The sequence below is a fragment of the Azospirillum sp. RU38E genome (assembly GCF_900188385.1).
In the GTDB taxonomy this organism is placed as follows: Bacteria; Pseudomonadota; Alphaproteobacteria; order Azospirillales; family Azospirillaceae; genus Niveispirillum.
On the sequence record NZ_FZOI01000003.1, the window covers coordinates 279,264 to 336,934 of the forward strand.

Here is a 57,671-nt window from a genome sequence, read left to right on the forward strand (position 1 = left end):
CGCATCGCCTCTGCCGCCAGTTCCCGGTCCAGCCGTGCCGCCAGCCCTTTGCCCAGCGTCGTCTTACCGGTGCCAGCACTGCCGGTGAGGCCGATATGTCCATGTCCCATCGCCACCCCCAGAACCTGCGCCGTCCCCTGCGCGGTTGCAGCCTGCCCGGCCCCCACCCTATAAGCATGGCGGGGCGGTTCAACGCGCCTGCGATGCCGGGAAAGGGTTATTGATCGTGCGACCGCCGCCAACAGCCGGGGCGAAGCCTGAACCGGGGCGGGGCCACCACCCTTTTTTTGCCGGTCTCTTTGTCCTGTTTATGGCGATTCTCGTACCATTCATGGCAAAAGCGGACGCGGTGCCAAGCCGCATCGTGTCACTGAATCTCTGCACCGATCAGCTGTTGCTGACGCTGGCCCCGCGGGAGCGGATTGCCGGCCTGTCCTTCCTGGCCACCGATCCCGGGCTATCCGCCCTGGCGGCAGAGGCGGCAGGTTTGCCGCTGCTGCGCGGCCAGGCGGAAGAGGTGTTGCCGCTGCAGCCCGATCTGGTGCTGGCGGGTCAATATACCGCCCGTCCCACCGTGGCGCTGTTGCGCGCGCATGGAATCACGGTGGTGGAGGTGGGGCTGACGGCAGATTTCGCCGCCATCCGCCAGCAGATACGCAGCGTCGCCGCCGCCCTGGGCACGATGGAACGGGGGGAAGCGGTGATCGCCGCCATGGATCAGGCACTGGATCAGGCGCGGCCATCCCCCGGACGGATACGGCCGCGCGTGCTGGCCCTGGCGCCGGGGGCCTTCACGGCCGGCAGCGGTACCTTGTACGATGCGGCAATGCAGGCGGCGGGGATGGAGAATTACGCCGCCGCCAAGGGGCTGGTCGGTTACGGCTATCTGGCACTGGAAAGCATCGCCGCCGACCCGCCGGACCTGTTGCTGATGGATGGGGACGAAGGGCAAGCCCCTTCGTTGAATGGCCAGCTGCTGAACCATCCCGCCCTGACCCATGCCGTACCCGCCACACGTCGCCCCGCCGTTCCCGCCCGGCTCTGGGCCTGCGGCGGCCCCTTCACGGCGGAGGCCGTGCGCCGATTGGCGGCTGCACGCGATCTTCTGGCAACGGAGGCTCGGCCATGATGCGGCGCTGGCTGGCCCCTTCCCTGCTGCTGTTGGTGGTGGTGCTGTTCATCCTGTCCCTCTCGGTGGGGCCCAGCGCCATCTCTCTGCCGCTGGCCATGGCTGACTGGTGGCGCGGCGGGGACAGCACCGCCGCCATTATCTTTGCCGATATCCGCCTGCCACGCGCCCTGCTGGCTTTGATGATCGGCGCGGTGCTGGGCCTTTCCGGTGCTGCGCTGCAGGGGCTGCTGCGCAATCCGCTGGCCGAACCGGGCCTGATCGGCGTCTCCGCCAGTGCCGGGCTGGGCGCTGTCATCGCCTTTTACAGCGGGGCCAGCCTGCTGTTCCCGCTGGCGCTGCCGGCGGGGGGGATCGCCGGCGCCCTGATCGCGGTGACGCTGCTTTATCTGCTGGCAGGCAAACAGGCGGGGATGCTGACCCTGATTCTGGCCGGGGTGGCCATCAGTTCCCTGGCCAGCGCCCTGACCTCCCTGGCGCTGTCGCTGTCGCCCAACCCGTTCGCCCTGTCAGAGATCGTTTTCTGGATGCTGGGCTCTCTGGCCGATCGATCAATGACACATATATATGTGTCGGCCCCGTTCATGCTGGCCGGATCGCTGGCCCTGCTCTCCGTCGGTCGCGGGCTGGATGCCTTGTCATTGGGGGAGGATACCGCCCGCTCCCTGGGCTTTTCCACCGCGCGTCTGGCCCTGTTCTCCATTGGCGGCACCGCGTTGGCGGTGGGGGCAGCCGTCGCCGTGGCTGGGGCCATTGGCTTTATCGGCCTGATCGTGCCACATCTGCTGCGCCCGCTGGCAGGATATCAGCCCTCCCGCCTGTTGCCTTTGTCGGCCCTGGGCGGGGCGGCGCTGCTGCTGGCGGCCGACATTGCCGTGCGGCTGGGCGGGCCAGGGCCGGAACTGAAGCTGGGTGTCGTCACCGCCCTGCTGGGTGCCCCCTTCTTCCTGGCCCTGGTACTGCGCCACCGGCGCAATCTGGCGTGATCCCAAGAGCCATAGATCATGGCTCTTGGGATTCTATACGTTCCCTCAGTCGCCGGGCGGGCGCATCCGCACCCTTGGCTCACGCCGCACGTGCGGCGGGCCAGCAGTCGCTGGCCGCCAAGGGCCATGTCCCATGACCCTTGGCCCGACCAAACCGTCTGTCACAAAACGAACATGCCAAAGCCCCCTGGGCAGCAGGGGGGCGGCTTGGCTATGGTGGGGGCAACCATCCTCAGCCGGGAAGCCCATCCATGCGCCAAGTGACCGTCGCCGCCACGCAATTTGCCTGCAGCTGGGACCGTGCGGCCAATATCGCCAAGGCCGAGGCGATGATCCGCGCCGCCCATGCCCAGGGCGCGCAGATCATCCTGATCCAGGAATTGTTCGAAACCCCCTATTTCTGCCAGGACCAGAAGCCGGAATATTTTGAGCTGGCCGCCCCGGCAGAGGGCAACCCGCTGCTGGCCCGCATGTGCGATCTGGCCCGCGAACTCTCGGTAGTGCTGCCGCTCAGCTTTTTTGAAAAGGCGAACAACGCCCATTATAATTCGCTGGCCACCATTGATGCCGATGGCAGCATCCTGGGCATCTATCGCAAGAGTCATATCCCTGACGGGCCGGGCTATCAGGAGAAATTCTATTTCACGCCGGGCGACAGCGGCTTCCAGGTCTATCAGACCCGTTATGCCCGCATCGGCACCGGCATCTGCTGGGACCAATGGTTCCCTGAGGCCGCCCGCGTGATGGCTTTGCAGGGGGCGGAAATCCTGTTCTACCCCACCGCCATCGGCTCCGAACCGCAGGATGCCAGCCTGGACAGCCGCGACCATTGGCAACGCGTCATGCAGGGCCATGCCGGCGCCAATCTGGTGCCGCTGGTGGCCAGTAACCGGATCGGTACCGAAACGTTTGAGACGGGCAGCATCACCTTCTATGGCTCCAGCTTCATTGCGGGACCGAAAGGAGAGAAGATTGCCGAGGCGGAGCGCACGGGCGAGGCCCTGTTGACCGCCACCTTCGATCTGGATGCGGTGGCCCGCACCCGCAATGGCTGGGGCATCTTCCGCGACCGCCGGCCGGCCCTCTACGCGCCCATCCTGGGGGCTGACGGTCGCACGCCACGCGGGTGAAGCGGTATTGCTGCATGGCGGCAGGCGATGAATTGTGTATGATGCGCCATATACTATTCATCGCCTGTAGTTCGTCGTGGACCTGCCGCTGAAAATACTGATCACCATTCTCATCCTCGCGTTTTGCGCGCTGATTGGCCGCCCCTCAGGGGGGGCAGAGGCACCCAGCGCAGTGGAGTTGCTGTTCAGCCGCCGGGCCGGGCAGGATTTGCGGCTTTATGGCCGCGATCTGTTCCGACAGGGTGCTGATTCGGCCACCCTGCCCCCCATGGGTGCCATCGCCGATGATTACCGGCTGGGACCGGGCGATGAACTGGTCCTGCATCTGCGCGGACAGGTCAGCCGCAGCAGCCGTCATGTGATCGGCCAGGATGGGTTGCTGACGGTGGAGGATCTCCGCCCCCTGCAGGCCGCTGGCCGCAGCCTGGGTGAACTGCGGCGGGAGGTGGAAGAGGCGGTTTCCGCCGCGCATCTGCAAACCCAGGCCTATCTTTCCATCGGCCGCACCCGCCAGATCGGCGTGCTGGTGCTGGGGGAGGTGGTGCGGCCGGGGCGCCAGCAGCTGAATGGTTTCGCCACCCCGCTGGATGCGCTGCTGGCGGCGGGCGGTATCGGCCCCCAGGGCAGCCTGCGCGCCATCCGGCTGTTGCGACCGGGGGAAGCCCCCTTGGTGCTGGACCTGTATGCCCTGCTGGAACAGGGGGACGGACCGGCAACCCAGGTGCTGGGCGATGGGGCGCGGCTGGTGGTGCCGCCGCTGGGGCACACCATCGCCGTGGCCGGGGCGGTGAAACGGCCCGGCATCTATGAACTGTCCGCCGATGGCCCCCTGGATGGGGAAATGGCCCTGGCCCTGGCCGGCGGCCCGGTAAGACCGGGCGGGGACCGGACCGTGCTGCTGCGCTATGGCCGGGATGGGGTGGAGGAGGCACGGCCCCTGCCCGCCCCCGACATGGCGGCAATGCAGGATGGCGATCTGCTGCTGCACACGCCCGATGGCGGCACACGGGCGGGCAGCCTGTCCCTTTCCGGCCATGTGGAAACGCCGGGGGCCCGGCCCTTTGCCGCCCGTCTGGTTGATCTGATCGACCGGCACGACCTGCCGTCCGATCTCTATCAACCGCTGGCCGTGCTGCTGCGGCGCAACCGGGCCGGCGGTGCGGCAGAGATGCGGGCGGTCGATCTGGGGGAAATGCTGGCCGGGCGCAGCGACATTCCCAGCCAGGATGGGGATGAGCTGGTGCTGCTGGGGGCAGCTGATATCGCCTTTTTACGCTCCCGCGCGGTGCTGTCGCAATTCACCGCCGGTGCCGCAGCACAGCGGGATGATTGCCCGGGCCTGCGCAGCCTCTCTGCTGCACTGACCGCCGACCCGGCGGGCCCGTTGGCCGCCGGCCCCCTGGCGCTGGCCGCGCGGGAGATGGCGGGGCCTGATCTGCCCTGCCCGCCCCTGTTCCAGGATCAGCCGGACCTGTTGCCATTTTTGTTGAGCCAATCGGCCTTTCTGCGTCAGGGCGCCCTGCGTCCCGGCCCCTATCCGATCCTGCCTGGCACAAAACTGAACCTGATTGCCCCCCTTGCCGGCGCCGCCATGGCTGATGATCGCCGCCTGCAGCCGGGGGAGGTGGTGGATATCGGGGGCGATGGGGTGTCACTCTCCGGGGCCGTGCGCCAGCCGGGGCTGCGCCCCCTGGCCAATGCCGCCACGCTGGCCAGCCTGTTGGGCGATGGCGCGCCATTGCGCGGAGATGCCTATGGGCTGGTGGCGATACTGGATCGTTTCGATAGCGTGACTATCGCCCGGCAAATTCAGCTTTTCGCCCCGACGGACGTGGTGGCGGGGCGGTTCGACCTACGGCTGCGCGATGGTGACCGCATCACCATCCTGGCCCGCGATCAGGTACGGCTGGCCTTTCCCACCCCAGAGCTTGAGACTGTTCCGGCTACGGAACAAAAACCCGCGCCGCCAAAGGGAACACCGGCAGCCGCCCCCCTCCCCACCGATATCCGCAGCCTGCTCGCCGAGCGGATCATTGGCGTCCGCGGCGGCGTGGTGATGCCGGGTGACTATCCGGTGGCCGGTCCTGTCCCGCTGGCCAGCCTGCTGCGCGCTGCCGGGGGCCTGCGCAACGAAGCGGACCCGCACCGGGTGGAACTGGTGCCAATGCCGGGGTCGGAGGCGCCGACCTCGCTGCTGACCGGAGGTGTCGGCGCTGACCGGCCCATCCGCCCCGGCGAAGCGGTGCGGGTTGCTCTGCAACGCCGCCCGGCGGAGACCCGGGCAGTGATGGTGGCAGGCGAAGTGATGGAACCGGGCGGTTTTGATCTGGCACCGGGTGAGAAACTGTCCAGCCTGCTGGCGCGGGCCGGTGGCCTGACGCACCATGCCTATCCGGCCGGCGCCATCTTCACCCGCGAAAGCGCCAAGCTGGCGGAGGAGGAAGGGTTGCGCCGGGCTGCACGGGAAATGGACCGGGAACTGGCACAGATGCTGGGCGGCAAGAACCCACCCGATCCGCAGCGCGTGGCGCTGGCCCGCCAGTTGGCGGATGAACTGCGCAGCACCAGCGGCCTGGGCCGCATCACCGTGCAGCTGGATCCGGAAATCCTGGCCAGCCGGCCGGAACTGGATATCACCTTGCAGGCGGGCGACCGCATCTACATCCCCAAACGCCCGGCCACCGTGACCGTTGCCGGGGAGGTGCTGGCCCCGGCCAGCCTGCTGTTCGACCCCCAAAAACAGGCGGAGGATTACCTGCGGGAAGCGGGCGGCCTGACCCGCTTTGCCGATGATGACCGGATTTTCCTGATCCATCCCGATGGCAGCGCGGAACCGCTGAGCCAGCCGCGCGGCCGGCATGGCCGGGTGGCGGTGACGCCGGGGGCCATGCTGGTGGTGCCGCGCGACGCCGAACCGCTGGAGATCCTGCCCCTGGCGCAGAGCATCACCACCATCCTGAGCCAAATTGCCTTCAGTGCGGCCGCCATCGCCAATATCAGCGATTGAGATGGACACCCCCGCGCTCAGCATCATCACCGTGGTGCGCCAGGATCGCGCCGGGCTGGCGGCCACACGCGCCAGCCTGGGCGCAGTGCCCGCCGCGGTGGAATGGCTGGTGGCCGATGGTAGCTCCACCGACGACACGCTGGCCGCCCTGAACGGCCCTGGCCCCCAACCTGACTGGCTGGACAGCCAGGCCGATGGCGGGCCGTTTGGCGGCATGGATCGCGCGCTGGCACAGGCCAGGGGTGAGTTCGTTCTGTTCCTCAATGCCGGTGACCGGCTGGCCGATCCGACCATGCTGTCAACCCTGCTGGCACTGACCCAGGCCAGGGATGCGGCGGACCTGATCTATGGCGATGCGGCGGAGGATCCGGGCGATGGCCTCATCCGGCGTAAACCGGCCCGTCACTGGCGCTGGGCCTTCTACGGAATGCCAGCGCACCATTGCGCCATCCTCTATCGTCGGCAGCTGTTGGCCGGTTTGCGTTTCCATTGTGGCTATCGCATCGCGGGGGATTATGCGGTGACCGTGCAGGCCCTTGCCCGCACCACGGCCATCTGTCGGATTCCCCTGCTGATTGCCTGCTTCGCCCCTGGCGGCCTGTCACGCCGGCAGGCTGCCAGGGGAAGAGATGAACAGCATCACATCAGAATGTACTATTTAAAGCTGTCGCCCAGCCTCTCCCTTGCCCTCAAACTGCTACAAAGTGTCGCAGCCATCCTGCGAAAATACATACCAAAGACATACGCCTTGATGCGATTTCGTCGCCATTGATCCGATATATCCCCTCCGCCAAAAGGCCGTTAATTCGCCATTTACATGGACTTAGGAGGTATCCGCACAGGAAAATTCCCTTGAAAGTAAACAATTTTAGTCAAACTTGTGCACACTAATCTAGACGCACTATGCAACCTGTCGTATTTGACGCTGGCGCGCACATCTATATACCTAAGGATAGGTTTTTGAATGGAGTGCGTGATGCTTGAGAAAAAGCTGGCGACCAGGAACGGGCTGGCTCAGCCCTACTCTCTCTCCAAGCGTGGAGAGGGGCCAAACCCGATTGATATCCATGTGGGTCAGCGTTTGCGCCTGCGCCGCACCCTCCTTGGTCTCAGCCAGGAAACTCTTGGCGAATCCGTCGGCATTACTTTTCAGCAGCTGCAGAAGTATGAGCGTGGCGCCAACCGCATCAGCGCCAGCCGCCTGTTCAACCTCAGCCAGGTGCTGGGCGTACCGGTGACCTTCTTCTTCGACGATCTGCCGGTGCAGGATGTCGAGGCCACGGTTGAAGAGCCCAGCGAGACGCAGGAATTCGAATCCATGGCCCGGCGCGAAACGCTGGAACTGGTGCGTGCCTATTATCGCATTCCGGAAGAGATGGTGCGCCGCCGTACCTTCGAACTGGTCAAGGCACTGGCCGGCGACACCAACGAATCCAGCAAGGACGCCTGAGCCATCGGCAGGCGCGCGGGCGGCGGCGCTGTGCGCCGCGCCCGCAGCCAATCCCGCTTCAGGCTGATGGACCAGTAGTAAAAGGCCCGGGCCGCTGCATGGTGCAGGCCCGGCGCCCCATCCAGAAATCCCAGATACAGCACGTAAGAGTGCAGGAACGCCCAGAGCGGGCGGCCCGGCAGCCGGGCGACCAGCCATTTGGCAAGACGGCGCCAGCCCTTCTCGCCGGCCAGCCGGCAGTTTTCGCCCGCCCCCGCCACTTCCAACGCCGCTTCCCAATCGGAATAGCGGTTGTGACGGTCGAACCAGGCAAAGAGCGGCTTCTCATCGGCATGGATCATCGCCGTTGCCAACTGGCCCACCGGCCCCTGCAATTCGGGCTGATAATGCCCCTCCACCTCCCACATTGCGGCGATCTGCAAATCATCACAGACCGGAAAGCGGGCACGGTGGCGATGCAGCAAGGCCATTTTGCGGTAAGGGCTGCCATGGCGCAGCACCCGCCCCAGCCAGACCGGCCGGCTGTCGATAAAAAACGCGGCCTCCTGGCGAGGCTGCGCCATCAGGGCGGCGATTTCCGCCACCAACGCTTGGGGCAACCGTTCATCGGCATCAACAAACAGCACCCAATCATTGGCCAGCCCCGGCCATTCCAGCGACCATTGCTTTTTCTTCGGATAGCGGCCGTTCCAGCGGAAGGGCACAATGTCCGCCCCCACTTCCACCGCGATGCTGGCGGTATCGTCACTGCTGTGGCTGTCAACCACCAGCAATTGGGCAAAATCCCCCAGACAGCGCAGGCACTCGGCGATATTCGCCGCTTCATTGCGGGTCATCACCACCACGGAAACCGGGATCGGATATAAGGACATCCCCCTACCCCCGCCGCCAGCCATGATAGGCACCAATGCCGAACAGGGCGAGGAACAGCCCGCCCACCGCCCCGGCCGGAACCAGCAGAATGGGGTTGGGCCAGTCGGCGAGGCTGAGGGAAGATGGCGCCTCCAGCGCATCGGCGGCATAGGGCAGCCCGACATCCAGCATCAGCAGCAGCCGTTCCTGTTCCCCCAGCAGGGCGGACAGCGCCCGATAATTCTCCATATTGGAGAGACCTTCAAGGCGGCGGCCGACATGGCCCATTTCCGCCTTCACCCGGCGCACCGCCTCTTCCCGCAAATGCGCCTCTGTCGCCGCATGTAGCCGGGTCAGCAGCAGCATGGCGAAATCCCGCTTCTCATGACGGTAGACCAGCCGGCGCAGCGGCCCGCCTGAAACGGATTCAATGGCAAGCTGGCGTTTAAGATGGCGGGCAAGATCGGCTGCATCCGGCGGCGCCCATGTCTGATGGCCGGCCAGCCAGCGCAAACCCCGCCCAAACCGGGCGATCAGCCCGGTCGGCGGGCGCCACTGCCCCGCCTCCTCATCCCAGGCGGTGCGGAAAATCTCCCGCATGATCGCCGGATCGCCCACCAGCTTCTCCGCCACCGGCACCGACGTCAGCAAGGCCAGATAGCGGGCGAAATCCGACACCAGCTCATCCGCCGTGCCCTGCTCCGCAATGTTCCGGCCGGCGGCCGGGGTGAGCGCGGGGGTGCGGGGGCCCATGGCGGCCGGCCCGCTGCGCCCAGTGGGCCCCACCACCATGGTGGTGGTGAATTGCGGCGGCACCACATGCAGCGCCAGGGACATCAGCGCGGCACCGGAAAGGGTGGCCAGCAGCAGCCAGCGCCACGCCCGCCCCAACGCCAGCAGCAATGGCGCCAGCCCAGGGGCTGAAACGGAAAAGTCGATTGGGGCGGCGATACTGTCCGGCACGGCGGCTGACTACTCTTTTCATCACCTATACCAAGAGAGTGTATGTCATTTTCTCCCTTGTAAAGGGTGATTCTGGCATAGACACGACCAGAGAGAGGATGAGGCTGAAGCAGATATATTTAAAACTTGTATGCAGAAAACAGCCGATCAGCAGAGGGGGGGCCGCCGCCAGGAACAGCATGGGCAGCACGATCGCCTGCCGCGCTACATGTCCCGCAAGAGTGCCAACGTAAAGCGCCATCCCCACCAGCCCCAGCAGCCCAACCTTCAACAGAAAATAGCTGAGCGCGCTATGGGTGTAGGAGACACGCCAGTAGCCGACAGCCGGATTGGCGACCAACGCCCCCCAACCATCACCGACCAGGAAGGCCAGCGGATCGCGCCCCACCTGATCCAGCACCGCCAGCACCTCCCCCACCCGGTTGTTGAGGCCGACCGACTCGGTCTTGGCCGCCACCAGCCCAGCCACACCGACCAGCGGCACCCCGGCCGCGACCACCAGCACCACCAGCCCGCCGCCCAGCAACAGGGCAAACAGCGGGCGGCGGGCCAGCACCCGCCACAGGCCCAGCAGGATGGCCAGCAGCGACAGGCCCAGTGCGGCGCGGTGAATGGTGGCCGCCAGCGCCAGCAGACAGGCCAGCCCGCCCAGCCCGTAAAGCAGCGGCAGGCTCAGCCGCCAAAGCCGCGCCGCGTCACCGCCCGGCCGTGACACGGCCCGCAGGCAGAGCCAGACACCGGCGAAGGGGACCAGGGCGCTGTTCAGCAGATACTCCTTACCCTCCCCTAACGACGTGCTGCCCAGCGCCGACAGGGCCATCCCCGCCCCCACCCACCAGCGCAGGGCCAGCGCGCAGCCGGCCCAACCGGCGCAATCCACCATCCGGGTGAACTGCGCCGGGGAGAGGCGGGACAGGCCCGGCGCCAGCAGCACGGGCAGCGACAAAAACAGGAAGGGCAGGACATCCCGCACCATGTCGGTGATGCCCCAGCCATTCCACAGGCCCCGAATCATCCCCAGCCAGAGCAGGGCCATCAGCACCAGCGAAGCCATGCGAAAGGCCAGTCCAGGGCCGGGTCGGCGGCTGAACAGGGAGAGGCCGCTGGCCAGCAGCAGCGGCCCGCGCCAGCCGATAAACAGGATCAGCCCGGCAAAGATCAACATTTCCTGCAAGCGCAGGCCGGGCGGGGCCGGGGCGCTGGCCGCGCCATAGAGCAGGATGGCCGCCGCCAGCGCCCCCGCACGCCATCCACCCACTGCCTTCAAGCCGATATCCATGTCTGACATGCAACCAAAACAAACCATGCCATGAAGCTGCCGGACTGCAAAGGTGAATGGACAATCGGCCGGGCTTGAGGCCAAATCCGGGACCATGACACACGCCATCGACACCATCACCCTGCCGCATGGTCGCCCCGGCACCAGCCGCACGGTCCGCATCCACCGTTTCGGCCAACCGGGCGCGCGGCCCAAGGCCTATATCCAGGCGGGGCTCCATGCCGGCGAACTGCCGGGAATGCTGGTGGCGCAGCTGCTGGTGCAGCAGCTGGCCGAACTGGATGCCGTCGGCGCTGTAACGGGGGAAATTGTGCTGGTGCCCATGGCCAACCCAATCGGGCTGGACCAGATGCTGCTGGGTACGCATCTGGGCCGATTCGATCTGGCTGCCGGGGTAAATTTCAATCGCAGCTTCGCCGATCTGTGGGAACCAGTGGCCCAGGCCCTGCGTGATGGCCGCATCGGCCCGCTGGGGCCGGATGCTGAAAGCAACCGGCGGCTGATCCAACAGGCCCTGGCCGATGCCGCCCAAGCCCTGACCCCACGAACGGAGGCCGACGCCCTGCGCCGCCTGCTGCTGCTGAACGCGGTCGATGCCGATCTGATGCTCGATCTGCATTGCGACAGCGAAGCGGCCATGCATCTCTATACCACCCCGGCCTGCTGGCCCGATTTTGCCGATCTGGCCGCCCGGCTGGGCTGTCTGGCCGCCCTGCTGGCGGAAAGTTCGGGTGGGGAGCCGTTTGACGAGGCCTGTTCCACCCCCTGGGACCGGCTGCGCGCCCTGTTCGACACACCGGAAACCCCCATCCCCGTCGGCTGCCACGCCACCACGGTGGAATTGCGCGGTGAAAGCGATGTGGATGATGGGCTGGCCGCACATGATTCCGTCGCCATCATGGGCCATCTGGCCTGGCGCGGGGTGCTGAACCTGCCCGCATCGGCGATGGAGCCGGACCTTGCCCTTGCCACCCCGCTGGCCGCCGTGGACCGGGTGCGCGCACCGGTGGGGGGCGTGGCGCTTTATCATGTGGCGCTGGGGGATCAGGTGACAGCCGGCCAGCATGTGGCCACGGTGATGGACCCGGCCACGGGTGAACGCCATCTCTGCCATGCCGACACCGATGGCCCCGTCTGGTCCCGCCGGCAATGCCGCTATGTCGGGCCGGGGGATATTCTGCTTTCCATCGCCGGGCGGGAGGTACTGGTTACAGAAGGCAATCTGCTGACGGCATGAAGAAGGTGCCGATCATGGCACCCGTGATGAGGGTCGACAATCCACGTTCCCCTGATCCCCACCTTTGGTGCGGATCAGGGCTCAGCCCCGCTCAGCATCCGCAAAGATGTGGATAAGGCCGGCGGATCACCCCGCCGGCCTTTATTCATCCCAGGCGCCGCAACCGTTCAGCCAATTGGCTGAACGTTCAGTCCTGGCGGGAAGAGGTCTCTATACCAGGCCGACAGCAGCAGAACCGACAAAGCCAGCAAGCTGCGCAGCCTCATCCTTTTACCCCGCCTTGCGGCCACCCGGCAGATAGGAGACCTCGGCCCCACGGCCTGGATCGAAATCCGTCAGCGGGATCGGGTATTCGCCGGTGAAGCAGGCGTCGCAATATTGCGGCAGGTCGCCATCACGCTTGGCATGGTCCAGCGATTTATAAAGCCCGTCCAGGCTGATGAAGGCCAGGCTGTCAGCCTTGATGTAATCGCGCATTTCTTCCACCGACATGCGGTGGGCCAGCAGCTTTTCCTTTTCCGGCGTGTCGATGCCGTAGAAGCAGCTATGGCTGGTCGGCGGGCTGGAAATGCGCATATGCACTTCCTTGGCGCCGGCATCGCGCATCATTTCCACGATTTTCAGCGAAGTGGTGCCGCGCACGATGCTGTCATCCACCAGCACGATGCGCTTGCCCTGGATGAAATGCCGGTTGGCATTATGCTTCAGCTTCACGCCCAGGCGGCGGATCTTGTCCGTCGGCTGAATGAAGGTGCGGCCGACATAATGGTTGCGGATGATACCCAGATCGAAGGGCACGCCGCTCTGTTCGGCATAACCCAAAGCCGCCGGCACGCCCGAATCCGGCACCGGAATGATCAGGTCGGCATCAACATGGCTTTCAATGGCCAGCTGCGCGCCGATCTTCTTGCGCACGCCATACACGGAATGGCCTTCCATGTAGCTGTCTGGGCGGGCGAAATAGATATATTCGAAAATGCAGAACTTGGACGGCACCTGCTGGAAGGGACGCAGGCTCTGCACCCCGTCCTTGTCCAGCACCACCATTTCACCCGGATCAATGTCGCGGACATAATCGGCCCCGATAATGTCCAGCGCCACGGTTTCCGAGGCCAGCACATGCACATCGCCCAGGCGGCCCAGCACCAGCGGGCGTACGCCGTGCGGGTCGCGCACGCCAATCACGATATCCTTGGCCATGCAGACCAGGGAATAGGCGCCCTCGATCTGGCGCAGCGCCTCCACCAGCCGGTCGATGACATTGCCGCCACGGGCAGTCGCCATCAGATGGATGATGGTTTCAGTGTCAGAGGTGGACTGGAACAGGCAGCCCCGGCGCACCAGCTGGCGGCGCAGCTGCATGGCATTGGTCAGGTTACCATTATGGGCCAGCGCGAAGCCGCCAAACTCAAACTCCGCAAACAGCGGCTGCACATTGCGCAAGGACCGTTCGCCGGTGGTGGCATAACGGACATGGCCGATGGCCTGCGAACCGGTCAGGTTGCGCATGACCGTTTCGCTGCCGAAAATGTCACCCACCTGCCCCAGCGCCCGATGGTGCGGGAAATCCTGCCCGTCAAAGCTGACGATGCCCGCCGCTTCCTGGCCGCGATGCTGCAGGGCGTGCAGGCCCAGCGCCACCAGTGCCGCCGCATCCTGCGGACCGAACACACCGAAGACGCCGCATTCCTCACGCAGCTTGTCATCGTCGAAGGGATGGGTCGTAAGCATGGGCGGATAGCCTTTCACGCTGAAGCCGAAGGTCGGTGGCAACGAAGACAAAAGCGGCGGCGCATCCCTAACGGGATGTGCCACCGGGCGGTGGTTCCTGATCGGTATTCTTGATCAACTGGTCGAGACGTCCGAGCGCCTCGCCGTTATAGCCGTTATCGCCGGTGGGCGCAGCCGCGTTCCCTGCAGAGGCGGGTAGCGGATTGGCAAGGCGTTCCAGGGTGCGCCTGGCCTCCTCCGCCTCCTGCACGCGCAGGCGTGCGCGCTCCGCCTCCCGCTGGGCGGGGGTCAGATCGGCGTTGGGCAGCAGATCGCGCAGCATGTCGGCCCCGACCGCCAGGAAAGGGCGGGACTTGGCATCACGCAGCCAGACCGGCTGATCGGGCCAGAGCCAGAGGGCGAACATATAGACCAGACTGACCAGCACCGCGCCGCGCACGGCACCGAAGGCAAAGCCCAGCGACCGGTCGATGGCCGACAGGCTGCTTTCCTGCACCCGGCCGGAAACCGCATGGGTAACCATGGAAAACAGAATCAGCGACAGGGTGAAGATGGCCAGGATGGTGACGCCGTCGGCCAGATACTGGGTATCGATACGCTGACGGACAAAGGGGGTGAGGATGGGGAAGAAATAGATGGTGGCAAACGCCGCCCCCACCCAGGCCGCCACCGACAGCACCTCGCGCACGAAACCGCGTGCAAACGCCATCAGGGCGGAAACGCCCAGCACGGCGACAACAGCGATATCGACGGGGTTCAACCCGCTGGCATCCATCCACTTCCCCTAAAATCAATCCCGCCCGCGCGGCGGGCGCGGCGGCGCATCAGCCTGGAACAAGGGCATCAGGTCGGACAGGTGATCCAGTTCCACCCGGCGCAACCCATCCGCTGCCGCTCCCGCACCACCGCGCGACCGGCGCGGTTGGGGCATGATGGCGCGGTTGAAGCCCAGCTTGGTGGCCTCTTTCAAACGCTGATCGGTCTGGCTGACGGCACGGATTTCGCCGGACAGGCCGATTTCCCCGAACACCACGGCATCGGCCGGCACCGGTTCGCCTGTCAGACTGCTGACCAGGGCCGCCGCCACCGCCAGATCGGCCGCCGGCTCGCTGATTTTCAGCCCGCCCGCGACGCTGAGATAGACATCATTGGCACCGATGGCCACACCGCAGCGTGCCTCCAGCACCGCCAGCACCATGGCCAGCCGGGAACTGTCCCAGCCCACCACGGCCCGGCGCGGCGTGCCCAGGGGGGATGGCGCCACCAGGGCCTGCACCTCCACCAGCACCGGCCGCGTGCCTTCCAGCCCCGCGAACACCGCTGTTCCCGTTATATCGCGGCGGCGGTCGGCCAGAAACAGCTCTGAAGGATTGGGCACTTCGACCAGCCCATCCTCGCTCATTTCAAACACGCCGATTTCATCGGTGGGGCCGAAGCGATTCTTCACCGCGCGCAGGATGCGGAACTGGTGCCCCCGTTCCCCTTCGAAATAGAGGACAGTATCGACCATATGTTCCAGCACGCGGGGGCCGGCGATCTGGCCATCCTTGGTGACATGGCCGACGATCAGCAGGGTGATGCCCCGCTTCTTGGCCACGCGGATCAGTTCCGACGCGCAGGCGCGCACCTGGGCCACGGTGCCCGGCGCGCTGTCCAGCGTGTCAATATACATGGTCTGGATCGAATCGATCACCGCCACCTGGGGGCCGTCGGCCGCCTCCAGGCTGGCCACGATATCGCGGACATTGTTGGCGGCGGCCAGCGCCACCGGGGCATTGACCAGCCCCAGCCGGGCGGCGCGCATCCGCACCTGATCCACCGCCTCTTCGCCGGAAATATAGGCGCAGCGGGTTTCCTGGGCCAGGCAGCAGGTGACCTGCAGCAGCAGGGTGGATTTGCCGATACCGGGATCACCGCCGACCAGCAGGGCCGAGCCATTGACCAGCCCGCCGCCGCAGACCCGGTCAAATTCCTGGATCTGCGTCATGCGGCGTGGCGCATCCTTGGACACGCCGGACAGGGCGACGAACTCAATCTTGCGGCCCTGGCCCTTGCCCAGCCCCTTGGGCACGGACTCGCTGGCCTGTTCCTCAACAAGCGTGTTCCATTCCCCACAGGCGTCACACTTGCCCGACCATTTCGGGTAAGCGGCCCCGCAATTCTGGCAGACATATCGGCTGGTGGTGCGGGCCAAGGTTTTCTCAAAGGCTCCCGGGTGGAACGGCGCCCCGTATATAGCCGCTTCGTCCCCCCTTTCGCAGCCCCTCATAACACATTTGCAACATGCGCGCGGCGGGGGATGCGGTCCGGGTTGCCGGGCAACCGGCGTTCCCACCAAGCCACGGCTGCCATGATCACCACCAGGGTGGCCAGCCAGATCATCCGGCTTTGATAGCGGTCGTGCGGGTTGGACAGGGCGCCATTGATGAAGGCATTGCCCAGCAGGGACAGGGCCACGAACAGGGCAAGGGCTGCCAGGTCATGCCGCCCCTGCCGCAGTCCCCAGCCCACCACCAGCAGCAAACCGATCATCGACAGATAGCCGGCCGGCACATGGACCCGGTTCAGGGCGGTGAACAGGGTCGGGCTGATCTCCTCCCGCTGCTGGCGGGCGGCATTGAATTCCAGATCCTGCTGGGTCGGCAACATGCGGTCGAACACCCGCCGCGTCATATAATGCCATTCCGTCAGCCCATCCCCGCTGCCGATGGTCAGCAACTGTTCCCCGGTGGCTTGCAGCGCCGTGGTCAGAAAGGTGCCGGGATAGGCCAGGATGGTGGCCTTGACCAGGGCTGCCAGCTCCGGCTCCGCCCCTTTCCAGCCGCCAATATCGTTCAGCGGGCTGTCCTCGTGCCAGAGGAAGGCATTGGCATCCGTGGGCATCCGGCTTTGCAGGGCGCAGAGCTTATAGGGGGCGGGGCTGCCATCCTTGGGGCAATGGTCGGCCAGATAACGCTGGGCCAGCCCATCCTGCACCAGCCGGCCATAAAGAAAAAAGGAACCGCCCGGCGTATAGCCGGCATGGCCCACCAAGGCCAGATGCGTCAGCGGCATCAAAATCAGGCTGGCGGCAACGATGGCAAAGGGCGGCAACACACGCGGCTGGATCTTCCAGCCCAGCCGGGGCGCCAGCAGCCGGGCGGCAGCGGTGGCCGTCACCAGCCCGATGGCCAGCGCCATCCCGCTCATATGCGACAGCAGGGAGAACAGGGCGATCAGCGCCACACCGGCGCGCTCCCGCACGGACAATGTGTAGCCCTTGAAGCCCAGCAGCCAGAGGCTGAGCACCAGCAGCGGCATCCAGATATCTGGCATCAACTGGCTGCTGTACCAGGCGATCCCGGTCAGGGCTGACAGCAGCAGCGCCATGGCCCCGGCCCGCGCCTGCGGCGGCCAGCCGGCGGGGCCGATGGCATGGGCCCGCAGGCAGAGATGGATCAGCCATAAGGTGGCGGCGCATTGCACCAGCACCGGTCCCCAGAAACTGAGCCAGCCGGCGGAGCTGGCATAAAGGAACAGGCCGTAAAAGACGGAACGCCCCGCCTCCAGGCTGCCATCCAGCACCCGGCGGATATAGCCGCCCGTATCGAAGAAGACGATGGCGAAACCATTCCACACTGCCGGCCCCGCCAGCGCGATGAGGCCCAGCCAGAGCGTTAGGCGTGGCCAGTCAATGCCCACCCGGCGTGCCGGGCGGCTGTCATCATCATCCAGCGTGGAAGCGGGGGGCGGCGTCATGTTCATCCGATATTTTTGGTTAATTATGGCCCATGCGGGTGATTAGGAACGGCAAAGGCGGCAAGTTCAAGGCCGCATCGCAACGGTGTTGTTGCAAAGCGACTGAAAACAGCGTCCTGTTGGCCCCGGCCGTGCCATATTGCGGGCCTATGTGTTGCAACCCATCTGATTGCCTTCCCATTTCCACCCGCCGCCATAACAGCCCCCGCCCGATGATGCCGCGACTTCCCGCCGCCCTGCTGCTTGTCTCTGGTCTGGCCCTGGCCACCGCCGTCTCCGCACAGGAGGCCGCGCGCCCCCCGGCGGATGCACCGCCGCCGCCGCCAGCCGCCCCCCCGCCCAAACCGTCGGCCGTACCGGCGGCAGAACGGCCGTTTGAGCTGTCGGGCGTGGATGTGGCTTCTGAACGCGACAAGCCGCAGGTTTGTTTCAACTTCACCCGCTCGCTGCCCCGGCCGCGCAAGGGGCTGGATCTGGCGCGCTTCGTCACCGTGGCCCCGGCTGACCCGGTGACGGTGACGGCGCGCGACCGTGATCTCTGCCTGGAAGGGCTGAACCATGGCCAGCGCTATACCATCACCATCAAGGCCGACCTGCCCAGCGCCAATGGCAAGGAAAAGCTGGCCGGGGCGATCACGCGTGAGGTGCAGGTGGCCGACCGCAAGGCGGTGCTGGCCTTCCGGGGCCAGGGCTATCTGCTGCCCCGCGTGGGGGCGGAGGGGCTGCCGCTGCGCGGCGTGAATATCGACCGCGCGCGGGTGTCCGTGCTGCGCGTCAATGACCGCGCGCTGGTGGAGCAGATTTATTACGGCCGCATCAACCAGACCATGACCGATTTTGAGGTCGGCGACATTCTGGACCAGAAGGGTCAGGTGGTATGGAAGGGTGAAATGGCCATGGGCGGCCAGCGCAACCGCGCCGTCCAGACGCCGTTCCCCATTGATGCCGTGTTGGGCAAGCTGGCGCCGGGCGTCTATGTGGCGGTGGCGGAAAATGCTGCCCTGCCCATGGTGGCCTGGGACCAACGGGCCACCCAATGGTTCGTCGTCTCCGATGTCGGGCTGACCAGTTTCAAGGCGGCCAACGGGCTGTATGTCTTCGCCCGCTCCCTGGCCGGTGCCAAGCCGCTGGCGGGGGTGGAGTTGCGGCTGGTGGCCCGCAACAAGCAGGAACTGGGGCGCGTCACCACCGGCCCCGATGGGCTGGCCCAGTTCAGCCCGCAACAGGTGGACGGCAAGGATGATGCGGCCCCGCAGGCACTGTTCGCCGCCAGCCCGGATGGCGGCTTCTCCCTGCTGGATTTCGGGACGCCCGCCGTGGAACTGGCCGGGCGCGGTGATGGTGGCCGGCTCAATCCCGGTGCCCTGGATGCCTATCTGGTCAGCGACCGGGGCGCCTATCGCCCTGGCGACGCGCTCTATCTGATCGGGCTGGTGCGCGACGCCGATGGCCGCGCGGCGGCCGGGCAGAAGCTGACCGTGAAGCTGTTCCGCCCCGATGGGCTGGAGGTGGAGCGCCGGGTTGCCGATGATCAAGGCGCTGGCGGGCATCTGCTGCGAATCGAACTGCCGGCCAATGCCCCGGCGGGCCGCTGGACCGCCACCGCCCATGCGGACGCCAATGGCCCCGCCATTGGCCGCATCCAGTTCAATGTCGGGGAGGTGGCGCCGGTCCGGCTGGAATTCGATCTGGCAGCCGACCGGCCCCGCATCGGTGCGGATGGCAAGCTGACCCTGTCGGTGGATGGCCGTTATCTAGCGGGCGGCCCCGCCGCCCGCCTGCAGGGCGAATTGACGGTGCTGCTGCGCCCGGCCGACCGGCCTTATCCCGGGCTGGAGGGGTACCGCTTCGGCCTGGCACAGAAGCCGCTGGCCCCGGAAAAGCGCACCCTGCCGGGCTTCACCACCGGCCCGGACGGGCAGGCCCGCGTGGCGGTGGATCTGGGCAAGCTGCCCGAAACCAGCCGCCCGCTGGAGGCGGTGCTGCGCGCCACGCTGCATGATGTGGGCGGCCGCCCGGTCGACCGTGACATGGTGCTGCCGGTTGATCATCAGGCCTTCGCCCTGGGGCTGAAGCCCAATTTCGGCGGCGATGCCGTGCCGGAGGGGGCGACGGTCGCCGTCAATGTCGTCGCCGTCGCCCCGGACGGGCAGGCACAGACCCGCAAGGGCCTGTCCTGGGAACTGTTCGAAGAAGAATATGATTATGACTGGTACGCCGCCGACGGGCGCTGGGAATATCGCACCACGGTGCGCGACAAGCGCCTGACCGGCGGTACCGTCGATGTCGCCAGCGACAAGCCCGGCCTGATCGAAGAACAGGTGCGCGCCGGCCGCTACCGGCTGGAAGTGTTCGATCCGGCCACCGGCATTGCCAGCTCCCTGCGCTTCTCCGCCGGCTGGTGGGTCAGCGCCAAGGTGGGCGAAACGCCGGACGCGGTGGAGGTGGCGGTGATGCAGCCGCTGCACAAGCCGGGGGAAACGGCCCGCGTCTTCGTGAAGCCGCCCTATGCCGGCACCGTCACCGTGGCCCTGGCGGATCGCGCCGTGCGGCAGGTGATGGTGAAGGAAATCGGCACCGAGGGGGCCTTCCTGGATATTCCGCTGCCAGCCGATGTGACGGCGGGGGCCTATGTGCTGGCCACCGCCTTCGCCCCCGCCGATCCGGCCAGCCGTACCCCGCCGCGCCGCGCGCTGGGCATGGGCTGGGTAGCGGCCGATCCGGCCGACCGCACCTTGAAGGTGGAGATGGCGCCGCCCGCCGGCGTGCATCCGCGCGGGCCTGTCAGCATTCCCGTCACCATCACCGGGGCCGAACCCGGTGCCACGGTGCGGCTGGCGGTAACAGCGGTGGATGAAGGGATTGCCCGGCTAGGCGACCGGCCGGCGCTGGACCCGGTGGGCTGGTTCTTCGGCAAGCGTCGCCTGTCAGTGGAACTGCGCGATGTTTATGGTCGGCTGGTCGGCCCGGCGGAAACACCGGTAGCCGCTGCCCCGCCGGCCGCCCCTGTGGCCCCGGCCGATGCCGGCCGCACGCCGCCGCGCGTACCAGCCGCCGCACCGGCGCTGCGCAATGGCCCGGTAACGGCGCTGCATTCCGGCATCGTGCAGGTGGGGGCCGATGGCAAGGCCATGGTCACCCTGACCCTGCCCGACACGCAGACGCGGCTGGCCCTGACGGCACTGGCCTGGAGCGATGGCAAGGTCGGCACCGGCCATGCCGCGATGGATGTGCGCGACCCGGTGGTGGCCGATGCCGTGCTGCCGGCCTTTGTGGCACCGGGTGACAAGGCGCAGGTCAACTTCAGCCTGGATAATCTCGCCGGCCCCAACGGCACCTATACGCTGACGCTGGGCACGGAAGGGCCAGTGAAGCTGGAAGGCAAGACCGAACAGGTCTTCAAGGGACTGCGCAAGGGGGCCAAGGTGACGGCCACCCGTACTGTTCTGGCCGGCGATCCCGGCTATGGCGTGCTGGTGCTGACGGTGAAGGGGCCGGACGGTTACAGCCTGACCCGCCGCCTGCCGGTGAATATCCGCCCCGCCCATCCGCTGACGGTGGTGGAGACGCGGGGCCGCATCGCCCCCGGTGCCCAGGTGGCGCTGACCGCGCCCAAGACCGATGGCGCGGTGGCTGGCAATGCCACCCGCGTGGCCATGCTGGGCAGCCGGCCGCTGTTGGATGCGGCGGCCAGCCTGCTGGCGCTGGACAGCCAGCCCTTTGGCTCGGCCGACCAGCTGGCCGCCCGCCTGCTGCCCCTGGCCGGTTCTAATGAATGGGCCAAGGCCGCCGGCCTGCCGGCGGATGACAAGCTGAAGGCCAAGGCCGACGATCTGGTGGAACGGCTGGTCAGCCACCAGCGGGCCGATGGCGCCTTCTCGCTCTGGTCGCATGACGGGGTGGGCGATGTCTGGCTGACCGCCTTTGCCCTGGATGTGCTGACCCGGTCGCGCGAAGCCGGCTATGCCGTGCCCGACGATGCCTATCGCCGGGGCATGGATTATCTGGTCCGCTCCATCGGCAACAGCTGGATCGAGGATGCGGAACTGCCGGCGCGGGCCTATGCGCTCTATACGGCAGCGCGGGCCAAGGCGATTGACACCAAGCCGCTGCGCTTCTTCCAGGAAACCTTCTATGCCCGCACGCCGACCCGGCTGGCACGGGCCCAGGTGGCGGCCGCCTATGCGGCCCTGGGCGATGGGGAGCGCGCGGCAGGCATCTTCGCCCGGCTGGATGAACCGTTGCCGGTGGCTGTCGGCATCCATGATTTCGGCAGCACCCTGCGCGACCGCGCCGCCGTGCTGGCCCTGCTGATCGGGGCCAATGCCGATGGCGCACTGATTGATGCCGAACTGGCAGCATTGGAACCGCTGCTGCGCGATGCCGCCCATACCTCCACCCAGGAACATGCCTGGCTGCTGCTGGCGGCAGAGGCGGTAGCTGGGCGCGGCGGGCCACTGAACCTGGTGATCAACGGGCAGGCGGTGACGGGTGACCGGCCGGTGATCCGCCCGCTGGCTGGCGGGGAAACCAAGCTGACCGTGCGCAATAATGGTGATCGCCCGGTCAACAGCCTGACCGCCACCGCCGCGATCCTGGCCAAGGCCGACAAGGAAGTGGCCGAAGGTCTGTCGCTGACCCGGCAGATCATGGACACCAAGGGCAAGCCGGCCAATCTCTCCCGCATCCGCAATGGCGACCTGCTGGTGGTGGTGCTGGAAGGCAAGGCCGACCGGCCCATCACCACGCCGCTGCTGCTGACCGACCCGCTGCCCGGCGGGCTGGTGGTGGAAAATGTCCGGCTGGCCGGCAGCGCGCAGCTGGGCGACCTGTCCTGGCTGGGTGAACTGTCGGATGCGGCGCGGGTGGAGTTCCGCGATGACCGTTTCATCGCCGCCCTGGACGGGATGCCGGAAAGCGGCAGCTTCCGGCTGGTCTATCTGGCCCGCGCGCTGACCCCCGGCAGCTTCACCCTGCCGGCCGCCCGGCTGGATGATCTGGTGGATGGCAGCCGCTTCGCCCGCACCGCGTCGGGCAGCCTGACGGTGCTGGCCAAGTAAAAAAACCGCCCCGATCCAGCCGGGTCGGGGCGGTTTCATCGGCACGCCGGGTAGCGGATTGAAACCCGGAGATTATCCGCCTTAAGGCTGGTCGGCGGCTTTGATCTTCCCCTCCACCAGGGCGAAGAAATCTGCCGCCGTGCAGATTGTCCGGTCGGCACCCTTGGCACAGCCGGGCAGCGCCATATAGGTGACAACCGCGGGTTCCGCCTTCAGGTCCAGGGGCCGCAGTTCCCGCAGCTGATCCATGGTCTGGGCGCGATAGAAGGCGCGGATGTGACGCTGCCCCGCCTGATCGCGCAGCAGTTCAAAGCCGATGCCGCCGCCCGGCGGGGTATCGTCCGCCGGATAGCTGTCAATCCGCCAATGCAGGTCCAGCATCCCGGCGATATCGGCGATATTGGTATCGTGCCCGGCCATCAGGAACAGCTTGGCCGGGCCCGCCTTCAAGGCATTGACGATCTGGCCCATGATCGGGGCCGCCGCCCGGTCGGCAATATAGGGGGGGCGGTTTTCATATTTGAACTTCACGGGGTGAAAACGCAGCATTGCCTCAATATCGTCGCGGCTGATGCGTCCCCACCCCACCTCTGCCATCGGCTTGCCTTCCAGATATTCCAGCAGGAAGGTCTGACTGGTGGTGGAGGCCAGTGCAAAGGCGCCGCCGGCATCGGGCCGCCCCTCTTCCTCATCCGTTTCCAGCTTGGTGGGCAGGTCGGTGATCTTGCAACCGTCGGGCAGCTTCTTCTTGGCGCACCATTTCGGGCTCTGTGTCCCCAGGGCGCGCTGCAGGATCGCAAATTCCGCCTTATACTGCGCCATCTCCGCCTGCAATCCCCCCGCCGGCAGCCCCTCGGCGGCGGCGGCTGTCGCCTTGGCGGGGTCCAGCTTGGCGCCACCATGGGCCAGCGGGTGGAAGACGCTGTCTTCCTCTTCCCGCTGCGGATGGCTGACATCAACAGCACAACCCGGCGCGAAACCATCCAGCAGGCTTTTTGCCGTGCGAATGGCCCGTTCCTTGGCGCTGGCCTGAGCCACCAGCTGACCAGGGGCGGGACAGCCCTCGGCCGGGAACAGGCCACGGGCGGCATAGAATTGCCGATCAAAGCGGCCCAGGAGCGTAACGCCCTTGGCCCCCCGTTCGGTCAGATTCCCGTAAGGGACGGACCAGGCGGGCCAGGGCTGGTCGGCCAGCCCCTCTGCCGGTTCCTTGGTCGGCGGCCGGACCCCATGGCGCATGAATATCGCCACCTTTTCCAGCACCATCCCCCGCGGCTGCGTCGGCAGCTCTGCTGCGCCGGCCGTCATGGTGGCCAACAGGCCGGTGGTCAGCAGCAATCCAATGATCTTGCGCATGATCATGCCCCATCGCAAAGGCCCCGCCGAAACCGGCGGGGCCTTATGACGCTCAGTACTTGTACTGGAAGCCGGTCTTGAAAGCAGCGCCGTAGCGTTCCGTTTCCACCAGCTTGTTGGAGGTGCCGATGTAACGCTGCCAATGGGCATCGGTCAGGTTCGCCCCTTCCAGATAGACCTGGAAATGGCTACTGACATCATAGGCGATGCGGGCATCCAGCTGGCCGTTGCTGGCAGTATAAATATCGGTATCGCGGCTGGTGCCAACCGTATCCAGATAGGCCGAGCGGTAGGAATAGGCGACGCGGGCCAGGAACCCGTCCTTCTCATAATAAACCTGCGCCGAGGCCACGCGCTTGGACTGGTTGAACATCGGCACCTTGCCAGTGCGGCCAAACACGCCCGACGCCTCGCTGCGGGTCAGGGTCAGGTTGCCGGACACCCCGAACCCGTCAAACGGGGATGGCAGGAAGGTCGCCTGGGTGCTGGCATTGAGTTCAATGCCCTCCACCATGCCGGATGCGGCATTGCGCGGCGTGGTCACCAGGGCCTTCGCCAGGCTGACGCCGCCGAAACTGCCATTGGTGACGGTGACGGCTTCGCTATAGATCGGGTTGTCGATATCCTTGCGGAACAGCCCCACCGACAGGATGCCCTGGCTGGGCAGGTAATATTCGGCGGCCAGATCATAGTTGGTGGATTTCAGCGGTTCCAGATGCGGATTGCCACGGGCCACCGTGGCAGCACCGGTATCAATGGTGATGTAGGGCGGCAGATCGGCATAGTTGGGCCGGCCGATGGCCGTGGTCACGGCCCCGCGCAGCACCACCCCTTGCATCAGGTCAAACTGGGCATTGATGCCGGGGAACCAGTCCGTATAGCTTTTGCCGCCAAAGGAATTGTAATCCTGATTGACGGTGGAGGTGGGGGCGATGACCTTGGCCTTGAAATCACCCGACGTATGCTCGACACGCACGCCGGGGATCAGGGTCAGCCGGTCCCAGTTCAGCGACGCCATGACATAGCCGGCGCTGATATCCTCCGTCACCCGGTAATCATTGGCCAAGGCATTGGCCAGCGAACCGGAGAGATTATATTTCAGCGTGCCGGCATGGCTGGCGACATAGGCTTCCGCATCATCGTAGCTGACGCGCGGATCCATGGGGAAGCGACCGTCAAAGGTGCCACGCCCGGCGCCTACCACGGCAGAGGCCAGGGTGAAGCCCGACGCATCATAGGTGGCATAATCGCGGTCATTCGCCTTGTGCCGCGACAGATATTTGGCGCCGACCTTGACGAAGCTCTCATCCCCCAGATCCACCGGCAGCTTGTAATCAGCGCGGGCCTGATAGAGATTCTCCTCTGCCTTGCGATGGTCATAACTGACGCTGCGGGCACTGTAGAGGGCGGGGTTGTAGGCGGCATCGGCCGGCGTGACCTGATAGATCGTGTCCGTCAGGTCATAGGTGGCGGTGAAGGCGTTGCTGCCGGTGCGGAACTGCCACTCGCTGCGCAGCGGGTCTTTCTTCACCGCCCGGGTATAGGTGGCGTCCAGATCCAATGTGCCGACCGCCAGCTCGAACTTGCCGCCCAAATTGGCCGTGACGGTATTGTCATCCTCTTCCCGCTTGCGGACATAGCGGGTGCCGCGCGCCTTGAAGCTGCCGCTGGTGGCTGTCTGGTTGGTGATGGTGGTGGGGATTTCCACCCGGAACTGGTCGCGGGTTTCGCTGTCCTTGAACTCATCATAGGCGGTGCGCAGATAAAGCCGGGTGCTGTCGCTGACATTCCAGTCGAAATTGGCCACCGTGCCCAGCCGCTTGCGGGTCAGGTTATATTCGCGGGGGCGGAAATCGTCCGGCACCGCGTAGCCGCCGATGGTGTTCCAGTTGCTGGAGCCTTGCAGGTTCTCCGATCGGATCGGCCGCTGGTCGTAATTGGCGGACAGGACCAGACCATATTGGCGGTTCTCGCCAAAGACATCGCCGATGGTGGCATCCACGCCGACCGGGCGCTTCTCATTCAGTTCATAATGACCGACGCTGCCGCGGGCGGTGGCGAAGAACTTGTTGCGGTCAAAGGCGCTGACCGTATTGATATTGATCTGGCCGGCAATGGCATTGGCGTCCAGATCGGGGGTCAGGCTTTTGATCACCTCCACCGACCCGATCATGGCGGACGGGATATCATCCAGCTTGACCTGCCGTGCGTCCGGCTCCGGGGCGGCGGTCGTCTGGTTGTTCAGCGTCACATTGGCCAGATTGGGGCTGGTGCCCCGGATGATGACATAACGGCCCTCACCCTGGTCATTGGCCACAGAGATGCCGGGCAGGCGCTTCACCGCTTCCGCGACATTCTGATCGGGCAGCTTGCCCACATCATCGGCGACGATGGCCTCGATGATGTTGCCGGCCTTCTGCTTCATTTGCAGGGCCTTCTTGTCGGCCAGCCGCATTCCGGTGACGGTGATTTCTTCCATCACCGGCTCGGATGTCGTCGGCGCCTCGGCGGCGTTTGTGGCAAACGGGGCCGACAGAGCCAGGATGCTGACACAGCCCAGAAGGCGCACGATCAGGCCAGCGCGGGCCGGCACGCCCCGTCTATTCAACGACGACATTCCAGAGTCTCCTTAAAGGAGCCTTGCCGGGAACCAAGTTACGGCAAGGCCTTCCTTTCATTTCGCTGGCGCGAAGCTAGAGCCGTCGGTGGATAAACTCAGGTTAAATTTTGATGATAGTGGAGACCTGCTGATTTGTTGCGATGAAACGGGCTTCATTTCCAACAGGGTTTGGTTCTTTTTCCTTGTTCCAAGGGGGCCAAAGACTGCGAAATGGCGGATGGATCAGCTGCGAACCTGGGATAGGAAACCCCGAATTTGCCCATCCAGCGCGTCGGACCGCTGGCTCAGCCGGCCCGACGCTTCATTCACCCGGCGGGAGGCTGCCTTGGTGGCGTCCGCCCCCTGCAACACATGATCCACCCGTTCCGCCACCTGCCGGGTGCTGTCGCTGGTATGCTGCACGCTGTCGACAATTTCATGGGTCATCTGGGCCTGCTGTTTCACGGCCCCGGCGATGGCCATGCCGGCGGTACGGATATCGCCGATCCGCCCGGCAATGGCGCTCAACGCCGCCACCGTATCCTTGGTCACCTGCTGGATGCCGCCCACCTGGGCGGCGATTTCCCCGGTGGCCTCTGCGGTCTGGCGAGCCAGGGCCTTCACCTCGCCCGCCACGACGGCAAAGCCCTTGCCGGCCTCCCCGGCGCGGGCGGCCTCAATCGTGGCATTCAGCGCCAGCAGATTGGTCTGGCTGGCAATTTCGCTGATCAGCTGCACCACGGTGCCGATCTTGTCTGCGGCCCCCGCCAACCCCTGCACCAGCTGGTCTGTGCGCCCGGCTTCCTGCACGGCCTGTTCGGCCAGACTGGCGGAATGATCCACACGATCCCCGATCTCCCGGATGCTGGCAGACAGCTGGTCGGTCGCCCCGGCCACATGGCCCACCTGCTGGCTGGCGCTGGCAATGGCATCGGCCATATTGCTGACGGCGGCGCGGGTATCATCCGCCACCTTTTCCATATCACCCGCCGTGGCGCGCAGTTCCTGCACCGCCGACAGGGTTTCCCGCAGGGAGGCGGTGGCATCGGCATCAAAGCGAGCGGACAGGCTGTCCAGGCGGTCGGCCCGTTCCTTCTCTGCCTGGGCTGCCGCTTCCTGCCGGGCTTGCAGTTGCCGGCGTTCCTGCTCATTGCCCACCAGCACGGCCAGTGCCTGTGACAGCCGGCCGATTTCATCCACACGGGTGCAGAGCCGGCTGTCCACCTGCAATCCGTTTTCCCCGCTGATCAGGCGACGGGTAATGTTGGCCAAGTCGACCAGGGGGCGGGCGATGTGGCCGGCAATGAAATGGTTGACGGCAATGACCGCGATGATCAGGGCCAGAATGGTGCCGCCGACCATGGCATAGGTCAGCAGGATGGCGCGATCAACGGCCCGTTCGTCATTGCTGATCCGGGTCGCCTGGGCGGCCTGTAACTTGCCCACCACCTCTTCCAGGGCGGTGGCAGACCTTTCCAGGCTGCCCATGAAGGCCAGGGTGGTGGCGACGTCGCCATCAATTACATCGGTCAAATCGCGGCTTTTGCTGACATATTTCTTGGCAGCTGCGCTGAAGGGATCGACCAGATCCGTCAGTCCATTATGGCTGATCACCTCTTGCAGGGGGGCCACGTCGCGCTCCAGCGCGTCGGTCAGGGCCAGCACCTGCTGCTTCTGGGCCGCCACCTTCTCCGCCCCCATATCGGTGGCCGCCAGTGCCACCAGATGGTAGAGCGCCTTGCGCTGTTGCGGCAAGCGGACCAGGAAGCCGTTCATCGTGTTTTCATCACGTAACACGGTGTGAAATACCGTGCTGACCCGGCTGTCGATGCCGCCGACCGCGATGATCTGCACCGTGCCAAGCCCAACCATCGCAATGGCGAGAAGCAGGAAGTAAAGGGCGATTTTGCGGGCAATTGACATGGGCTCACCTCACGCAACGGAACCGATCACCGCCTTCCAGGCGGGTGGAACGGGTGGCGGTGGCCGTAGCGCCACCCCGCCCGGCATGATCATTTCTTGTAGACGCCGGCACAGACCGCCAGATTGCTTTCGACCTGGCAGTACATTTCCTTCGGCTCGACCTTCTTGCTCGTGGGATTGGTGAATTTATAATCCTGCCAGAAGCTTTTATTGGCCTTGGCCATCTCCACCCGCTCTTTGATATAGAGCTTGCCGTCAATATCTTCGGCGTCGATCAGATCCTTGCCGATCAGCTTTTCATTGGCGCCATGGGCCAGGCATTTGCCCGTCAGGTCATAGACAACGACATACAGGTCGCGGTCGCTGAACGGGCCGCCCTTGGTGGAGAAATCGGCGAAGGCTTTCTCCTTTCCGGCGCTGGCCAGATGTTTGGCGGCGCGCTGCACCATGGCCACAGCTTCATCACGGGTGGCATTGCCATCCGCCGCCAGGGCGGACGCGCCCCCCCACAGCAGGGTGCCAGCAGTCAGGATGGTGGCAAGGAAAGGACGCATGGAGGTCTCCTCAGGATTTATGGTTGTCCATATCCCCAAGGCTACCCGGACATCAGCGGTTGTGGCTGTGTGCGTTCGAATACCTAATCTTTTGAACCTGCTTTGTATTACAAATAACGCTGAAAAATATGTCGATATGGGATGTATTTACTGATTATTTACCAATAAAAAGGCGCCAGGAATATTTCCCAGCGCCTTTGCATAATTACCCTCAGCAGGGGATCAGTTGCCCGCCTTCTGCATACAGGCATCGAACAGGGTCTGCACCACCGGGCGGGTCAGATCCTTGACGATGAAGACGATGCGGGTGCTGTGATCATCCGTCGGCCAGGCATCCAGCTGCACCGGCGGGTGGAACAGGTGCTGCACGCCATGGATGACGATGGGGCGGTCAGCCTCTTCCACATTCAGCAGGCCCTTAACGCGCAGAATATTGTCGCCCTGCGCCTTGGCCACCGTTTCAAAGAAATTCACCAGATTGTCCCAGGGCAGCGGCTGGTCCGCCTTGATGACGAAGCTGGTGATCTTGTCATTATGCCGGTTCACATCATGGTGATGATGGCCGTGCCCGTGATCATGCCCATGGTCATGGTCACAATGGCCATGATCGTGGTCGCAATGGGCGTGATCATGGTCATGCCCATGGGCGTCATGGTCATGATGATGGTGATCATGCCCGTGATCATGGTCGTGGTGGCAATGGCCATGGTCATGGTCGCAATGGCCGTGATCATGGTCATGATGGTGGTCGTGCCCGCCTTCATAGGCTTCGGCCTTCAGCCAGCGCTGCACATCCAGCGACTTGGTGGTCGGGTTATACAGGCCGGCATCGAACAGCAGCACGGGCAGGGCGTCGTCCGTCTGCGCATCCACATGCACGGCACCGGGGTTCAGGTCATGCAGGCGGCGGCGCAGCGCCTCCACATTGGCCTTCTCGGCAATGTCGGTCTTGGTCAGCACCACGCGGTCGGCCACGGCGGCCTGCTTCAGGCTTTCCTCGTGATTATCCAGCTGGCCCATGCCATGCACGCTGTCGATGGTGGTCACCACCCCGTCCAGGCGGAAGCGGGAGGCGATCAGCGGATCGGTCATCAGCGTGTGCAGGATGGGGGCCGGGTCGGCCAAACCAGTGGTTTCAATCACCACCCGGTCGAATTCCGGCACTTCGCCCCGGCTGCGGCGCAGATACAGGTCGCGCAGCGTGTCCGACAGGTCAGAACGGATGGTGCAGCACAGGCAGCCGCTATCCATCAGCACCGTATTTTCATCCGCCTTGCTGACCAGTAGATGGTCCAGCCCCACCTCACCAAATTCATTGATGATGACGGCGGTGCGGGCCATGCCCGGATCGCGGATCAGGCGCGACAGCAGGGTCGTCTTGCCGGAGCCGAGAAAGCCGGTCAGCACCGAAATCGGCAGGCGCACGGGCGGGGCGGGGGGCGTGGGTTGGGTGGACAAGGGCGTGGTTCCCGTCTTCAGTCAGCGAATATTCCCGGCGGCAAGCCGGGCAAGGGTCATGGGGTGCATTTGAGCGGCCCTGGCCGCTTCGTCAACCGGTTTGGCAGGCAGGGCAGATCCCCGTCACTTCCACTGTCTGGCGGGTGACCTGGAAGCCCTGGGCATGGGCTGTTTCATTGATGGCCTGGGCAATGCGCGGGTCCACCAGCTCCGTGGCCTCCCCGCATTTCTGGCAGACCAGAAACTGCCCGCTATGCAGGGTGCCGGGGTCGGCACAGCCGACAAAGGCATTCTGGCTTTCGATGCGGTGGATCAGCCCCTGTTCCAGCAGGAAATCCAGCGCGCGATAGACGGTCAGCGGGGCCACCCGCTTGCCGTCCTGGGACAGGTCTTCCAGGATGGCATAGGCACCGCGTGGCTTGTGGCTGGACCAGACCAGTTCCAGTACACGGGCACGCTGGGCGGTCAGCCGGGCGCCCCGGCTGGCACAGACTTCCTCCGCCCGCGCCAGCGCATCCTTGACGCAGAGACCATGATCATGGCGATGCCCGTCATGGTCATGCCCTGCCGGGTGGTGATGGTGGTGCTGGTGCTGGTCCATGGCCGGAAGGCCCCTGTGCCGATAATCCCTGGCGGGCAAGTTAGTCCAGCCGATGCCTTTCGCCAAGCCACGGCCGGGCAGCCATGAAAAAAGCCGCCGGCTGAGGGGCCGGCGGCATAGGTGCATTTCGATGACGGAAAAGGGCGATCAGGCGGCGCGCAGGGAGGCGATGGCGCGGGACACGCTTTCGCTCAGTGCCGTGGTTTCCTGGCCCAGCGTCTGGGACGAGGTCAGCACCTCGTCGCTGGAACGGTGGGTGGTGTTGGCGATGTCCTGCAGGCCGCCGACATTTTCCGCCACCACGGCCGTCCCCTGGGAGGCCAGCTGCACATTGCGGGCGATTTCCCGCGTGGCGGCATCCTGTTCTTCCACCGCCGCCGCGATGGCGGCGGACACTTCGGTGATGTCCCCCACCAGTTGCTGAATGGCGGTGATGGCGACAACGGCGGCGCGGGTGGCTGACTGCATCCCGGTGATCTGGCTGCTGATTTCTTCCGTCGCCTTGGCTGTCTGGTTGGCCAGGCTCTTCACCTCGCTTGCCACCACGGTGAAGCCCTTGCCGGCCTCCCCGGCGCGTGCCGCCTCGATGGTGGCATTCAGCGCCAGCAGGTTGGTCTGGCTGGCAATGTCGGAGATCAGCCGCACGATGGAACCGATCTTGTCGCCCTGACCTTGCAGCTGTTCCATCTGGCGGGTGCTTTCATCCACCTTCTGGCGGGCATTGGTGGCCATGCTGGCGGCATGGTTCACCTGTGTGCTGATTTCCTGGAACGATGCGGACAATTCTTCCGCCGCACTGGCGACGGCCTGCACATTGCCATTGGCATCGCCCACGGCCCGGTCCACCACGCTGGTGCGCTGCTGCCCCAGCTGGGCCTGTTGTGACAGGTCGCGGGCATTGGATTCCAGCTGGCGGGCCGCCTTGTTCAGCTTTTCCACCAGTGAATGTACGCTGCTTTCCAGCCCATCGGCGATGCGCTGCGACGCGGCACGCTTTTCCGCCTCCGCCCGCTTTTCCGATTCCGCCTGTTCCATGGCCAGCCGGTCACGGTCGATCAGGCTGGTGCGGAAGACGCCCAATGCCTTGACGATAGCGCCCAGCTCATCCTTACGGGCCAGGGAGTCCAGATTGACGGTGGTGTTGCCGCCGGCCAGCGTCGCCGTCGCCGACGAAATGCGTTCGATGGAACCGCGCAGGGCGCGAACGATGAAGAAGGAGATGGCACCGACAAGTAGCACCACCAGCCCCACCGTGATGGCGGAATTGCGCTGGGTGCCTTCCGCACTGGCGGTCATCTGCTTCATGGCGGTGTTGGCGGCATCACGCTGGCTGACCGACAATTTGCCCAGCCGATCCAGCACCGTGCCCAGATTGCTGCGCAGCGGGTCCAGGAAGGAGATGGCGGATTGCGCATCAATGGCCAGCATTTCCTTCACAAACTGGATCGGCTGCCCGAACTTGTCGATATCCTGGGCCACAGCACCCAGTTCAGTTTTCACCGGCCCGTCCGGCAGGCCCTGCTGCACCTTGGTGATGGTGGCCTTGGCCTTGTCCATGCGGGCAGTGACGCCATCCAGCATGGCGGCGGATTTTATTGCGTCACCGCCCGCCATGGCGGCGGCCAGGGCGTAATAGATTTCCTGCACGGCCCCGTTCAGCTCGCTGGAAGCGCTCAACAGTTCGGCGGCCGTCTGGAAGCGCACCTCGGTGACTTCCTGGCTGGTCTCAATGAACTCACCCATCGTGCGATGGGAGGTGACGGCCATGGCCACCAGCGCCAGCAAACCCAGCACAGGGGCAGCAAACAGCTTGAAAGCCATTGGAATGTCATCGAAACGCATGGCGCGTCATTCCTTTCCCGATTATCAGGCGGGTGCCGACAGGGGCCGGCACCCGCCCTTGGGGTCACTTTTCAGTGATCATCATTTTGAAGTTGGGGTCGAAATCGACACCCGCAGCGCTGGCGGCAGCCTTGCTGACATAGATCGTCACCTTGGGCGTGGTCTCCACGGCGATGACGCAGGCGCCGGCATCCACACAGGCGACATCATTGCCGACGGTGACGGTACCCTTGCCATTGGCCTTCTTGGCTTCATCGGCGGACGCCACGAAGACGGCGAAGGCACCGGCGGCACCGCCGGCATCGCCGGCCGCCACGCTGGCCGCTGACAGGGCCGACTGCACGGCGGCCACCGGGGCGGCACCGGGTGTCACCACCACCTTGGCGCCGGCCGGCGCCTTGGGCGTGACGAAGCCCAGCGCTTTGGCGGCGATGGTCACTTGCTTGGCATCCATCTCAGCCCCGCTGGCGGGCCATGCCGCCAGCAGCCCGACCGCCAGGACCGCCATGATCTTCTGCGTGTTCATTGGCTTTTTCCTTGGTCAGAGCTTGTAGGAAGCGGTGGCCCAGACGCGACGTTCCGCCTTGGGAGCGGAGGACAGCTGCGTCTCATTCCGCAGCAGGTCGGCACCGGACAGGGAGAGGCGCAGGTCCGGGGTGACCTGATAGCCCACACTGGCCTGTGCCATCAGGCCGGGCTTGATCTCGACCAGCGTCTTTCCGGCTTGGATCTCAAGGTAACGATAGGTCGTGCTCTGCCAGCGCAGTGACAGGTCGGTGCTCCACGGCCCGGAATCCCAGCCCAGATTGGCCTTCACCGTGTTGCGGGCGTTGGATTTCTCAAAATTCTGCCCGATCAGGACATTGGCGATCTTGATATCGTCATTGGTGTCCATCCACATCCAGGACAGGTTCCAGCGGAAAGCCTCCACCCGCCCCTGCAGCTCTGCTTCCAGGTTCCAGGCCTTGGAGGAACCCAGATTGTCACCCAGCAAGAAGGTGGGATAGCCGTTGATCAGCTTCGCACTGGCAAGATTGATGAACCGCAGATCCTTGGTCTTCTGATGGGAGACGGAGAACCGGCCGAAGCCGTTGATGCTGTCAATGGCATGGCGCCAACCGACCTCATAACTGGTGGTGATGCTGGGATTGATGTTGGGATTGCCGGAAATGATGAGCTGTCCCGGTGGCGGCTTGGATACCGACGAATTGGACAGTTCAATCAGATTGGGGGCGCCTACGCCCCGGCCCGTGCTGAGCAACAGGCTGTCCTGCGGCGTCACCCGCCAGACAATGCCGCCATTATAGGAGATATTGTCAAAGCTGCGGTCGTAATCCGCTTCGCTGAAGGGATAGGGGCGTGGACCTGTGTGCAGAAGGGCAGTGTGATCCCAGCGCACGGCGGCGGTCAAACTGATATCTGCGGAGGCCTGCCAGTCAAACATGGTTGACAAAGCATAGTTCCGGTAACCGGTTGTAATACCCTTCACCGGCCAGCTATCGATCTTGTTTTCGCGAAATTCACCGGCAACGCGGCTGGTAAGGCGATCTGTCAACTTTATCAGGTCTTGGACCTGCGCAATCGTCGTGTCGGTGTTTATCTGAGATGAACTGGTCGTGTAGTGACCATTCGTCTTAAGGTTGGAGTGGTAGATTGTCCCTTCCAGCAGACCGATCCCGGTATTGGCCTTGACATTGCCCTTGAACGAATAGGTCGTATAGGAACCCATACCCAAGCCCCCTGAGGGGATGAGAGCGAATTCGCTCTGCCGCGCCCAGGTTGTTTCAAACCCGACCTGCGTGTCGGGATTGACCTGGAAAAGGCTGTCCAGGGAAGCGGTGCGTCTCTGGCCATCCTTATCGTAGAAGCGATTTGTCAGCGGGGTTCGGCTGCTGTCAAAGGGATCAGCGGTCCAGCCGCCGGCCGACACGCGCACGCCGCCCCAATTGCCAAATTTCAGCGTCTTGAAGGCGTTGATTTCACGGAAATTCTGCGTACCAAAGCTGATATCGGCGGCCCCGGCATTATCATAAAGCGGATTATAGGTGACGATATTAATGACGCCGGAGACGGCGTTGAAGCCGAACAGGGCGGATTGCGGCCCCTTCACCACCTCAATCTGACGGATTTCCGACATTTGCACGGGGATGGAAGACCACAAAGTGATGCCGTAAAAATCCTGATAGACCTGTCGGCCATTCACCAGGACCAGCAGCCTGGGATTACCACCCTGGTTATAACCGCGCACACCGACATCTGTCCCAGTGCTGCTCCATTGCAGTACATCGATGCCGACCACCCGGTTCAACACATCGGGCAGGGTGCGCGCGCCGGATTTGGTGATCTCGTCAGCTGTAACAATGGTCATGGTCGCCGGCACTTCGCTGGCCCGCTGTGGCTTGCCGGTGGCCGAGGTGGTCACCGGTTCCCCGAACAGATCCTGCAAGGAGCCATAATCCATCGATTGTGCCATGGCACCCTGTGCCAGGGCCATGCTGGTTGCTGCCGCCAGAATCAACCTGGATGGCATGATCATTGCCATTTTCATGAAGTTCCCCACATCCACTTGCCGGCCCGGCGATCAACATTTCTGAGCGCGGGCGGGTTATTATTGGTGGTAGAACTATGGCAGATCGAGTTGATAATTATAGTTATGCAGAAGGATAGAGAATTTTCCTTTAAGAGATAGTTGGAAACATATTCTTTTGTATATTTTTAAAATTATAAAATACTGAGATTATTATTTTATATCCTATCATCGGCGGACCCTATCCTTTATCGACTGGATAAAGGCTGGACAAACCGTTCCCGCGTTCTAGGTGCCTGTGGGTCGGTTCGGTTTGATTAACGCAGCGGGGACGGTATGTCGGCACCCATCATTATCATCGGCGCCACCGGCGGGGTGGGGGCGGCGCTGGCGCGGCAATTGGCCGACCAAGGCCGCCCCTTGCACCTGATTGGCCGGGACGCGGCACGCACCGCCGATCTGGCCGCCACCTTGGGCGCCAGTCACGCCATCGCCGATGTGCGGGAGGAGGCGGCGCTGGCCGCCGCAGTTGCGCAATCGGATACCGGCGATGGTATTGCCGGTCTGGCCTACTGCGTTGGTTCCATCACCATCAAGCCATTGAAAGCACTGAAGAATGAAGATTTTCTGACGGCTTTTCAGCTGAACCTGCTGGGGGCTGTCACCGCCCTGCGCACGGCGGAAAAGGGGTTGAAGGCGGCCAAGGGATCGGTGGTGCTGTTCTCCACCGTGGCGGTGGAGCAGGGCTTTCCCAACCATACCGCCATTGCCACGGCCAAGGGGGCGGTGGCGGCCCTTGGCCGGTCGCTGGCGGCGGAATGGGCCCCTCATGTGCGGGTGAATGTCATTGCGCCCTCGCTGACCCGAACCCCCTTGGCGGCCCCCCTGCTGGCGTCGGAACAGCTGGCCCAGGGGATCGCCGCCATGCACCCGATCCCCCGGCTGGGGGAGGCGGCGGATCAGGCCGCCGCTGCTGCCTTTCTGTTGTCCGATGCGGCGGGATGGATCACCGGACAGGTGCTGGGTGTTGATGGCGGGCGGGGTGCCCTGCGCACCAAGGGTTGAACCATGGAGAGCGTGACATGCCGATGATCCATCGCCGTTCGCTGCTGCTGGGCATGGCCTGTGCCGGGTTGGCCGGGCGGGGGGCCTTTGCCTTCACCCTTCCGCCCGGCGACAGCCTTGCCTTCAGCGTTTTCCGCCAGGGCGACATTCCCATGGGCTATCATCGGCTGCGCTTTTCCCGCCAGGGCGACGATTTGATCATGGAAAAGCAGATCTTGCTGGAAGTGAAGCTGGCCTTCATCAACGCCTATCGCTATCAGCACCATAACCGGGAGGTCTGGCGCGACGGGCGGCTGATCGCCATCGATACGGAAACCAATGATGATGGCGACCGCTATGCGCTGACCGGCCGCGCCACGGAGGCGGGGCTGGAAATTGACAGCAGCGCCCATGGCCGCGTCATCGCCCCCGCCGCCATCATCCCCACCAGTTACTGGAACAGTGCCATCACCGGCGCCACGCAATTGCTGGATAGCCAGCGCGGCCTGATCATGGATGTGGTGATGGAGGATCTAGGTGTTGAGCCGCCCCCCGGCGGCGCCCCCCAGCCGGCCCGCCACCACCGCATCAACATCCAGACCAACAAGCCCGGCAATACCGACAAGATCGACCTTTGGTATGATGATACAGGGGCCTGGGTCGGGCTGGCCTTTGAAGCCAAGGGCCAGAGCATCCATTATGCGCTGGATGGTCCCGGCGGCGCCAGCCCGGTCCCGATGGTCACCGATGAGGCCAGCAGCACCCGGGGCCGGTCTTGAGCGCTGGCGGCACCTTGCGGCTGGTGCTGGGCGACCAGCTTTCCCATCACCTGCCCAGCCTGCGCGGGCTGGACCTGACCTCAGATGTGGTGCTGCTGGCGGAGGTGATGGGGGAGGCCACTTACGTGCCCCATCACCCGCAGAAAATCGCCTTCCTGTTCAGCGCCATGCGCCATTTCGCCGAAGAACTGCGCGCCCGTGGCGTGGCGGTGGAGTATGTGACGCTGGAAGACCCTGGCAATACCGGCAGCCTGGATGGGGAGTTGCGCCGCGCCATCGACCGGCACCAGCCGGCGCGCGTGGAACTGACCTTTCCCGGTGAATGGCGGGTGTGGAAACAGATGCGGGAATGGCAGCGCACCCTGCCCATCCCGGTGGAGGTGCGGGAGGATGACCGGTTCTTCTGCTCGATCGCCCGGTTCCGCGCCCATGCCCAGGGCCGCCGCCAGATGCGGATGGAGTTCTTTTACCGGGAGATGCGGCGCGACCATGGCGTGCTGCTGACCAAGGAGGGGGAGCCAGAAGGCGGCCAGTGGAATTTCGATGCGGAAAACCGCAAGCGCCTGCCCAAGGGGCTGCTGCCGCCCCCGCCCTTTCGGGTGGAACCGGATGCCATCACGGCAGAGGTGCTGGCCCTGGTCGCCCGCCGTTTCGGCCAGCATTTCGGCAGCCTGGAGGGGTTTGCCTATGCGGTGAATGCTGCCGATGCCAGCCGCGCGCTGGACCATTTCATCCGCCATGGTCTGGCGGATTTCGGCGATTATCAGGATGCCATGGCGATGGGGCAGGACACTTTGTTCCATTCCATCCTGTCGCCTTACCTGAATGCCGGCCTGCTGGACCCGCGCGCCGCCGTTGCGGCGGCAGAGGCAGCCTATCACCAGGGCAAGGCCCCCTTGAACGCGGTCGAAGGTTTCATCCGCCAGATATTGGGCTGGCGGGAATATGTGCGCGGCATTTACTGGCTGAACATGCCGGAATATGCCAAGGGCAACGCGCTGGCCGCCCACCGGCCCCTGCCGGATTTCTACTGGACGGGGGAGACGGATTTGAACTGTCTGGCCCAGGTGATCGGCCAGACACGGCGCACGGCTTACGCCCATCATATCCAGCGCCTGATGGTAACGGGCAATTTCGCCCTGCTGCTGGGGGTGGAACCGGAAGAGATTGAGGCTTGGTATCTGGCGGTATATCTGGATGCTTATGAATGGGTGGAACTGCCCAATGTGCATGGCATGGTGATGTTCGCCGATGGCGGCTATCTGGCCAGCAAGCCCTATGCGGCCAGCGGCAAATATATCGACCGCATGTCGGATTATTGCAGCCGCTGCCGCTATGATGTGAAACAGACAGAAGGGCCGGATGCCTGCCCCTTCAACTATCTCTATTGGAATTTCATTGCGGAGAATGAGGGGGCCTTACGCAGCAACCCCCGCATGGCGATGATGTATAAAGCCCTGGACCGGATGAGCGCGGAAAAGCGCGCGGCGGTGCAGCGCGATGCGGCCCGGTTCATCGCGGGGCTGGTGGCGGCTTCGGCTTAAAATAATACCAACCCGCCTAAAGGTTGACCTTTAGGCGGGTTGCAGGCCGGCAACCACTGGCCCGCCGCACGTGCGGCGGAAGCCAAGGGCGCGTCGGCTTATTTCTATCCGGCGTGCAGCACACGGGTGATGAAGGGCATGGCCTTGTCCAACGCCGCCTCCCCGCAATCCAGCGGCAGCATATGGCCGCATCCCGGCATCACGATCAATTGCTTGTCGTTGCCGGGAAGCAGCGCCAAGCCGCGCTGGGCATGTTCAGCCACGGGGAGTTCATGGTCATCAGCACCCCACAGCAGCAGTGTGGGCATATGGATCACCCGCAGATCATTCGCCGTGCGGTCGTCCAGGGTGGGCTTGTCGCGGGGTATGCGCAGGGCGCGGTTATTCAGATCGGTCCATTCCTGCACCAGATCATCCGTGACCCTGGCGCTGTCGGTCATGTTGTGCAACAGGATCTGCCGCCAGAAATTGGGAACGTGATAATCCTTATGCTTGGCATCTTCCGCCAGGGCATCGCGCAGAGCCGGCGGAAACGTGGCAGGGTCCATGTGGAGGGGGCCCACGGCTGCATCACCGAAGATCATCCCCACCACCCGGTCTGGATGTTCCGCCGCATAGGCCACCGCCGGCACAGCACCGCTGGAAGTGGAAACCAACAGGAAGCGATCAGCCCCCAACCGACGCGTCAGTGTGTCGATCACCCGCATGGTGAGAGCAACACCATAATCGGCGGCGGGCGATGGGCCGGACAGGCCGGCGGGTGGCTGGTCGAAACGGATGACGCGATAATGCTGTTTCAGCCTTTCGGCCCAGCCAGTCCACTGGCGCAGGCTGGCATAAGAGCCGTGGACCAGCACGATGACAGGGCCCTGCCCCTCATCCACATAATGGATGGGCGTGCCGTCAATCTCCATGAAGCGGGAATTGGGCAGTGCGTAGCGTACCAGCAGGGCCTGTTCTTCAGCCGAGGGGGCGGGACTGGGGGGGCGGGTCCGCCGTCCACCCTGGGGCCGCCGCCGACAGGAACAAGCCTAAGGCCGCTGCTATTTTCTGCCATCGCCCGACCATACCGGCCCCTCCTGATTGTCACGTCTCCAGGATCGGCGTTGTGGGCGTTTCCTCAACCGGAATGGGTGGCTTTGTCCGCTCCACGGATCAACAGCCCCTCCCGATGGATATCAAGGCCGCCCTCCCCCATAACTGCCAGATGGCGCAGCTTGTCCGGGTTGCGGGTGACGTAAACGGCCGCGATGCCATCGCCATCCAGCAGCAGGGCGATGGTCTGCAAGGTGCCATCCGGGTGGCGGTAAAGGAAGCCCGGCAAGCCGTCGATCAACCCGCGATACAGCACGGCCGGTTGGACAAAGCCGCTCTTGGCGGCGATGCCGGCAAAGAAGCGGGCCACCTTGTCCCCGCCCTGCACCGGGTTCAGGGCCGCCCGCGCCCGGCCGCCGCCATCGCTGTACAACACCGCATCGGCGGCCAGCAGGCCGCGCAGCCCCGCCAGATCGCCGCCATGGGCAGCGGCCAGAAAGGCATCGGCCATATCCTGCCCGCGTTCCGCCGGCACGGGAAAGCGCGGCTTGGCCGCCCGCACATGGGTGCGGGCCCGGACGGCCAGCTGGCGGCAGGCGGCGGGGTCACGCTCCAGCACCTCCGCCACCGCCTCAAACGGCTGGCCGAACACGTCATGCAGCAGGAAGGCCGCCCGTTCCAGCGGCGACAGCCGTTCCAGCGCCAGCATCAGGGCCAGGGTCAATTGCTCCCCCTCCTCCACCGCGTCCACAGGCTCGATGCTGGGTTCGGGCAGCCAGGGGCCGATATAGGTTTCGCGCCGGGTGCTGGCCGCCTTCAACTGGTCCAGGCAAAGCCGTGTCAGCAGCCGCACCAGATAGGCATCGCCATCGCGCACGGCCGCATGGTCGGCCCCGGCCCAGCGCAACCAGGCTTCCTGCACCATATCCTCAGCCTCGGCCACGGAACCCAGCATCCGATAGGCGATGCGGGTAAGCCGTGGCCGCAGCCGGTTGAAGGTGGCCAGCACGTCCCCGCTCACATCCGCGCGTCCTTGGGATGCACCAGCCGGAAGCCGACGCCGAACCGGTTCCAGGCATTGATGGTGGCGATCAGCAGGGTCAGGTTCACCTGTTCCTCCGGGCTGAACTGGGCTTGCAGCAGGGCGTAATCAGCATCGGGCGCGCCGGTCCCGGCCAGATCGGTCAGCGCCTCCGTCCAGGCCAGGGCCGCCTGTTCACGGTCGCTATAAAGCGGCGATTCCCGCCAGGCGTCCAGCAGGTAAAGCCGCGCCTCCGTCTCCCCCAGCGCGCGGGCGTCACGGGTATGCATATTGATGCAATAGGCGCAGCGGTTGATCTGGGAAGCGCGGGTCTTCACCAGTTCCACCAATGTGGGCTCCAACCCCAGATCGGCAATCTTGCCCTCCAGCTCATACATCGCCTTCATGGCGGCGGGGGCGGCGGCCTGGGGGTTGAGACGGGCTTTCATCATGGCTCTCCAGTTCATGGCCCCGGCAACAGATGCCGGGGCCTTCACCGATCAGGACGAGATGGCCATCGCCCCTGTGACAGGTCGGGAAAAATTATTCTCAGCGCGGGTCGGTGATGCGCATGGAAGGGCGCTGATCCACCGCCGCAAACCATGTCGCCAGCGCCGGGCAGCCCGCCCGCCAATCCAGGCCCGCATGGCGGAAATCCAGATAATCCAGCGCGCAGGCGAGTGAAATGGCCCCCAGATCGAACAAGTCGGGCGGCCCCATGGCCTCCAGAACCGGCAGGCTGCGCCCGATCGCCGCCTTCTGCCGTTCCACCCAGCCGGGGGAGCGTTCGCCGACCGGGCGGCGGCCTTCGATCACCGCAGCGAACGCCGCATCCATCAGCCCCTGCGCCAGCGCACTGCGGCGCAGCGCCTGCCAGCGTTCCGGCCCCTCGGGCGCCAGCAGGCGCGGGCCGGGCAGCACGGCATCCAGATAATCGGCGATGGCCCAGCTTTCACCCAGAGCCCAGCCCTCATCCGTCACCAGGGCCGGCACCTTGCCGGCGGGCACAGCCGCGTGCAGGGCGGCCGGATCGCTCCACGGATCAATCAAGATCAGTTCCACCAGCCCCCCGGCCCGCTTTTCCGCGATCAGCACCCGCACCTTGCGGGCATAGGGGGAAGTTTGGGCGGCATAGAGCTTCATCACGCACACTCCTTCCGTTGCAGCAAAACCAGCCCGGCCAGGGCCATGCCGCCGGCCAACAGCAGGACAGCGGCCCCCAGGGCAAACAGGGGCAGATAGGCATGGGTGGCCGCGAACAACGCCGTCATCCCATAGCCGCCGGCGGCCTGGAACAGGGCGAACAGCAGCGTCATCCGCCCCCACAGCGCCGTATGGCCCGCCGGCCCCGCCAGCAGCCCCGCCACGCCGGAGGCCAGCGCCACGCTGCCGGGCGTCAAGGCCCCAACCAGAAAGGCCGACAGGGCCAGGGCGGCGGGGGCCGTGGTCAGCAGCGGCAGGCCCACCGCCGCCGCCTTCACCAGCAGCGCGCCCGTCAGGGCCAGGGGAAAGCCGGTGCGCCGCGCCACCCGCGCCGCCAGCAACGGCCCCAGCACGGCCCCCAGCCCCAGAATGGTCCAGTAAAACCCGCCGGCCTTCAGCCCCCAGCCCAGCCCGCGCGCCACAAAATCCGACAGGAACAAAGTATGCGGCACAAAGCCCATGCCATCTGCCCCATAGGCGACTGCGAACAGCAGCAAGGGCGCCATCCCCCGGCCGCCCGTCGTCGCCCCCGCCACCGTATGGGGGGCGGCCAGCGGGGCCGGCTGCCACTGGCCCCAGGACAGCGCCGCCAGCCCCGCCCCCAGCAGCCCCAGCACGGCCCAGGCCAGCGCCACCCCACCGGCCGCTAGCAGCGGCAGAACCGAACCGGCCAGGATGATGCCGAACCCCATGCCGGAGAAAACCAGCCCGGCCAGCATCGGCCTGCTGTCCACCGGCACCCGCGCCATCAGCAAGGGGGCAGGCAGGATCATCAGCACGGCCCCCGTCACCCCCGCCAGAAAGCGCCAGCAGCCCAGCCAGACCAGGCCGCCATTCCAGGCACAGGCCCCCAGCGACAGCACGATCAGCCCCAGGGCAAAGCGCAGCACGGGGGCCGCGCCAAAGCGCCGCCCCAGCCCGGCCGCCACCAGCGCGCCCAGCAGATATCCCGCCAGATTGAACGCCCCCAGCAAGGCCGCCTGTGTGCCGCTGAGCCAGCCTTCCGCCACCATGGCCGGCAGCAGCGGCGTATAGGCAAAGCGCCCCAGCCCGACGCCCAGCAGCGTCGCTATCAGCCCGGCCGCTGCCGGTTGCCAGCCTTTCCAGTTTGATCCCACCATCCGGCCCTTCCTTCCAGAGCCCATCTTTCCCCAGACTTGACATCAGAAAAAATGAAATGTCAGGATAAATGAAATCTCTATTTTTGATGGATTAACGCCATGGACAGCACCGATCTGGCCTTCTTCGCGGCGGTGGTGGATGAGGGCGGGGTGACGGCCGCCGCGCGGCGGCTGAATTGCGTGCAATCCAACGTCACCGCCCGCATCCGCGCGCTGGAGGCAGGGTTGGGCGTGCAACTGTTCCGCCGCAACGGGCGCGGCGTCGTGCCGACCCAGGCGGCAGAGGTTCTGCTGCCCCATGCCCGGCAGGTGGCCGATGCGCTGCGGGCCGCCCGCGCCAGCCTGGATGATCTGCTGAACCTCGGCCAGCCAGCGGGGCGGTTGCTGATCGGCAGCATGGAAACCGTGGCCGCCGTGCGCCTGCCGCCGGTGCTGGCCGCCTATCACCGGGATTTTCCGGCGGTGGAGCTGGGGTTACGCACCGGGGCCAGCCGGCCCTTGTTGATGGAATTGCTGGCTGGCCAGTTGGATGCCGCCCTGGTCGGCGGCCCGGTCGACCATCCCGCCCTGGTGGTGGCCGACCTTGGGGTTGAACGGATGATGGCGGTGACGGCCGCCGGTGCCGATTGGCATTCCCTGCTGGCCCGATCGCAGGCCGCGGTGCTGTGCTTCCGCACCGGCTGTGCCTATCGGGAGCGGTTGGAGGGGCTGCTGGCCCATCTGGGGGCCACCCAGGTCAGGATGCAGGAATTCGGCACGCTGGAAGGCATTATCGGTGGCGTCTCTGCCGGGATCGGCCTGTCGCTGCTGCCGGAAGCGGCGGTGGAGCGGTCGCCCCTGCGCCCGCTGCTGGCGCTGCACCCGGTGCCGGAACCCTGGGCCACGGCACCGACGCAACTGGTCTACCGCCGCGATGCGCTGGTGACGGCGGCCCTGCGCCGCTTCATCGATTATGCCCGGTTGGGCTGGGCAACAATTGCCAGGCAATAATTACCAGACCATCTCCACCGGCGGGCGATATAGCGCCTGTTCGAACAGGCCATTGACCACGCCCTGAAGCTGCTGCTGCGCCGCCGCCGGCTCCTCTGATGGCACCGACACGCGGGTCAGCGCGGCGACGTGAAAGCCGCCATTGCGCAGGTTTTTCAAGGTGATACGGGCCTCGTCCGCCCGTGACGGATGAATGGCCGCCACGGTCGCCCTGCCTTGCGGCGGCCGGACAATGAATAAACCGAAATCCGGCACGGCCGGCACCCCCTATTGAACTTCCCCGCCCCCGGGAAAGCAAAAGGGGTGCCAGCAGAATGCCGCTATCAGGCCAGCAACTGGCGGGCTTGTTCGCTATCCAGGGCGATCTGTGCCTTCAGCGCGTCCAGCCCGGCGAATTTCTGTTCCCCGCGCAGGAAATGCAGCAGGCGGACGCGCAGATGCTTGCCATAGAGATCATCGGCAAAATCGAACAGGTGCACTTCCAGCCGTTCATCCGTGCCATTCACTGTCGGCCGGCTGCCCAGATTGGCCACGCCCTTGTGCCAGACCGTCTCCGGCCCCTGATCCACACCCGCCTCTACGGCATAGACGCCGAAGCGCGGCCGCAGGATATCGCCCAGCAACAGGTTGGCGGTGGGAAAGCCGATGGTGCGGCCGCGCTTGTCGCCATGTTCCACCCGCCCCTCAATCTCCCAGGCATGGCCCAGAATGGCCTGGGCCGCCGCCACATCGCCGGCCTGCAGATGCTGGCGCACGCGGGTGGAGGAATAGATCGTGCCATCGGCGGCAGAGACGGGGTGCACCTCCGTCACCTTGAAACCGTGCCAGCCGCCGGCTTCGCGCAGGAAGCCGATATCGCCGCCCCGATCATGGCCGAACACGAAATCATGCCCGGCCACCACATGGCGCACACCCAGCCCCTCCACCAGCACCTGCCGCACAAAAGTATCGGCGGAAAGCTGGGAGAAGGGCCGGTCGAAATGCAGGGCGACCAGGAAATCCAGCCCCATTGCCTCGACCAGCCGCGCCTTGATGCGCAGCGGCGTCAGCCGGAACGGGGGATCGTTGGGGCGGAACAGGCTGCGCGGATGCGGTTCGAACGTCACCACCCCGGCCGGCACGCCCAGCGCACGTGCCGCCACCTGGGCCTGTTCGATCACGGCACGATGGCCGCGATGCACCCCATCGAAGTTACCCAAGGCCACAGCACCACCGCGCAGGGCGGCGGGCAGATCGGCAGTATGGCGGAAAAGCTGCATTGGCCCGCGGATCCGGTTTCAGGTTCCATCAAGCATATAGTCGGGAACCAGCCCCCGGGTCCAGCCCCAGCCGTCGCGGGGCTGGACCGTGGTCGGGACAGAACGGGCAAGTCGCCCCACAGGGAAGCAGCATGACTGAAAATGGAAAAATTCAAGAAAATTAACGTAAAAATGTGTAATCATCAGATATATCAGGACAACCATCGACGCAAAAATACATATTTACGATTTGATCGTAATCATTTTTCATAGAAAGAATATGAAATTTCATTCCATTTTTAAGAGTTTCTGATTTATTTTTTATTATCCAGCCCGGTAAAATCGTATTTACTGTTTTTCTCTCTAGATACGAGATATTGTTATTACCAGATACATGGCTCGGGAAGATAAAGGGATCATCGAAATATAATCCCCTCCCAGCGACGGCCGGAAAATCACTTTCGAAACGATACACGCCCAATATTTCATCCCATATGCTGGAGACATGGGGGTCGGCCGTGCGCGCCGCAATATTTAACCAATATGGCGCACTCTGGCGAAGGGGTGTACTATAAGATAAGGCAGCGTATGCATAAATGCGAACTACAGCTTGACCATATCCTTTCCTGGAAAGATCAAACAACATTTTTGTATCCGGCACTTCCTGTAATATAGCTACTTTATACTGCGCTAGTGGACTACCCAGTGCGGCTGCCTGGCGATAAGCAGCCATCTGTTTTTCAGTATCGTTTGTTGCCTCCGCCTCCTCCAGAAAGCGCGCTGCGGCAGGGGGCTCAGGTAACGCGGGAAGAGGGCCCTCTGGCAGATAAAGCACAGCGTTTATCTGGGCCGAGGTATCCGCGTCCTCCGACGCTGGAGGCGTCCCTTCCGCACCCCCTGCCAGAAGAACCAGCCCCGCCAGCCCCAGAACCCGAATGAAAGCGGATTTCATTTCCCCACCCGATAAAGCGAAACCGGGGCAAGTTTCCCATCAAGATAATCCGCTTTCAACAGCCGGATATGCCCCCAGCCGTTGGGCTTACCCCGGACGGCCGGGCACCATCACCATCGCCTCGCCTTCGATCACCACATGATCGGCCACCGTGCAGATGGTGGACAGCAGGGCGCGGCGCTTTTCCGGCACCAGTTCCTGCACGGTCACCGTGGTGGTCACCGTCTCCCCGATGCGCACGGGTGCGCGGAACCGCAATGTCTGGGACATATAAATACAGCCCGGCCCCGGCAGGCGGGTGCCCAGCACGGTGGTGATGAAACAGGCCGACAGCATCCCATGGGCGATGCGGCCGCCGAACGGGGTCTGCTTGGCATATTCCTCGTTCAGGTGCATCGGATTGGTATCGCCGGAAATGCCGGCGAACATCACGATATCGGTTTCGGTGATGGTGCGGGCATAAACACCCTTCATCCCGACATAGAGATCTTCCAGATAAAAACCGGTCAGATCGGCCGGGTCCAGCCCGGTGCGCCGGTGCATCGCCACATCATCCATCGATCATCCCTCAATCTTGCAAGCCCTTGATGCCCCAACGTTGCTGGCGCCAAACCATTTGGCGACATATCCTAATGGGCGAAGGGTGATGCTGCATCGCAGCTTTGACAGGTGGACGATACCCCGACACCATGGGGCGGTCAAATCACGCGCACAAGGAAGGGCCTTTATGACGCAGGCGGGCGGTTGGCAGCATGAGAAACGGAACCGGCCCGACGGCGCCTTTTTGCGCCTGTCGCGCTGGCAGACCGCCAGCGCCGACGATGCCCCCACCCTGCTGCTGCTGACCGGGCGCAGCGAATGTGTGGAGAAATACGCAGAAGTGGCGAGCGATATGGCGGCCCAGGGCTTCCGCGTGGTGGCCATGGACTGGCGCGGCCAGGGCGGTTCCGCCCGGCCGCTGGCTAACCCGCTGAAGGGCCATATCGACCGGTTCGACACCTATCTGGATGATCTGGAAGCCAGCCTGCCCCATCTGCTGGGCGATACCGGCACGGGGCCGGTGCTGGCCTTGGCCCATTCCATGGGCGGGCATCTGCTGCTGCGCTATGTCGCCGAACGGGCACATCCGTTCACCGCCGTGATGCTGAGCGCACCCATGCTGGGCATCCGCACCAGCCCCCTGCCCGCGCCGCTGGCCCGACTGCTGGCCAGCACCATGGTGACCTTAGGCCGGGGGGGCGATTACGCGCCGGGCCAGCGGGACTGGTACGCCGCCGACCCCGCCTTTGACGGCAATCCACTAACCTCTGATCCGGTGCGGTTTCTGGTGGGCCATCGCTGCTATGCCGCCCAGCCCGATCTGGCGCTGGGCGGGGCTACCTGGGGCTGGCTGGATGCCGCTTTCCGTTCCATGGCGCATCTGCGGCGGCCGGACATGTTGGGGCAGGTAAGGATACCCGTGCTGCTGCTGTCCGGTCTGGCCGACCGAATCGTGCAGCCGGACAGTCATGTCCAGGCCGCCCGCCTGCTGCCGGATTGCCATTTCCGACAATATCCGACGGCCCGGCATGAACTGTTGATGGAAAGCGATGCCATCCGCGCTGAAGTGATGGCGGAAATCGCCGATTTCGCCAGCGCATTCGTTTTCAATGCCGAATAACCGGCAAACCATCCATTGCCGGGGAACGGCCACACCGTTAACATGTCTTAGTTTTATATGTTTTGCGCAAAAAAAGGGGGGAGCCGGATTGAAAAGGTGGTTGCCAGCACTGCTGAGCCTGATGCTGGCCTGGGCCCACCCGGTGCCCGCCAGCGCGCAGGCGGCGACGGTGCGGCTCGCCACCTTGGACTGGCCCCCCTTCAGCGGCAGCATGGCAGAGGGGGGATCGGCCGGCAGCATCATCGCCCAGGCACTGGAAAGCCAGAAGCTCAGCCTGCAAAGCCAGACCATGCCCTGGAAGCGCGCCCTGTCACAGGCAATGGCGGGGGATGGGCTGGACGGCTTCTACCCGGCTTCCCCGGTGGAATGCGCCGGTGCCGGCGGGCAATTATCCAACCTTCCCATCGGCCAGTATCAGTTCGCCCTGGCCCAGACCGAAATCGCCCCCATCCGCTGGGAACAGCGGGATGATCTGCTGCGGCTGCGCATCGGCATTGTCGATGGCTATGATAATGGCCCGCTGATCGACGGGTTGCGGCAACAGGGGCGGCTGGTCACCGATACGGCCCAGACCGATATACTGAACCTGCGCAAGCTGCAGGCCGGCCGCATTGATGCGGCCGTGGTGGAAATCTCCCAGTTCGCCGTACTGGCACCGATGCTGAACCGGACAATGGCGGCGGGGATGGCACGGATCAGCCTGAACCCCCGTCCGCTGGACCCGCCGGCCTCGATCCATGTCTGCTTCAACCACAGCCCTGCCGGGCAGGCCGCCCGGCAAGCGCTGGATCAGGGGTTGGCCGGGCTGGATGTGCTGGCCCTGCAGGCCGACTATCTGGCCCGCCATGCCCCGGAACTGAATCCGACGAACTGAAAGGGGGGCGCGCAAGCCCTGCCCCCCAGCCCTCACAATACCGTCAACATGCTGGCCACCAGCGGGTGGCGCACAATATCCATTTCCGCCAGCCGGACCACGGCGATGCCATCCACCGGTTCCAGCCGGCGGGCGATGTCGGACAGACCGGACAGGCCATCCAGCAGGTCCGACTGGTCGGGGTCACCCGTCAGCACCATGGTGGAATGCCAGCCCAGCCGGGTCAGCAGCATCTTGATCTGGGCATAGGTGCAGTTCTGCGCCTCATCAATGACGATGAAGGCATTATTCAGCGTGCGGCCGCGCATATAGCCGACCGGCGCGATTTCGATGGAGCCATCGGCCATCATCGCCTTCAGCCGCTTGGCCCCCAGCCGGTCCGACAGCGCGTCATAGAGCGGGCGCAGGAAGGGGGCCATCTTCTCATTCAGGTCGCCTGGCAGATAGCCCAGGCTCTCCCCGGCCTCAATCGCCGGGCGGGACAGGATGATACGATCGATGGAGCCCTTTTCCAGTGCTGCCACGGCAGAGGAGATGGCCAGATAGGTCTTGCCCGTGCCTGCCGGCCCCAGCGCCAGCGTCAGGTTATTATCGGCAATGGCCTGCATCAGCAGGGCCTGGCCGGGGCTCATCGGCTTGACGGTTCTGACGTAACTCTGTTCCCGCCTCTCCTCCCCTAACGGATCCCAGCCGGCGCGGCCAGGGTAGAGCGTATGGACCTTGGCATCATGGGTGCTGGAAGAGGACTTCGGCGGCGGGCGCTTGGCCATGGATGTCTCCTCACATTCGGCTAAGGAACCAGATGGTGGGATGCGCTGCGACGGAACGGCGCCGGCCCCGACAACGGGCAACAAAAAACCGCACCCTCGGTCAGAGGCGTGCGGTGCATGAAAGCCGGTATCGGGAGGGTCGGTGCCGATCGGTCACACGGCGGGTCAGCGGGGGTGGCGCATGATGATGCGCTGCGGCACACAGGTGCGGGATCTCGCATGGGAGCCAACAGACGGTTCCATCCCCCAGATTGAACCAACCATGCTAGGATATCGCAAGAACAGCCGCGCGTCACCAGCCATTGCGGCTGTCATCCAAGTTTAACACCAGATATTGCCACCCCCTTTCGGCTTACCCCCGCATCCCGAGTCGGGCTTGCTGCGGGCGCGAAAGGGGTGGAAGAACAGCCGGAGCCGAAATGCCGTTCCCGACCAGCCGTTCCAAACCGCACGCCCCCCGCACCGGTGCCGCTGTCGCCACCACCGACGCGGAATCCGGCACGGAGGGGGCCGACCGTGCCGAGGATTTGCGCAAGTCCTTGTACGCCTTGAAGGTCATGCATGAACGCGGCCTGCTGCCGACCGAGCAGTATGAAGCGGAGGTGGCGCGGCTGAAGGGTGACCCCACCTGACCTTTCGGGGCATTCCATGGGGATGTGCCGGCACCGACCAATAGATGTTGTGGAAGGGCCGGTGCTTGTCGCAAAATCTACGGATGAAATGCTTGACGCCGTTTGCCAAACCGGCTTGAACGACGCGGTTGACGGGGCCGAATCAGCGGTGATTGCGTGCGGACATATGCGGTCATGCGGATCGGCCAGGGCTTGGCCTGACAGGTGGGGTTATAATCGGCAATGAGTACGCAGGTCGCCTATCGGGACGCGCCCTTCCAGCTGCGCGGCAGCACCTTCACCATGATGGTGCTGAAGGTCAGTGATCCCCGCAATCCCAATTTCTTCCCCGTCCTGTCGGGCAAGATCGCCCAGGCGCCGAATTTCTTCCGCCATGCCCCGGTGGTGCTGGACCTGGATGATCTGCCGGCGGGCGTGCCGTTCGATTTCGAGAGCTTCGTCAAGCTGTTGCGCAATCTGGGCCTGATCGCGGTCGGGCTGCAGGGCGGCACCAAGGAACAGCAGGATGCCGCCCTTGCCGTGGGTCTGGCGCTGCTGCAGGCGCCGCGCGGCAAGGTGGAGATGTTTGACCCGCTGGCCGGGACCGGCCGCAGCCCGGCGCAGGGGCTGGCCAATGTGCAGGCACAGGCGCAGCCGCCGGCTCACGCCCCCGCCCCTGCTGCACCGGTGATGCTGGAACCGCCGCCGCCGCCGCGCGCCTCAATGCTGGTGACGGAACCGATCCGGTCAGGGCGGCAGATTTATGCCGCCGGCTGTGACCTTATCGTGGTCGGCCCGGTCAGCCCCGGTGCCGAATTGCTGGCCGATGGCAGCATCCATGTCTATGGCACGCTGCGCGGCCGGGCGTTGGCCGGCGTGTCGGGCGACCAGAATGCGCGCATCTTCTGCCAGAGCCTGGAGGCGGAGCTGGTCTCCATCGCCGGGCTCTACCGGGTGTCGGAGGATATGGACAAAGATATCCGCCGCCGGCAGGTGCAAATCTATCTGAATAATGGTTTCTTGCATATCGACCCGGTTTCCGCCTGAATTGTCCTTTACCGGTTCTTTACCTTACAGCAACCTCTGACCTTGGGAGACGCCTCTTGGCCAAGATCATTACGATGACCTCCGGCAAGGGCGGCGTAGGCAAGACGACGTCGAGCGCCGCCGTCGGCACCGGTCTTGCCCTTCGCGGTTTCAAAACCTGCATCATCGATTTCGATGTGGGCTTGCGCAATCTGGACCTGATCATGGGATGCGAACGCCGCGTGGTGTTCGATTTCATCAATGTGATCAATGGGGAAGCGCGCCTGAACCAGGCGCTGATCAAGGATAAGCGGGTGGAAAACCTGTATATCCTGCCCACCAGCCAGACCCGCGACAAGGATGCGCTGACCCTGGAAGGGGTGGGCAAGATCCTGGATGAGTTGAAGAAGGAATTCGACTACATCATCTGCGACAGCCCGGCCGGCATCGAAAAGGGTGCCCTGATGGCGCTCTATTGGGCCGACCATGCCATTGTCGTCACCAACCCCGAAGTCTCCTCCGTGCGCGACAGCGACCGTATCCTGGGCGTGATTCAGGCCAAGTCGCGCCGCGCCGAACAGGGTCTGGAACCGGTGCAGGAGCATCTGCTGGTCACCCGCTATGATGTAGAGCGGGTGGAGAAGGGCGAGATGCTGAAGGTGGATGATGTGCTGGAAATCCTGGCCATCCCGCTGCTGGGCATCATCCCGGAAAGCCCGGCCGTGCTGAAGGCATCGAATGTCGGTATGCCGGTGGTGCTGGATGACAAGTCCAACGCCGGACAGGCCTATGCCGACGCCGTCGGCCGTTTTCTGGGCGAAAAGATCGAGCATCGCTTCATCAAGCCCGAGAAAAAGGGCCTGCTCGACCGGTTGCTGCGGAGGACGGCATGAACTTACTCGACATCTTCAAACGATCCAAGCCGCCCACGATTGCCGCCCAGGCCAAGGAACGGCTGCAGATCGTGCTGGCCCATGAACGGTCGGATCGCAACAGCCCGGATTTTCTGCCCGCCCTGCAGCAGGAACTGCTGGCTGTCATCAAGAAGTATGTCAGCGTGGACGAAGATAAGGTGGCCGTGAAGCTGGAGCGTGAAAGCGGCTGCTCCATGCTGGAAGTGAATGTGGAACTGCCAAGCCCCGCCGCCCGTGCCGCAGCCGCGGCGGCAGCGGCGGCCAAGGGTAAACCGGCCCCGGCCAACTGACCGGGCCGGGCCGGGGGGTGCGGCATCGTGCCGACGATGCCCGCCGGTTCCCCCACCCTTGGTGGGACAGGGCCGGCCCGGACGCGGCCGGGCAAAACAGGGGATGATGGTGCGCAGAGGGCGGGGCATTGCACGGGGCTTTTTGGCGCTGTTGGCCCTGTTGAGCCTCTCCTCCCCCGCATGGGCGGCGGATCGCCAGGAACTTTCCATCGCACTGTCGGGTCAATCCACCCTTGATGACCCGCATCAGGCCCGTACCGGTGCGGATTTCCAATATTTCGAACATATCTTCGATACGCTGGTAACCCGCGATGGCTTTGGTGTCATGCCCCGGCTGGCCATCGCCTGGAACAGCACGGATAACCGCATATGGTCATTCCGTATCCGCAATGATGCCCGTTTTTCCAACGGTCGCTCCGTAACCGCAACGGATGTGGCCTATTCCCTTTGCCGCTTTGAAACCCTGTCGCGGGAGATTGGCGGCAATTATCTGGGCCTCTCCCTGGTGGAGATCACCGGCACCAGCAGCCTGACGCTGCATCTTGACAGCGCTTACCGGCTGCTGCCCGCCGCGCTCAGCCTGGTTTTCATTGTGGCTGCACCGGCCGATGGGCGCGGCGTGGGCGGCCCCATGGGATGCGATCCGGCCAAGGTGCTGGCCGGGCGGGGCAACCCCCAGCTTGGCAGCGGTCCTTACGTTGCCGCCGACAGTCCGCAGGCCAATACCCGCAGGCTGGCGGCATCGCCTTATTATGGAGCGGAGGCGCCGCCCTGGCGCTCCCTGAACCTGATCAGCGAACCCGACGCGCGGGAACGGCTGCGCCTGCTGTTGGCCGGGACCGTGGACATCATGGAAGATGTACCGCCCTTCCAGCTGCCCTATTTCCAGCGCCAGCCCAATGTGCATCTGACGGAATTGCCCACCGATCGGGTGCTGCTGCTGACCTTCAACATGGCCCCCAGGGGCATTGATGGGCAACCGAACCCGCTGGCCGACAGCCGGGTGCGGCGGGCCATCCATATGGCGATTGACCGTTGGACCCTGGTGGAGCGGGGGCTGACGGGGGTCGGCGGCCCCGCCTGGCAGCTGGCCCAACCGGGAATGGAAGGCTGGCTGCCCGCGCGGGCCACCGGCGCTGCCAGTGATATACAGGGCGCGCGCCACCTGCTGGCGGAAGCCGGATATCCGGATGGTTTTGCAGTGGATATCCTGATGCCGCGCACGCGCGTGACCAACCAGCCACGCGTGGTGGAGCTGCTGGCCGGCATGTTGCGCGCCATCAACATCCAGGCACAGGTGGAACCCATTGAGGGGCCAGCGACGCGCGAGCGCATCCGGAAAGGCGATTTTACCCTGGCGATGAGCGCCATCGGCCTGACCGCCGGATCGGCGATGGAGGGGCTGGAGGCCACCGCCGGCCCCCTGTTCCACCATACCGGCACCAATCCCAGCGGTTATGAGGATGCGCAGCTGACCGCCCTGCTGGCTAAGGCGCGCGCCGCACCACCGGCCGCCATCCCGGCCCTGGCGGCGCAGGCCGCCGCTATTCTGGACCGGGATATGCCGATGATCCCGCTGCTGCATATGCGCGATCTGGTCGCCCATCGGGCCGATCTGACCATCGCCGCCAGCGACACGGCCCGGGCCTTCGGGCGGATCACCTGGCCAGCAACGGCCCAGTTGAACCCGCCCCCCTAACAGGGTGGGAATAGCCGCCGATCAGCCCGGACGTTTCACGGGGAACACATGTTCCGGACCCGGAAAGACCCGCGCCTGCACATCGGCCGTATAGGCCGCCGCCGCCGCCTCGATCTGCTCACCCAGCGTGGCATAGCGCTTGACGAATTTCGGGGTGAAGCCGCCGAACAGGCCCAGCATGTCATCGCTGACCAGCACCTGCCCGTCACAGGCGGCACTGGCGCCGATGCCGATGGTGACGGCGGGAATACTCTCGGTGATCTGGCGGGCCAGCGGCTCCACCACCCCTTCCACCACCACGGAAAAGGCGCCGGCCTCGGCAATGGCGCGGGCATCGCCCAGAATCTTGTGCTGTTCAGCATCCGACCGGCCGCGTGCGCGATAGCCGCCCAGCGCATTCACCGCCTGCGGGGTCAGCCCGACATGGCCCATCACCGGAATGCCCCGGCGGACCAGGAAATCCACCGTGTCGGCCATTTCCTCCCCGCCCTCCAGCTTCACCGCCTGGGCGCCGGTTTCCGCCAGCACGCGGGCGGCGTTGCGGAAGGCCTGCTGCGGGCTTTCCTGATAGGTCGCCCAGGGCAGGTCCACCACCACACAGGCTCGCGCCGATCCGCGCACCACGGCGGCGCCATGGGCAATCATCATCTCCAGCGTCACGCCCAGCGTGCTGTCCAGCCCATAGACCACCATGCCCAGACTGTCGCCGACCAGCAGACAATCCACATGCGGATCCAGCAGCCGGGCCGTGGAAACAGTATAGGCGGTCAGAACCGAGACAGGCTGCTGGCCCTTGCGGGCGGCGATCTCCGGTACGCTGATGCGCTTGATCTGGCTGGTGGCGCTCATTTCCGGTCCCCTCACTGCTTTTTGCGCTGCGGCAAGCCGCTTGTTGCGGCAACCCCTAGCATGATTTCCATGCCAGGGGCAAAGCAGGGACCAGGCCCATCACCATCCACCTGTCACTGCATGGCGCGGAATTCGCCCCGCGCGCGTTTGGACGCCATGGGTGGCACCGGTCCGGCCGGCAGTTCGGCGCTGCTGCGCACCCGGCGAGCCACCTTCTTATAGGCGCCGCTTTCGATCTGGCGGATACGTTCCTTGCTGACCCCATAATGCTGGGCCAGGGTTTCCAGGGTCACCGGGTTTTCCGCCAGATTGCGGGAGGCAAAGATATGCCGTTCGCGCTCCCCCAGAATGGTCAGCGCATCGCGCATCATGGCCCGGCGTTCGCGCAACTCGCTGCGCTCGGCCAGGTTTTCTTCCACAGATTCCCCGTCATCGGCCAGCAGGTCGATGGCTTCATGGTCGCCATCCTCCCCCACCGGCACATTCAGCGAGGTGACAGGCGTGGAGAAGCGATGCTCCATCTCCCGCACCTCCTCCACCGAGGTGCCCAGCGTTGTCGCCACGCGCAGCACGTCATCATCGTTCATCACCCGATCCTCAATCCCCAGCTTGCGCTGGGTCTGGCGCAGGTTGAAGAACAGGCGCTTCAAGGCGGCCGTATTGCCGCCCTTGATCAGTGACCAGTTATGCAGCACGAAGCTCTGCACCTCTGCCCTGATCCACCACAGCGCATAGGTGGACAGGCGGAAGCCGCGCGACGGGTCAAAGCGCTGCACCGCCTTCACCAGACCGATATTCGCCTCTGAAATCAGGTCGGCGATGGGCAGGCCGGAGCGGGCATATTTCGCGGCAATCTTCACTGCCAGCCGCATATGGCTTTTCACCAACTGGTCAAAGGCGCGGCGATCCTGCCGCTCCGTCCAGGCATGGGCAAGCTGCTGCTCCTCATCGGGGGGCAGCATGGGGAAACGGTTAGCCTGCGACGTGAAACTGCGCAGCAGGTCGACGGATTCAGTGTAGCTGGCCATGGCCTCTGTCCTCCTCTGGACGCGGCGCGATGCGGATAACCGGCCCGGCATTGGCACCGGCCACATCTCCCAATTTGGAACCGCTCCTTCTTGGAATGATTCTAAGATAGGATGGAGCGTGGCTATCCGCAAGACCCGGCGCGGCTATATATCAAAAGTCATAGCGCAGACCGGGGCCGGCAATGGAAAAGGGCGACCGGTCAATACCGGCCGCCCTTGGTCAACAAAGCGGAGCCTGGAGAGTTCCCCTGGGGGTTAACCCTGGATCGGGGCCATCGCCTCCAGCACCGTGCCTTCCGTCAACAACTGCGGCAGCACCAGCGGTTCCGCCGCACCGGGCAGATAGAGCAGGTAAAGCGGCACGCCGCTGCGGCCATGGCTTTCCAGGATGCGGGCGATCTTGGCGTCGCGGTTGGTCCAGTCCCCCTTCAGATAGGTGATACCCTTCTGCTTCATCGCCGCCTTCACCGTGTCGGTCGACAGGGAGGTGCGTTCATTCACCAGACAGGTGACACACCAGGCGGCGGTGAAATTCACGAAGACCGGCTTGTTCTGGCCGCGCAATTCATCCAGCCGCGCTTCGCTGAAGGCTTCGTAATTCTTCGCCGGGCCGCTGCTGGCGGCCAGGGCAGCGGGGGCGGCATTCACCGCCGTGCGCCCGGCACCCAGCACAGACGCCACCACCAACGCCAGCGCCACCAGCCCGCCACCAACGCGCCAGCCGGTGCCAGACTGGCGGGTAACACCATAAAGCCAGCCGGCAAAGGCCACCGCCACCATGCCGGCGAGCACGGCGGCCACCGTATCCGGCCCCGCCTGCACCGACAGCACCCAGACCAGCCAGGCGGCCGAGGCATAGAGCGGGAAGGCCAGCGCCTGCTTCACCCGGTCCATCCAAAGGCCAGGGCGCGGCATCCGGCGTAACAGCGCCGGGCTGAAGGTCAGCGCCAGGAAGGGCAAGGCCATGCCCAGGCCCAGCGACAGGAAGACGGCCATGGCCGCATACCAGGGCTGGGTGATGGCATAGCCCAGTGCCGTCCCCATGAAGGGCGCCGTGCAGGGCGTGGCCACCACAGTGGCCAGCACGCCGGTGAAGAAGCTGCCGGCCAGCCCCCCCTTGGAGGCCAGCCCCTGGCCCACGCCCATGGCGCTGGTGCCGATATTGAACACGCCGGACAGCGACAGGCCCAGCAGCAGCATGACATAGGCCAGGATGGAGACCACCAGCGGGTCTTGCAGCTGGAAGCCCCAGCCGATGGCCGCCCCGCCGGCCCGCAGGGCCAGCAGCGCCCCGGCAATGGCCGCGAAACAGGCCAACACGCCAGCGGTATAGACCAGCCCATGCTGGCGGGCATGGCCCGGCCCATGGCTGATCAGCGCCATCGCCTTCATCGACAGCACAGGGAAGACGCAGGGCATCAGGTTCAGGATCATGCCACCCAACAGCGCCAGCAGGATGGCCCCGGCCAGGGAGGTGCCCGCCGTCTCCTTCGCCGCCGCATCCAGCACAGCCGCCGCCGGGGCCGCCGCCGCACCTGCCCCAGTGTCAGCGCTGATGGCGAAGGCATGGCGCAGCGGTTTGCCGTCCAGCTCCTCCACGA

The 57,671-nt window shown here is 64.8% G+C and carries 49 protein-coding genes (2 of these 49 cut by a window edge); 19 read left to right on the plus strand and 30 right to left on the minus strand.

Annotated elements, in window-relative coordinates:
- Positions 1-110: the beginning of an AAA family ATPase gene (locus tag CHB97_RS08755; protein ID WP_089287580.1), read on the minus strand. 448 nt of this gene lie to the left of the window's left edge; 110 of the gene's 558 nt are visible here — the first part of the coding sequence; the start codon lies at positions 108-110; its stop codon lies off the left edge, out of view.
- A gap of 221 nt (positions 111-331) precedes the next feature.
- On the opposite strand from CHB97_RS08755, the gene CHB97_RS08760 reads away from it, so the two are divergent.
- The 6 genes from CHB97_RS08760 to CHB97_RS08785 all read left to right on the plus strand — a co-directional run bounded on the left by CHB97_RS08760 (position 332) and on the right by CHB97_RS08785 (position 7,702).
- Positions 332-1,129, plus strand: coding sequence for an ABC transporter substrate-binding protein (locus tag CHB97_RS08760; RefSeq protein ID WP_160105702.1), 798 nt, complete (start codon positions 332-334; stop codon positions 1,127-1,129).
- Positions 1,126-2,115, plus strand: a complete 990-nt coding sequence (locus CHB97_RS08765) for an iron ABC transporter permease (RefSeq protein ID WP_089287582.1) — start codon at positions 1,126-1,128, stop codon at positions 2,113-2,115. The genes CHB97_RS08760 and CHB97_RS08765 overlap by 4 nt, the downstream gene beginning before the upstream one ends.
- Before the next feature lie 251 nt (positions 2,116-2,366).
- Entirely contained in the window at positions 2,367-3,245 is an 879-nt protein-coding gene (gene aguB, locus CHB97_RS08770; RefSeq protein WP_089287583.1) for an N-carbamoylputrescine amidase, read from the plus strand.
- Positions 3,246-3,417: 172 nt separating this feature from the next.
- Positions 3,418-6,252 carry an SLBB domain-containing protein gene (locus CHB97_RS08775; protein ID WP_143270796.1) on the plus strand — a complete coding sequence of 945 codons (2,835 nt, stop codon included), beginning with the start codon at positions 3,418-3,420 and terminating at the stop codon, positions 6,250-6,252.
- Position 6,253: 1 nt separating this feature from the next.
- A complete protein-coding gene (locus CHB97_RS08780) occupies positions 6,254-7,024 on the plus strand; it encodes a glycosyltransferase (protein WP_089287585.1) in 771 nt (256 codons plus the stop codon).
- 204 nt (positions 7,025-7,228) lie between these two features.
- Positions 7,229-7,702 (plus strand): helix-turn-helix domain-containing protein, encoded by a 474-nt coding sequence (locus CHB97_RS08785; protein WP_089287586.1) that lies wholly within the window; start codon positions 7,229-7,231, stop codon positions 7,700-7,702.
- On the opposite strand, the gene CHB97_RS08790 is transcribed toward CHB97_RS08785, so the two are convergent.
- From CHB97_RS08790 to CHB97_RS08800, 3 genes are read right to left on the minus strand one after another with little or no spacing between them, the layout of a single operon-like run.
- Positions 7,609-8,574 (minus strand): glycosyltransferase family 2 protein, encoded by a 966-nt coding sequence (locus CHB97_RS08790; RefSeq protein ID WP_089287587.1) that lies wholly within the window; start codon positions 8,572-8,574, stop codon positions 7,609-7,611. The two genes, CHB97_RS08785 and CHB97_RS08790, sit on opposite strands and share 94 nt — an antisense overlap.
- A 4-nt stretch (positions 8,575-8,578) precedes the next feature.
- Positions 8,579-9,517, minus strand: a complete 939-nt coding sequence (locus CHB97_RS08795; RefSeq protein ID WP_089287588.1) for a hypothetical protein — start codon at positions 9,515-9,517, stop codon at positions 8,579-8,581.
- A gap of 25 nt (positions 9,518-9,542) precedes the next feature.
- A complete protein-coding gene (locus CHB97_RS08800; RefSeq protein ID WP_089287589.1) occupies positions 9,543-10,796 on the minus strand; it encodes a hypothetical protein in 1,254 nt (417 codons plus the stop codon).
- 94 nt (positions 10,797-10,890) lie between these two features.
- Between CHB97_RS08800 and CHB97_RS08805 the strand changes: the two genes are divergently transcribed.
- Positions 10,891-12,033 (plus strand): succinylglutamate desuccinylase/aspartoacylase family protein, encoded by a 1,143-nt coding sequence (locus CHB97_RS08805; RefSeq protein WP_143270798.1) that lies wholly within the window; start codon positions 10,891-10,893, stop codon positions 12,031-12,033.
- 270 nt (positions 12,034-12,303) lie between these two features.
- On the opposite strand, the gene purF is transcribed toward CHB97_RS08805, so the two are convergent.
- From purF to CHB97_RS08825, 4 genes are all read right to left on the minus strand, one after another.
- Positions 12,304-13,764 (minus strand): amidophosphoribosyltransferase, encoded by a 1,461-nt coding sequence (purF, locus tag CHB97_RS08810; protein WP_089287752.1) that lies wholly within the window; start codon positions 13,762-13,764, stop codon positions 12,304-12,306.
- A 67-nt stretch (positions 13,765-13,831) separates the two neighbouring features.
- On the minus strand, positions 13,832-14,539 hold the full coding sequence (locus CHB97_RS08815; protein WP_089287591.1) for a CvpA family protein: 708 nt from the start codon (positions 14,537-14,539) through the stop codon (positions 13,832-13,834).
- A gap of 15 nt (positions 14,540-14,554) precedes the next feature.
- Complete coding sequence (gene radA, locus CHB97_RS08820; protein WP_089287592.1) at positions 14,555-15,958, minus strand: DNA repair protein RadA; 1,404 nt, start codon at positions 15,956-15,958, stop codon at positions 14,555-14,557.
- A 71-nt stretch (positions 15,959-16,029) separates the two neighbouring features.
- Positions 16,030-17,502 (minus strand): hypothetical protein, encoded by a 1,473-nt coding sequence (locus tag CHB97_RS08825; protein WP_089287593.1) that lies wholly within the window; start codon positions 17,500-17,502, stop codon positions 16,030-16,032.
- Positions 17,503-17,714: 212 nt separating this feature from the next.
- On the opposite strand from CHB97_RS08825, the gene CHB97_RS08830 reads away from it, so the two are divergent.
- Positions 17,715-22,562: an alpha-2-macroglobulin gene (locus tag CHB97_RS08830; protein ID WP_143270801.1), complete on the plus strand. Its 4,848-nt coding sequence runs from the start codon at positions 17,715-17,717 to the stop codon at positions 22,560-22,562.
- 81 nt (positions 22,563-22,643) lie between these two features.
- Here CHB97_RS08830 and CHB97_RS08835 read toward each other — a convergent pair whose 3' ends face one another.
- The 9 genes from CHB97_RS08835 to CHB97_RS08875 all read right to left on the minus strand — a co-directional run bounded on the left by CHB97_RS08835 (position 22,644) and on the right by CHB97_RS08875 (position 35,425).
- Entirely contained in the window at positions 22,644-23,918 is a 1,275-nt protein-coding gene (locus CHB97_RS08835; RefSeq protein ID WP_160105704.1) for a histidine-type phosphatase, read from the minus strand.
- Between the two features lie 52 nt (positions 23,919-23,970).
- Entirely contained in the window at positions 23,971-26,535 is a 2,565-nt protein-coding gene (locus CHB97_RS08840) for a TonB-dependent receptor (protein WP_089287596.1), read from the minus strand.
- Between the two features lie 225 nt (positions 26,536-26,760).
- Positions 26,761-28,440: a methyl-accepting chemotaxis protein gene (locus tag CHB97_RS08845; RefSeq protein ID WP_089287597.1), complete on the minus strand. Its 1,680-nt coding sequence runs from the start codon at positions 28,438-28,440 to the stop codon at positions 26,761-26,763.
- An 89-nt stretch (positions 28,441-28,529) separates the two neighbouring features.
- A complete protein-coding gene (locus CHB97_RS08850; protein ID WP_089287598.1) occupies positions 28,530-28,994 on the minus strand; it encodes a cache domain-containing protein in 465 nt (154 codons plus the stop codon).
- Between the two features lie 222 nt (positions 28,995-29,216).
- Positions 29,217-30,452, minus strand: a complete 1,236-nt coding sequence (locus CHB97_RS08855) for a GTP-binding protein (RefSeq protein WP_089287599.1) — start codon at positions 30,450-30,452, stop codon at positions 29,217-29,219.
- A gap of 91 nt (positions 30,453-30,543) precedes the next feature.
- Positions 30,544-31,053, minus strand: coding sequence for a Fur family transcriptional regulator (locus CHB97_RS08860; protein ID WP_089287600.1), 510 nt, complete (start codon positions 31,051-31,053; stop codon positions 30,544-30,546).
- Positions 31,054-31,200: 147 nt separating this feature from the next.
- On the minus strand, positions 31,201-32,895 hold the full coding sequence (locus CHB97_RS08865) for a methyl-accepting chemotaxis protein (RefSeq protein ID WP_089287601.1): 1,695 nt from the start codon (positions 32,893-32,895) through the stop codon (positions 31,201-31,203).
- Positions 32,896-32,959: 64 nt separating this feature from the next.
- Positions 32,960-33,421 (minus strand): hypothetical protein, encoded by a 462-nt coding sequence (locus tag CHB97_RS08870; RefSeq protein ID WP_089287602.1) that lies wholly within the window; start codon positions 33,419-33,421, stop codon positions 32,960-32,962.
- Between the two features lie 15 nt (positions 33,422-33,436).
- Positions 33,437-35,425 (minus strand): TonB-dependent siderophore receptor, encoded by a 1,989-nt coding sequence (locus tag CHB97_RS08875; RefSeq protein ID WP_244559464.1) that lies wholly within the window; start codon positions 35,423-35,425, stop codon positions 33,437-33,439.
- 333 nt (positions 35,426-35,758) lie between these two features.
- Between CHB97_RS08875 and CHB97_RS08880 the strand changes: the two genes are divergently transcribed.
- The 3 genes from CHB97_RS08880 to CHB97_RS08890 are packed head-to-tail and all read left to right on the plus strand — an operon-like array spanning position 35,759 to position 38,789.
- Positions 35,759-36,487: an SDR family NAD(P)-dependent oxidoreductase gene (locus tag CHB97_RS08880; RefSeq protein ID WP_089287603.1), complete on the plus strand. Its 729-nt coding sequence runs from the start codon at positions 35,759-35,761 to the stop codon at positions 36,485-36,487.
- 17 nt (positions 36,488-36,504) lie between these two features.
- Complete coding sequence (locus CHB97_RS08885) at positions 36,505-37,245, plus strand: DUF6134 family protein (RefSeq protein ID WP_089287604.1); 741 nt, start codon at positions 36,505-36,507, stop codon at positions 37,243-37,245.
- Complete coding sequence (locus CHB97_RS08890) at positions 37,242-38,789, plus strand: cryptochrome/photolyase family protein (RefSeq protein ID WP_089287605.1); 1,548 nt, start codon at positions 37,242-37,244, stop codon at positions 38,787-38,789. Before CHB97_RS08885 ends, CHB97_RS08890 begins: the two co-directional genes overlap by 4 nt.
- 104 nt (positions 38,790-38,893) lie before the next feature.
- Here the strand turns inward: CHB97_RS08890 and CHB97_RS08895 are convergent, their stop codons facing one another.
- The 5 genes from CHB97_RS08895 to CHB97_RS08915 all read right to left on the minus strand — a co-directional run bounded on the left by CHB97_RS08895 (position 38,894) and on the right by CHB97_RS08915 (position 43,169).
- The gene (locus tag CHB97_RS08895) at positions 38,894-39,703 is read right to left on the minus strand and encodes an alpha/beta fold hydrolase (protein ID WP_089287606.1); all 810 of its coding nucleotides are present in this window, start codon (positions 39,701-39,703) and stop codon (positions 38,894-38,896) included.
- A 206-nt stretch (positions 39,704-39,909) separates the two neighbouring features.
- Complete coding sequence (locus tag CHB97_RS08900) at positions 39,910-40,845, minus strand: sigma-70 family RNA polymerase sigma factor (protein ID WP_200819869.1); 936 nt, start codon at positions 40,843-40,845, stop codon at positions 39,910-39,912.
- A complete protein-coding gene (locus CHB97_RS08905; protein WP_244559465.1) occupies positions 40,842-41,297 on the minus strand; it encodes a carboxymuconolactone decarboxylase family protein in 456 nt (151 codons plus the stop codon). Before CHB97_RS08905 ends, CHB97_RS08900 begins: the two co-directional genes overlap by 4 nt.
- Positions 41,298-41,394: 97 nt before the next feature.
- Positions 41,395-41,988 carry a glutathione S-transferase N-terminal domain-containing protein gene (locus CHB97_RS08910; protein WP_089287608.1) on the minus strand — a complete coding sequence of 198 codons (594 nt, stop codon included), beginning with the start codon at positions 41,986-41,988 and terminating at the stop codon, positions 41,395-41,397.
- Positions 41,988-43,169, minus strand: coding sequence for a YbfB/YjiJ family MFS transporter (locus CHB97_RS08915; protein WP_160105706.1), 1,182 nt, complete (start codon positions 43,167-43,169; stop codon positions 41,988-41,990). Before CHB97_RS08915 ends, CHB97_RS08910 begins: the two co-directional genes overlap by 1 nt.
- A gap of 99 nt (positions 43,170-43,268) precedes the next feature.
- Between CHB97_RS08915 and CHB97_RS08920 the strand changes: the two genes are divergently transcribed.
- A complete protein-coding gene (locus CHB97_RS08920) occupies positions 43,269-44,159 on the plus strand; it encodes a LysR family transcriptional regulator (RefSeq protein WP_089287610.1) in 891 nt (296 codons plus the stop codon).
- On the opposite strand, the gene CHB97_RS08925 is transcribed toward CHB97_RS08920, so the two are convergent.
- The 4 genes from CHB97_RS08925 to CHB97_RS08935 all read right to left on the minus strand — a co-directional run bounded on the left by CHB97_RS08925 (position 44,160) and on the right by CHB97_RS08935 (position 46,907).
- Positions 44,160-44,363 (minus strand): hypothetical protein, encoded by a 204-nt coding sequence (locus tag CHB97_RS08925; RefSeq protein ID WP_143270805.1) that lies wholly within the window; start codon positions 44,361-44,363, stop codon positions 44,160-44,162.
- A 119-nt stretch (positions 44,364-44,482) separates the two neighbouring features.
- Positions 44,483-45,418: a bifunctional riboflavin kinase/FAD synthetase gene (locus CHB97_RS08930; protein ID WP_089287612.1), complete on the minus strand. Its 936-nt coding sequence runs from the start codon at positions 45,416-45,418 to the stop codon at positions 44,483-44,485.
- Positions 45,419-45,578: 160 nt separating this feature from the next.
- Entirely contained in the window at positions 45,579-46,349 is a 771-nt protein-coding gene (locus tag CHB97_RS25865; protein WP_143270807.1) for a hypothetical protein, read from the minus strand.
- Between the two features lie 87 nt (positions 46,350-46,436).
- Positions 46,437-46,907, minus strand: a complete 471-nt coding sequence (locus CHB97_RS08935; RefSeq protein WP_244559466.1) for a MaoC family dehydratase — start codon at positions 46,905-46,907, stop codon at positions 46,437-46,439.
- 169 nt (positions 46,908-47,076) lie between these two features.
- On the opposite strand from CHB97_RS08935, the gene CHB97_RS08940 reads away from it, so the two are divergent.
- Together CHB97_RS08940 and CHB97_RS08945 are read left to right on the plus strand one after the other, a co-directional pair.
- The gene (locus CHB97_RS08940; RefSeq protein WP_160105708.1) at positions 47,077-48,009 is read left to right on the plus strand and encodes an alpha/beta fold hydrolase; all 933 of its coding nucleotides are present in this window, start codon (positions 47,077-47,079) and stop codon (positions 48,007-48,009) included.
- A gap of 100 nt (positions 48,010-48,109) precedes the next feature.
- Positions 48,110-48,883 carry a hypothetical protein gene (locus CHB97_RS08945; RefSeq protein ID WP_089287614.1) on the plus strand — a complete coding sequence of 258 codons (774 nt, stop codon included), beginning with the start codon at positions 48,110-48,112 and terminating at the stop codon, positions 48,881-48,883.
- 32 nt (positions 48,884-48,915) lie between these two features.
- Here the strand turns inward: CHB97_RS08945 and CHB97_RS08950 are convergent, their stop codons facing one another.
- Positions 48,916-49,653 carry a PhoH family protein gene (locus CHB97_RS08950; RefSeq protein ID WP_089287615.1) on the minus strand — a complete coding sequence of 246 codons (738 nt, stop codon included), beginning with the start codon at positions 49,651-49,653 and terminating at the stop codon, positions 48,916-48,918.
- Between the two features lie 419 nt (positions 49,654-50,072).
- Between CHB97_RS08950 and CHB97_RS08955 the strand changes: the two genes are divergently transcribed.
- The 5 genes from CHB97_RS08955 to CHB97_RS08975 all read left to right on the plus strand — a co-directional run bounded on the left by CHB97_RS08955 (position 50,073) and on the right by CHB97_RS08975 (position 54,193).
- Entirely contained in the window at positions 50,073-50,285 is a 213-nt protein-coding gene (locus tag CHB97_RS08955) for a hypothetical protein (protein ID WP_089287616.1), read from the plus strand.
- 222 nt (positions 50,286-50,507) lie between these two features.
- Positions 50,508-51,311, plus strand: coding sequence for a septum site-determining protein MinC (gene minC / locus CHB97_RS08960; RefSeq protein ID WP_089287617.1), 804 nt, complete (start codon positions 50,508-50,510; stop codon positions 51,309-51,311).
- Between the two features lie 56 nt (positions 51,312-51,367).
- Entirely contained in the window at positions 51,368-52,183 is an 816-nt protein-coding gene (minD, locus tag CHB97_RS08965) for a septum site-determining protein MinD (protein WP_089287618.1), read from the plus strand.
- Positions 52,180-52,494 carry a cell division topological specificity factor MinE gene (minE, locus tag CHB97_RS08970; protein ID WP_089287619.1) on the plus strand — a complete coding sequence of 105 codons (315 nt, stop codon included), beginning with the start codon at positions 52,180-52,182 and terminating at the stop codon, positions 52,492-52,494. Before minD ends, minE begins: the two co-directional genes overlap by 4 nt.
- 103 nt (positions 52,495-52,597) lie before the next feature.
- On the plus strand, positions 52,598-54,193 hold the full coding sequence (locus CHB97_RS08975) for an ABC transporter substrate-binding protein (protein ID WP_160105710.1): 1,596 nt from the start codon (positions 52,598-52,600) through the stop codon (positions 54,191-54,193).
- A 21-nt stretch (positions 54,194-54,214) separates the two neighbouring features.
- On the opposite strand, the gene panB is transcribed toward CHB97_RS08975, so the two are convergent.
- The 3 genes from panB to CHB97_RS08990 all read right to left on the minus strand — a co-directional run.
- Entirely contained in the window at positions 54,215-55,042 is an 828-nt protein-coding gene (gene panB, locus CHB97_RS08980; protein ID WP_089287621.1) for a 3-methyl-2-oxobutanoate hydroxymethyltransferase, read from the minus strand.
- A gap of 113 nt (positions 55,043-55,155) precedes the next feature.
- Complete coding sequence (locus tag CHB97_RS08985; RefSeq protein ID WP_089287622.1) at positions 55,156-56,070, minus strand: RNA polymerase factor sigma-32; 915 nt, start codon at positions 56,068-56,070, stop codon at positions 55,156-55,158.
- A 255-nt stretch (positions 56,071-56,325) separates the two neighbouring features.
- Positions 56,326-57,671, minus strand: the 3' portion of a protein-coding gene (locus tag CHB97_RS08990) for a protein-disulfide reductase DsbD (protein WP_200819870.1). The gene runs 787 nt beyond the window's last position; the window shows 1,346 of its 2,133 coding nt (coding positions 788-2,133); its start codon lies beyond the right edge, outside the window; its stop codon occupies positions 56,326-56,328.

Coding starts and splice junctions, on each gene's coding strand:
- CHB97_RS08760 (WP_160105702.1), top strand. CDS start 332: ATGGCAAAAGCGGACGCGGTGCCAAGCCGCATCGTGTCACTGAATCTC.
- CHB97_RS08840 (WP_089287596.1), bottom strand. CDS start 26,535: ATGTCGTCGTTGAATAGACGGGGCGTGCCGGCCCGCGCTGGCCTGATC.
- panB (WP_089287621.1), bottom strand. CDS start 55,042: ATGAGCGCCACCAGCCAGATCAAGCGCATCAGCGTACCGGAGATCGCC.
- CHB97_RS08885 (WP_089287604.1), top strand. CDS start 36,505: ATGCCGATGATCCATCGCCGTTCGCTGCTGCTGGGCATGGCCTGTGCC.
- CHB97_RS08875 (WP_244559464.1), bottom strand. CDS start 35,425: ATGCCATCCAGGTTGATTCTGGCGGCAGCAACCAGCATGGCCCTGGCA.
- CHB97_RS08950 (WP_089287615.1), bottom strand. CDS start 49,653: ATGGCCAAGCGCCCGCCGCCGAAGTCCTCTTCCAGCACCCATGATGCC.
- CHB97_RS08850 (WP_089287598.1), bottom strand. CDS start 28,994: ATGCGTCCTTTCCTTGCCACCATCCTGACTGCTGGCACCCTGCTGTGG.
- CHB97_RS08920 (WP_089287610.1), top strand. CDS start 43,269: ATGGACAGCACCGATCTGGCCTTCTTCGCGGCGGTGGTGGATGAGGGC.
- CHB97_RS08910 (WP_089287608.1), bottom strand. CDS start 41,988: ATGAAGCTCTATGCCGCCCAAACTTCCCCCTATGCCCGCAAGGTGCGG.
- CHB97_RS25865 (WP_143270807.1), bottom strand. CDS start 46,349: ATGAAATCCGCTTTCATTCGGGTTCTGGGGCTGGCGGGGCTGGTTCTT.
- CHB97_RS08880 (WP_089287603.1), top strand. CDS start 35,759: ATGTCGGCACCCATCATTATCATCGGCGCCACCGGCGGGGTGGGGGCG.
- CHB97_RS08915 (WP_160105706.1), bottom strand. CDS start 43,169: ATGGTGGGATCAAACTGGAAAGGCTGGCAACCGGCAGCGGCCGGGCTG.
- CHB97_RS08815 (WP_089287591.1), bottom strand. CDS start 14,539: ATGGATGCCAGCGGGTTGAACCCCGTCGATATCGCTGTTGTCGCCGTG.
- CHB97_RS08955 (WP_089287616.1), top strand. CDS start 50,073: ATGCCGTTCCCGACCAGCCGTTCCAAACCGCACGCCCCCCGCACCGGT.
- CHB97_RS08865 (WP_089287601.1), bottom strand. CDS start 32,895: ATGCGTTTCGATGACATTCCAATGGCTTTCAAGCTGTTTGCTGCCCCT.
- CHB97_RS08975 (WP_160105710.1), top strand. CDS start 52,598: ATGATGGTGCGCAGAGGGCGGGGCATTGCACGGGGCTTTTTGGCGCTG.
- CHB97_RS08780 (WP_089287585.1), top strand. CDS start 6,254: ATGGACACCCCCGCGCTCAGCATCATCACCGTGGTGCGCCAGGATCGC.
- CHB97_RS08870 (WP_089287602.1), bottom strand. CDS start 33,421: ATGAACACGCAGAAGATCATGGCGGTCCTGGCGGTCGGGCTGCTGGCG.
- minC (WP_089287617.1), top strand. CDS start 50,508: ATGAGTACGCAGGTCGCCTATCGGGACGCGCCCTTCCAGCTGCGCGGC.
- CHB97_RS08830 (WP_143270801.1), top strand. CDS start 17,715: ATGATGCCGCGACTTCCCGCCGCCCTGCTGCTTGTCTCTGGTCTGGCC.
- CHB97_RS08785 (WP_089287586.1), top strand. CDS start 7,229: ATGCTTGAGAAAAAGCTGGCGACCAGGAACGGGCTGGCTCAGCCCTAC.
- CHB97_RS08835 (WP_160105704.1), bottom strand. CDS start 23,918: ATGCGCAAGATCATTGGATTGCTGCTGACCACCGGCCTGTTGGCCACC.
- CHB97_RS08765 (WP_089287582.1), top strand. CDS start 1,126: ATGATGCGGCGCTGGCTGGCCCCTTCCCTGCTGCTGTTGGTGGTGGTG.
- CHB97_RS08930 (WP_089287612.1), bottom strand. CDS start 45,418: ATGCAGCTTTTCCGCCATACTGCCGATCTGCCCGCCGCCCTGCGCGGT.
- CHB97_RS08845 (WP_089287597.1), bottom strand. CDS start 28,440: ATGTCAATTGCCCGCAAAATCGCCCTTTACTTCCTGCTTCTCGCCATT.
- CHB97_RS08800 (WP_089287589.1), bottom strand. CDS start 10,796: ATGGATATCGGCTTGAAGGCAGTGGGTGGATGGCGTGCGGGGGCGCTG.
- CHB97_RS08860 (WP_089287600.1), bottom strand. CDS start 31,053: ATGGACCAGCACCAGCACCACCATCACCACCCGGCAGGGCATGACCAT.
- purF (WP_089287752.1), bottom strand. CDS start 13,764: ATGCTTACGACCCATCCCTTCGACGATGACAAGCTGCGTGAGGAATGC.
- CHB97_RS08940 (WP_160105708.1), top strand. CDS start 47,077: ATGACGCAGGCGGGCGGTTGGCAGCATGAGAAACGGAACCGGCCCGAC.
- CHB97_RS08805 (WP_143270798.1), top strand. CDS start 10,891: ATGACACACGCCATCGACACCATCACCCTGCCGCATGGTCGCCCCGGC.
- CHB97_RS08905 (WP_244559465.1), bottom strand. CDS start 41,297: ATGATGAAAGCCCGTCTCAACCCCCAGGCCGCCGCCCCCGCCGCCATG.
- aguB (WP_089287583.1), top strand. CDS start 2,367: ATGCGCCAAGTGACCGTCGCCGCCACGCAATTTGCCTGCAGCTGGGAC.
- CHB97_RS08825 (WP_089287593.1), bottom strand. CDS start 17,502: ATGACGCCGCCCCCCGCTTCCACGCTGGATGATGATGACAGCCGCCCG.
- CHB97_RS08790 (WP_089287587.1), bottom strand. CDS start 8,574: ATGTCCTTATATCCGATCCCGGTTTCCGTGGTGGTGATGACCCGCAAT.
- minE (WP_089287619.1), top strand. CDS start 52,180: ATGAACTTACTCGACATCTTCAAACGATCCAAGCCGCCCACGATTGCC.
- CHB97_RS08985 (WP_089287622.1), bottom strand. CDS start 56,070: ATGGCCAGCTACACTGAATCCGTCGACCTGCTGCGCAGTTTCACGTCG.
- CHB97_RS08895 (WP_089287606.1), bottom strand. CDS start 39,703: ATGGAGATTGACGGCACGCCCATCCATTATGTGGATGAGGGGCAGGGC.
- CHB97_RS08935 (WP_244559466.1), bottom strand. CDS start 46,907: ATGGATGATGTGGCGATGCACCGGCGCACCGGGCTGGACCCGGCCGAT.